The 57,671-nt window shown below is 37.8% G+C and carries 52 protein-coding genes, 2 pseudogenes and 1 other annotated feature (1 of these 55 running past the window's edge); of the genes and pseudogenes, 33 read left to right on the top strand and 21 right to left on the bottom strand.

The features are described from left to right. Positions 1-111 precede the first annotated feature (111 nt). Together BN52_RS10370 and BN52_RS03500 are read right to left on the bottom strand one after the other, a co-directional pair. On the bottom strand, positions 112-315 hold the full coding sequence (locus BN52_RS10370; RefSeq protein ID WP_094777114.1) for a helix-turn-helix domain-containing protein: 204 nt from the start codon (positions 313-315) through the stop codon (positions 112-114). 284 nt (positions 316-599) lie between these two features. After that, on the bottom strand, positions 600-884 hold the full coding sequence (locus BN52_RS03500; protein WP_008472826.1) for a hypothetical protein: 285 nt from the start codon (positions 882-884) through the stop codon (positions 600-602). A gap of 696 nt (positions 885-1,580) precedes the next feature. On the opposite strand from BN52_RS03500, the gene cbpB reads away from it, so the two are divergent. Both cbpB and BN52_RS03510 read left to right on the top strand, forming a co-directional pair. Then, positions 1,581-2,051 (top strand): cyclic-di-AMP-binding protein CbpB, encoded by a 471-nt coding sequence (gene cbpB / locus BN52_RS03505; RefSeq protein WP_008472827.1) that lies wholly within the window; start codon positions 1,581-1,583, stop codon positions 2,049-2,051. Positions 2,052-2,155: 104 nt separating this feature from the next. After that, positions 2,156-3,973, top strand: coding sequence for a heavy metal translocating P-type ATPase (locus BN52_RS03510; protein ID WP_008472829.1), 1,818 nt, complete (start codon positions 2,156-2,158; stop codon positions 3,971-3,973). A gap of 317 nt (positions 3,974-4,290) precedes the next feature. Here BN52_RS03510 and BN52_RS09595 read toward each other — a convergent pair whose 3' ends face one another. Next, positions 4,291-4,650, bottom strand: a complete 360-nt coding sequence (locus BN52_RS09595; RefSeq protein WP_008472830.1) for an ImmA/IrrE family metallo-endopeptidase — start codon at positions 4,648-4,650, stop codon at positions 4,291-4,293. Positions 4,651-4,819: 169 nt separating this feature from the next. Here BN52_RS09595 and BN52_RS03520 point away from each other — a divergent pair. Both BN52_RS03520 and BN52_RS03525 read left to right on the top strand, forming a co-directional pair. Continuing rightward, positions 4,820-5,158 (top strand): annotated as a pseudogene (locus BN52_RS03520) (helix-turn-helix domain-containing protein). A gap of 320 nt (positions 5,159-5,478) precedes the next feature. After that, positions 5,479-5,528 (top strand) — a sequence feature (sodium ion sensor (DUF1646 type); this cis-regulatory element may regulate processes involved in with the transportation of sodium ions). 40 nt (positions 5,529-5,568) lie between these two features. Continuing rightward, complete coding sequence (locus tag BN52_RS03525) at positions 5,569-6,747, top strand: cation:proton antiporter (RefSeq protein WP_008472833.1); 1,179 nt, start codon at positions 5,569-5,571, stop codon at positions 6,745-6,747. 50 nt (positions 6,748-6,797) lie between these two features. Here the strand turns inward: BN52_RS03525 and BN52_RS03530 are convergent, their stop codons facing one another. Both BN52_RS03530 and BN52_RS03535 read right to left on the bottom strand, forming a co-directional pair. Continuing rightward, positions 6,798-8,549 (bottom strand): ABC transporter ATP-binding protein, encoded by a 1,752-nt coding sequence (locus BN52_RS03530; RefSeq protein ID WP_008472834.1) that lies wholly within the window; start codon positions 8,547-8,549, stop codon positions 6,798-6,800. A 202-nt stretch (positions 8,550-8,751) separates the two neighbouring features. Further along, a complete protein-coding gene (locus BN52_RS03535) occupies positions 8,752-9,408 on the bottom strand; it encodes a CPBP family intramembrane glutamic endopeptidase (protein ID WP_008472835.1) in 657 nt (218 codons plus the stop codon). 80 nt (positions 9,409-9,488) lie between these two features. Here BN52_RS03535 and BN52_RS03540 point away from each other — a divergent pair, with 80 nt between their 5' ends. The 8 genes from BN52_RS03540 to BN52_RS09605 all read left to right on the top strand — a co-directional run bounded on the left by BN52_RS03540 (position 9,489) and on the right by BN52_RS09605 (position 17,151). Then, entirely contained in the window at positions 9,489-10,574 is a 1,086-nt protein-coding gene (locus BN52_RS03540) for a YdcF family protein (RefSeq protein ID WP_008472836.1), read from the top strand. Between the two features lie 105 nt (positions 10,575-10,679). Further along, entirely contained in the window at positions 10,680-13,016 is a 2,337-nt protein-coding gene (locus BN52_RS03545) for an ABC transporter ATP-binding protein/permease (protein ID WP_008472837.1), read from the top strand. A 102-nt stretch (positions 13,017-13,118) separates the two neighbouring features. Next, complete coding sequence (nagB, locus tag BN52_RS03550) at positions 13,119-13,826, top strand: glucosamine-6-phosphate deaminase (RefSeq protein WP_008472838.1); 708 nt, start codon at positions 13,119-13,121, stop codon at positions 13,824-13,826. 159 nt (positions 13,827-13,985) lie between these two features. Further along, positions 13,986-14,633, top strand: a complete 648-nt coding sequence (locus BN52_RS03555) for a deoxynucleoside kinase (protein WP_008472839.1) — start codon at positions 13,986-13,988, stop codon at positions 14,631-14,633. Positions 14,634-14,653: 20 nt separating this feature from the next. After that, complete coding sequence (locus BN52_RS03560) at positions 14,654-15,340, top strand: deoxynucleoside kinase (protein ID WP_008472841.1); 687 nt, start codon at positions 14,654-14,656, stop codon at positions 15,338-15,340. 91 nt (positions 15,341-15,431) lie between these two features. Further along, the gene (locus BN52_RS09600; protein ID WP_008472842.1) at positions 15,432-15,878 is read left to right on the top strand and encodes a DUF2207 domain-containing protein; all 447 of its coding nucleotides are present in this window, start codon (positions 15,432-15,434) and stop codon (positions 15,876-15,878) included. Further along, complete coding sequence (locus BN52_RS10575) at positions 15,875-15,994, top strand: Protein of unknown function (protein ID WP_008472843.1); 120 nt, start codon at positions 15,875-15,877, stop codon at positions 15,992-15,994. Before BN52_RS09600 ends, BN52_RS10575 begins: the two co-directional genes overlap by 4 nt. Further along, complete coding sequence (locus BN52_RS09605; protein WP_008472844.1) at positions 15,976-17,151, top strand: DUF2207 domain-containing protein; 1,176 nt, start codon at positions 15,976-15,978, stop codon at positions 17,149-17,151. The genes BN52_RS10575 and BN52_RS09605 overlap by 19 nt, the downstream gene beginning before the upstream one ends. Positions 17,152-17,256: 105 nt before the next feature. Here BN52_RS09605 and BN52_RS03570 read toward each other — a convergent pair whose 3' ends face one another. The 3 genes from BN52_RS03570 to BN52_RS03580 form a co-directional block, all read right to left on the bottom strand. Beyond that, positions 17,257-17,862 carry an Rpn family recombination-promoting nuclease/putative transposase gene (locus tag BN52_RS03570; protein ID WP_008472845.1) on the bottom strand — a complete coding sequence of 202 codons (606 nt, stop codon included), beginning with the start codon at positions 17,860-17,862 and terminating at the stop codon, positions 17,257-17,259. Next, positions 17,859-18,194, bottom strand: a complete 336-nt coding sequence (locus BN52_RS03575; protein ID WP_008472846.1) for an Rpn family recombination-promoting nuclease/putative transposase — start codon at positions 18,192-18,194, stop codon at positions 17,859-17,861. Before BN52_RS03575 ends, BN52_RS03570 begins: the two co-directional genes overlap by 4 nt. 184 nt (positions 18,195-18,378) lie before the next feature. Next, the gene (locus BN52_RS03580) at positions 18,379-19,242 is read right to left on the bottom strand and encodes a GRP family sugar transporter (RefSeq protein WP_008472848.1); all 864 of its coding nucleotides are present in this window, start codon (positions 19,240-19,242) and stop codon (positions 18,379-18,381) included. Between the two features lie 215 nt (positions 19,243-19,457). On the opposite strand from BN52_RS03580, the gene BN52_RS03585 reads away from it, so the two are divergent. The 3 genes from BN52_RS03585 (at position 19,458) to BN52_RS03595 (ending at position 23,736) form a co-directional block, all read left to right on the top strand. Beyond that, positions 19,458-20,765 carry an NCS2 family permease gene (locus BN52_RS03585; protein ID WP_008472849.1) on the top strand — a complete coding sequence of 436 codons (1,308 nt, stop codon included), beginning with the start codon at positions 19,458-19,460 and terminating at the stop codon, positions 20,763-20,765. Between the two features lie 175 nt (positions 20,766-20,940). After that, positions 20,941-22,251 carry an NCS2 family permease gene (locus tag BN52_RS03590; protein ID WP_008472850.1) on the top strand — a complete coding sequence of 437 codons (1,311 nt, stop codon included), beginning with the start codon at positions 20,941-20,943 and terminating at the stop codon, positions 22,249-22,251. Positions 22,252-22,431: 180 nt separating this feature from the next. Then, positions 22,432-23,736, top strand: coding sequence for an NCS2 family permease (locus BN52_RS03595; RefSeq protein ID WP_008472851.1), 1,305 nt, complete (start codon positions 22,432-22,434; stop codon positions 23,734-23,736). A gap of 101 nt (positions 23,737-23,837) precedes the next feature. On the opposite strand, the gene BN52_RS03600 is transcribed toward BN52_RS03595, so the two are convergent. Continuing rightward, on the bottom strand, positions 23,838-25,055 hold the full coding sequence (locus BN52_RS03600) for an MFS transporter (RefSeq protein ID WP_008472852.1): 1,218 nt from the start codon (positions 25,053-25,055) through the stop codon (positions 23,838-23,840). Between the two features lie 182 nt (positions 25,056-25,237). On the opposite strand from BN52_RS03600, the gene BN52_RS03605 reads away from it, so the two are divergent. The 5 genes from BN52_RS03605 (at position 25,238) to BN52_RS03625 (ending at position 29,302) form a co-directional block, all read left to right on the top strand. Then, complete coding sequence (locus BN52_RS03605) at positions 25,238-26,047, top strand: helix-turn-helix domain-containing protein (RefSeq protein WP_008472853.1); 810 nt, start codon at positions 25,238-25,240, stop codon at positions 26,045-26,047. 248 nt (positions 26,048-26,295) lie between these two features. Next, the gene (locus tag BN52_RS03610; protein WP_008472855.1) at positions 26,296-26,733 is read left to right on the top strand and encodes a CopY/TcrY family copper transport repressor; all 438 of its coding nucleotides are present in this window, start codon (positions 26,296-26,298) and stop codon (positions 26,731-26,733) included. A 1-nt stretch (position 26,734) separates the two neighbouring features. Continuing rightward, positions 26,735-27,112, top strand: coding sequence for a cupredoxin domain-containing protein (locus BN52_RS03615; protein ID WP_008472856.1), 378 nt, complete (start codon positions 26,735-26,737; stop codon positions 27,110-27,112). Continuing rightward, the gene (locus BN52_RS03620; protein ID WP_094777115.1) at positions 27,109-27,396 is read left to right on the top strand and encodes a cupredoxin domain-containing protein; all 288 of its coding nucleotides are present in this window, start codon (positions 27,109-27,111) and stop codon (positions 27,394-27,396) included. Before BN52_RS03615 ends, BN52_RS03620 begins: the two co-directional genes overlap by 4 nt. Beyond that, positions 27,383-29,302 carry a copper-translocating P-type ATPase gene (locus tag BN52_RS03625; RefSeq protein ID WP_008472858.1) on the top strand — a complete coding sequence of 640 codons (1,920 nt, stop codon included), beginning with the start codon at positions 27,383-27,385 and terminating at the stop codon, positions 29,300-29,302. Before BN52_RS03620 ends, BN52_RS03625 begins: the two co-directional genes overlap by 14 nt. A 68-nt stretch (positions 29,303-29,370) precedes the next feature. Here BN52_RS03625 and BN52_RS03630 read toward each other — a convergent pair whose 3' ends face one another. After that, positions 29,371-30,606: an MFS transporter gene (locus BN52_RS03630; RefSeq protein ID WP_008472859.1), complete on the bottom strand. Its 1,236-nt coding sequence runs from the start codon at positions 30,604-30,606 to the stop codon at positions 29,371-29,373. A 55-nt stretch (positions 30,607-30,661) separates the two neighbouring features. On the opposite strand from BN52_RS03630, the gene BN52_RS03635 reads away from it, so the two are divergent. Further along, the gene (locus BN52_RS03635; RefSeq protein ID WP_269082150.1) at positions 30,662-31,300 is read left to right on the top strand and encodes a LysR substrate-binding domain-containing protein; all 639 of its coding nucleotides are present in this window, start codon (positions 30,662-30,664) and stop codon (positions 31,298-31,300) included. 57 nt (positions 31,301-31,357) lie between these two features. Here the strand turns inward: BN52_RS03635 and BN52_RS03640 are convergent. The 10 genes and pseudogenes from BN52_RS03640 to rpmH form a co-directional block, all read right to left on the bottom strand. Next, positions 31,358-31,780: pseudogene (locus tag BN52_RS03640) on the bottom strand (AEC family transporter); the annotation flags it as partial. 306 nt (positions 31,781-32,086) lie between these two features. Continuing rightward, positions 32,087-32,476 carry a DUF350 domain-containing protein gene (locus BN52_RS03645; protein ID WP_008472864.1) on the bottom strand — a complete coding sequence of 130 codons (390 nt, stop codon included), beginning with the start codon at positions 32,474-32,476 and terminating at the stop codon, positions 32,087-32,089. Between the two features lie 206 nt (positions 32,477-32,682). Continuing rightward, positions 32,683-34,242, bottom strand: a complete 1,560-nt coding sequence (locus BN52_RS03650) for a ClC family H(+)/Cl(-) exchange transporter (RefSeq protein WP_008472865.1) — start codon at positions 34,240-34,242, stop codon at positions 32,683-32,685. A gap of 96 nt (positions 34,243-34,338) precedes the next feature. Next, positions 34,339-35,724, bottom strand: a complete 1,386-nt coding sequence (gndA, locus tag BN52_RS03655) for an NADP-dependent phosphogluconate dehydrogenase (RefSeq protein ID WP_008472866.1) — start codon at positions 35,722-35,724, stop codon at positions 34,339-34,341. Positions 35,725-35,836: 112 nt separating this feature from the next. Then, positions 35,837-37,651, bottom strand: coding sequence for a pyruvate oxidase (gene spxB / locus BN52_RS03660; RefSeq protein WP_008472867.1), 1,815 nt, complete (start codon positions 37,649-37,651; stop codon positions 35,837-35,839). Between the two features lie 325 nt (positions 37,652-37,976). Beyond that, positions 37,977-39,875, bottom strand: coding sequence for a tRNA uridine-5-carboxymethylaminomethyl(34) synthesis enzyme MnmG (gene mnmG, locus BN52_RS03665; protein WP_198324389.1), 1,899 nt, complete (start codon positions 39,873-39,875; stop codon positions 37,977-37,979). Between the two features lie 17 nt (positions 39,876-39,892). After that, positions 39,893-41,278: a tRNA uridine-5-carboxymethylaminomethyl(34) synthesis GTPase MnmE gene (gene mnmE / locus BN52_RS03670; RefSeq protein ID WP_008472870.1), complete on the bottom strand. Its 1,386-nt coding sequence runs from the start codon at positions 41,276-41,278 to the stop codon at positions 39,893-39,895. A 112-nt stretch (positions 41,279-41,390) separates the two neighbouring features. Continuing rightward, positions 41,391-42,260, bottom strand: a complete 870-nt coding sequence (locus tag BN52_RS03675; protein WP_094777116.1) for a membrane protein insertase YidC — start codon at positions 42,258-42,260, stop codon at positions 41,391-41,393. After that, positions 42,241-42,630, bottom strand: coding sequence for a ribonuclease P protein component (rnpA, locus tag BN52_RS03680; protein ID WP_008472872.1), 390 nt, complete (start codon positions 42,628-42,630; stop codon positions 42,241-42,243). The genes BN52_RS03675 and rnpA overlap by 20 nt, the downstream gene beginning before the upstream one ends. A gap of 52 nt (positions 42,631-42,682) precedes the next feature. After that, positions 42,683-42,823 (bottom strand): 50S ribosomal protein L34, encoded by a 141-nt coding sequence (rpmH, locus tag BN52_RS03685; RefSeq protein WP_008472873.1) that lies wholly within the window; start codon positions 42,821-42,823, stop codon positions 42,683-42,685. A 470-nt stretch (positions 42,824-43,293) separates the two neighbouring features. On the opposite strand from rpmH, the gene dnaA reads away from it, so the two are divergent. The 12 genes from dnaA (at position 43,294) to dnaB (ending at position 57,320) form a co-directional block, all read left to right on the top strand. After that, the gene (gene dnaA / locus BN52_RS03690) at positions 43,294-44,658 is read left to right on the top strand and encodes a chromosomal replication initiator protein DnaA (protein ID WP_008472874.1); all 1,365 of its coding nucleotides are present in this window, start codon (positions 43,294-43,296) and stop codon (positions 44,656-44,658) included. A gap of 161 nt (positions 44,659-44,819) precedes the next feature. Next, positions 44,820-45,950, top strand: coding sequence for a DNA polymerase III subunit beta (dnaN, locus tag BN52_RS03695; RefSeq protein ID WP_008472877.1), 1,131 nt, complete (start codon positions 44,820-44,822; stop codon positions 45,948-45,950). 236 nt (positions 45,951-46,186) lie between these two features. Then, entirely contained in the window at positions 46,187-46,408 is a 222-nt protein-coding gene (yaaA, locus tag BN52_RS03700; RefSeq protein ID WP_040473359.1) for a S4 domain-containing protein YaaA, read from the top strand. Beyond that, on the top strand, positions 46,408-47,535 hold the full coding sequence (recF, locus tag BN52_RS03705; protein ID WP_008472879.1) for a DNA replication/repair protein RecF: 1,128 nt from the start codon (positions 46,408-46,410) through the stop codon (positions 47,533-47,535). The genes yaaA and recF overlap by 1 nt, the downstream gene beginning before the upstream one ends. Then, on the top strand, positions 47,536-49,500 hold the full coding sequence (gene gyrB, locus BN52_RS03710) for a DNA topoisomerase (ATP-hydrolyzing) subunit B (protein ID WP_008472880.1): 1,965 nt from the start codon (positions 47,536-47,538) through the stop codon (positions 49,498-49,500). Between the two features lie 12 nt (positions 49,501-49,512). Continuing rightward, complete coding sequence (gene gyrA / locus BN52_RS03715) at positions 49,513-51,978, top strand: DNA gyrase subunit A (protein WP_040473360.1); 2,466 nt, start codon at positions 49,513-49,515, stop codon at positions 51,976-51,978. A 211-nt stretch (positions 51,979-52,189) separates the two neighbouring features. Further along, entirely contained in the window at positions 52,190-52,486 is a 297-nt protein-coding gene (gene rpsF, locus BN52_RS03720) for a 30S ribosomal protein S6 (protein ID WP_008472882.1), read from the top strand. Between the two features lie 38 nt (positions 52,487-52,524). Next, a complete protein-coding gene (gene ssb, locus BN52_RS03725; RefSeq protein WP_008472884.1) occupies positions 52,525-53,025 on the top strand; it encodes a single-stranded DNA-binding protein in 501 nt (166 codons plus the stop codon). Between the two features lie 30 nt (positions 53,026-53,055). After that, the gene (gene rpsR / locus BN52_RS03730; RefSeq protein WP_008472885.1) at positions 53,056-53,295 is read left to right on the top strand and encodes a 30S ribosomal protein S18; all 240 of its coding nucleotides are present in this window, start codon (positions 53,056-53,058) and stop codon (positions 53,293-53,295) included. Positions 53,296-53,431: 136 nt separating this feature from the next. Further along, positions 53,432-55,453 (top strand): DHH family phosphoesterase, encoded by a 2,022-nt coding sequence (locus tag BN52_RS03735; RefSeq protein ID WP_008472886.1) that lies wholly within the window; start codon positions 53,432-53,434, stop codon positions 55,451-55,453. A 12-nt stretch (positions 55,454-55,465) separates the two neighbouring features. Next, positions 55,466-55,921: a 50S ribosomal protein L9 gene (rplI, locus tag BN52_RS03740; protein WP_008472887.1), complete on the top strand. Its 456-nt coding sequence runs from the start codon at positions 55,466-55,468 to the stop codon at positions 55,919-55,921. A 13-nt stretch (positions 55,922-55,934) separates the two neighbouring features. Next, complete coding sequence (dnaB, locus tag BN52_RS03745) at positions 55,935-57,320, top strand: replicative DNA helicase (protein ID WP_008472888.1); 1,386 nt, start codon at positions 55,935-55,937, stop codon at positions 57,318-57,320. A 93-nt stretch (positions 57,321-57,413) separates the two neighbouring features. Here dnaB and ribD read toward each other — a convergent pair whose 3' ends face one another. Then, positions 57,414-57,671 carry the 3' end of a bifunctional diaminohydroxyphosphoribosylaminopyrimidine deaminase/5-amino-6-(5-phosphoribosylamino)uracil reductase RibD gene (ribD, locus tag BN52_RS03750; RefSeq protein WP_008472889.1) on the bottom strand. 822 nt of this gene lie beyond the right edge of the window, so the window shows 258 of its 1,080 coding nt (coding positions 823-1,080); the start codon falls outside the window, past its right edge; it ends in the stop codon at positions 57,414-57,416.

The following is a 57,671-nucleotide window of genomic DNA, read 5'->3' on the forward strand; positions in this document are numbered from 1 at the left end:
ATTGACCACTGGGCATTCTCAAGCTTCAAGCGTCCTTGAATTTGTTCAGGAGACCATTGCTCGTTTAGGAACTTCTCTTTAACGTAGGCAAATAGCCCAGGATCTGACAGCTTAAGAACAGGATGACAGTTTTTGCGCGCTTGTGGCCTTGCTTGGAGAATAGCCGCTAAGATCGCTATTTCTACGCAATTCGCGAGAAATAGTGGATTTGTTTCTACCCAATATGTTAGCTATTTGAGTAATGGTCATTTTCAAAGTATGATATTTCAGTATATTTTCGCGTTCTTCAATGGTAAGATGAGAATAGAGGTTCATGATGCACTCCTTTGATAAGATTCTTTCAACACCATTATAAAGGACATCATGAGTCTTTTCTTTTTTCAAAGATTAACTGTTGCACTTAGTTTGTAAATTCAAGGCAAAAAAGAATCGAATCCAAATGATTCGATTCCTAAAAAGATCAGTTTTCAAAAGTCAATAGCTTAACTTAATGACATTGTCTAAAGAATAGATGGCTTTTTTCTGTTTAAATCAGGTGTTTAAAAAATATCCTTCACGACACAAGCAAAAAGAAAGAACAATCCCAAAAAGGATTGGCGTTAATAGCTTGCAGCCCACAAATTATTTTCCAGTTTATTGTAAGAAAACAATTTATCCCAAAGTTTCTTTTCCGTTGGAGTAAAAGTAATTTTATCGGATAATTTAATTACTGGAGCTTGATTGAGAAATTGTTGCAATAAACCCGTCAAAGCAACCCCATCACTTTTTGTTAGTTCTTTTGCGGTTGCTTTAACGTACTTGGCTAATTCTGTACCAGGGTGAAAATAGTTAATCTCAACGTTTAACGTATTCATTAAAGCCAATATTTCTTTCTTAGGTACCATGTTATACCCCCCCTTTTTTGTATAAAAGCCCTTACATTGATTATTATACAATATTAACAATGACTATACACTTTATAGATATTCAATGCTAAATTGATCTTTCACATCGCCTGCTTCAGCAGATTTTATCAACCAGATTATTCAAGCACTTTTATTGGGGGGGAATCGTTATACAATTAAGTTGCGATATGGTTCGAAGCTTTTTCAATTATTTAACGATATTCACCCTTCATATCGCGTTAGGAGAATAATATGAAAATTAAAAAATCGGCACAGCCTCTTTAGCTGCTTTATTGGCAGTTGCACCTGTAGCCAGCATCATCAGCTCTAAAAACGCTCAAGCAACTTAAAAGGCAAGTAAAAATAAATAATTTGATCAAAGATTATTCAGAATAGCAATTAATACACTCAAAATTTAAATAGATTTTGAGTGTATTTTTTTACGTTAAAATATTCGCTATCTCAAATCTTTACCTTTTCATAAGAATTTGGGCATCTTTAGTTCACATTTATTAGCTACTATATAAACTGTAGCAAGGCGGTAGAACTTGTTACACATACTCCCACTTTTTTATTTCATTTCATTCTTACTCCTCCAAAAAAATGGAACAAATCAAGGCTTGCAACTTCTGCAAGCCTTTTCCTTTTGGCTAAATTTCTAGTAAGATAGTGTTAGTTATAGGAAAGGAAGGTTTTATGTTTTCACCATCAATTAAACATCTAATTCAACAGAAATCTGGCGCGTTCTTAATCCCCGCTACTCGAATTGCTTTTGTCCAAGCAGACAATCCCCTTTATCATGCATTTTTGATTTTAACCAAAGTTAAATACTCCAAAATTCCCGTTCTCGATCAAGATAGACGAGTCGTTGGCTTGCTTAGTTTAGCTATGATTACTGATAAAATGTTGACAACCAACGAAATTTCAATTGATCCTTTAAATGAGCTCAAAGTTAGCGACGTTATGCAAACCGATTTTGACAAAATAAATTTTGTCGAAACTACATTAGAAACTCAACTACATCTTTTGATCAACAATGCCTTTTTACCAGTAGTTGATGATCGCGGAGTATTTCAAGGATTACTTACTAGACGTGAATGGATCAAAGCCTTCAATTTTGTAGTTCATAATTTTGATGAATATTACGAAGTTAAACGTCTAAAATAATATCTAATTTAGAATCATTATAATTTACATTTTGATAATTAGTGATAAAATACTATATATCAACTGATAGAGGATTTATTATAAGCAAGCAATGGAGGATTTTTATGTTAAAGAATCAATGGAAGTTCTTCCTTGTACTGGCTATCGGGGTAGTTAGTGCAATCTCAGTTTTTGGCTTTAAACAAAGTCTTATCCCTGAAGTGCTGATCTATGTGTTCGGTGCTTATATCGTGGTTACTATGGCCCTAGAAATGTTTGAAGACCTTAAAACTGGTCACTGGGGCATTGATATTCTTGCCATCATCGCAGTTATTTCAACCATGCTTATTCGCGACTACTGGGCAACATGGATGATCTTAGTAATGTCTACTGGTGGTGAATCACTTGAAGACTATGCTACTAGTCAAGCAGACCGTGAATTGCGTTCTCTTTTAGACAATTCACCACGAACCGCTAACAAGCTTGTCAACGGTGAATTGGTTGAAACTAACGTTGACGATTTGCAATTAGACGATCACGTTATTATCAAGCCAGGAGAACAAGTTCCTGTCGATGGTGTAATCGTAAATGGTGAATCAAGCTTTGACCAATCATCCCTTACCGGTGAATCAGTCCCTGTTGACAAGAAACCAGGAGAAGATTTGATGTCCGGTTCAATCAATGGTGACGTTGCCGTTGAAATGAAAGTCACTAGATTGGCGAAGGATTCCGAATATCAATCAATCGTTGCTTTGGTTAAGTCTTCCCAAGCTCAACCAGCTAAGTTTGTTAAGATGGCTGACCGTTATGCCGTTCCATTTACCATAATTTCTTTGATCATCGGTCTAGTGGCTGCCATGATGGGTGGTTGGAACTTTACTAGATTCGCAGAAGTTATGGTGGTAGCTTCACCATGTCCATTATTGATTGCTGCTCCAGTAGCTTTAATTTCTGGTATGAGCTCGATGTCTCGTCACCACATCATTATCAAGTCTGGTCCAACAATTGAAAAATTGTCTCGTGCTAAAACTTTTGCCTTTGATAAGACCGGTACTTTAACCCAGAACAAGTTGGAAGTTGGCGACATTGTTCCTGAAGCTGGTTTTTCTAAAGAAGAATTGCAAAGCTTAGCTGCTAGCGTCGAACAACAATCATCTCACATTATTGCTACATCATTAGTTGGCAATACGCCAAAAGAAGCAATTAAAACCGTTGAAGACTTAAAGGAAACCACTGGTCAAGGGGTTGAAGGTACTGTTGATGGTAAGCTAGTTAAGGTTGGTAAATATAGCTTTGTTGCTGATGGTGAAGTACCAACTGTTAATGCTACTGCAATTTTCGTTTCAATTAATGGGCAATATGCAGGTTATATCACTTTCAAGGATATGATCCGTCCTGAAACTAAGGACACAATTGCTCGCCTTCGCCGTCAAGGTGCTGAAGAAATCATGATGTTGACCGGTGACCACCAAAACGTTGCCGATCAAATCGGTAAGGCAGCTGGCGTTACTCAAGTAAGAGCAGAATTATTGCCAAAAGAAAAGATTCAAGCAATTCGTAACGTTCCTGAACAACAACGTCCAGTAGTTATGACTGGTGATGGGGTTAACGATGCTCCAAGTTTGACTGCCGCTGATGTAGGTATCGCTATGGGTGCCAAGGGAGCTACTGCAGCCAGTGAAAGTGCTGATGCAGTTATTATGGTTAACGACTTAAGTAAGATCAACGATGCAGTTGCTATCGGTAAGCACACAATGAAAGTAGCCAACATCGATGTTATAACTGCTATTGTGATCGTTATTATCTTAGAATTGATTGCTGCTACAGGTGTCATCCCTGCCCTAGTTGGTGCGATCTTGCAAGAAGTTGTTGACTTAATTGCGATCTCACTTGCATTGCTTGCTAAGACTGAACCAAGCGACAAAGAAAAAGGTATTGCTTAATTAATTATTTTATATTTGCGCTCTTCTAATGAAGGGCGTTTTTTTATTGTGGATGCTTTTTCGAACTTGAATTGACAATTCAAAAATCAAAAAAGCGCCCTTCCCCGGAGAAAGAGCGCCATACGCTAGCCTAGTCGAATAGCAAATTCGACAATGCACGCATCAATTCTAATCATCACTTAAGTACTACAAACAAGCTTTTAAATTGCTTAAATAGCTAAAATATAATCCCACTAAAGTGGACGATTAAAACGCAATTATTCACGAAAGTGGAATTTTTTATTGCCAAAAAAGCAATATTAATTAAATCTGTATGATTATTCTACAAATCCAAATTCGTCCTGTGGGAAGTAGACTAGCCTCTTTCCCGTAAACAAATAATTAACATAGGCAAATTTATCCTCTGGAATACCGTATTGGTTCATGAACGGACCAGGTTCAGAGAAGCCATCGCCTTTTCGGTTAGAATATTCATAAAGCAACTGCGTAGCTACCATGTCTGCTATTGCTTCCTCGCTATAGGATGAGCCGCCATACAATACAGTTACGATGCTAGAAATCGCATGGCCAATCTCATGCGCTTTGGTAAAAGGGCGCTCAGCTCTATTATACCAGTTAGAATTGTACGCAATAACACGGCTCCGCTTAAGAGTAAAGCTTGGTGCATGGTCTTCCATAAGCATGATAAACAGAATATATTTGATATTCGCAATAAATTTATCCAAAAATTCATTAAGTTCCTATTCGCCTTGATAATCAATCCTTAACATCGTCTGCTACACCTTTCCCTATATCATAATCCATCAAGCTCTTCACTATTTCTTTGATAAATCGGGGTTCTCTATCATGATCGAGTTTGAAAGAACAAAAGAACTGGCAAAAAAAAGAAAAATGTCCCTGCTGGAAGTCAACGATAAAGCAGGCTTAGGGAAAAGAAGCATCTATAACTGAAAAAATAGAAAACCTGGCATCATGGCTTTAACAGCGGTAGCTAGAGTTCTACACACTTCTGTTGACTATCTAAGTGGTGGGACTGACGATCCTATCCCTCACAACCAGGAATCTATTAGGCTAGAAGACGATCTTCCCCATTCATATAAGGGATATCCGGTTCCCGAGCGGTATCTGAACATCGTTAGAGATTTAATGGAACATGATATTCACGAACGAGAAAATCAAGGGTAGCCTTAAGATAGCTTTATAAAATTTCAATAAAGTGAATAATTGAAATACATAAAGCATTCAATTATTCACAAAGATGAATTAAGAAAATGGTGCAAAGACAAAGGGAGTTTTTCAGAAAAGCAAATAGACAATATCTATGAGGCATACCACACTTCCATCATAAAAACATTTGAGGGTAAAACATGCCAAAACTAAACGAGCTTAAAAAGCTTGTAGCTGAATATCTTGATAAGGATAAATAGTCAATATTGCTAACAGGCATTAGATTTGCGTGATTAGTTAAAAAATACTAAAATATAGTTTATTCACTAATATTATGTGGTTGGAGTTGTAAAGCTTTCAAGAATCGGGTCTCTTTGGGTCAGGAGGCCTTTTTCTTGGAAGCTTTTTTCATAGAAAGGATGAGTAAAGTGCATTTTCTTGGAGAGTTAATTTTAATCTTATTAGCTACTACCCTTATGGGACAGCTATTTTCACGCCTTAACATGCCGGCTGTAATTGGCCAGCTTTTGTCAGGAATTTTGCTTGGCCCAGCAATCTTAAACCTCGTTAAACCCAATGAAATCATTAGTCTATTTTCGGAATTTGGGGTAATTCTATTAATGTTCTTGGCTGGTCTAGAAAGCGATCTTGACCTATTAAAGAAATATTTCAAGCTCAGCTTTACGGTTGCCAGCATTGGCGTTATTTTACCAGTAGTCTTTACAGGCGTTGCTTGCTTAGTCTTCGGAATGAAGCCACTAGAAGCATTGTTTATCGGTATTGTCTTTGCAGCAACTAGCGTTTCAATTTCTGTTGTCGTCTTACAAGAAGCCCGTCAATTACATACTCGTGCGGGAACTGCTATTCTAGGTGCCGCTGTAGTTGATGATATTCTTGCCGTTGTAGTTTTGAGCTTGTTTACTACCTTCAGTCATGAGGGGGGTAACAGTGGCTTAACTAACAATTTCCTACTTAACTTACTAATTGAAGTTGCCTACTTTGGTGTCGTATGGGCTATTTATAAATTCGTAGCACCCTACTTTATGCACGCTGCTGAAAGAATGGATGTTGATTACTCCGTTGTCATTGGCTCCTTAGTGCTAGCTTTAACAATGGCTTGGGCTGCAGACTTTGTAGGTTTATCTGCAGTTGTTGGGGCCTTCTTCGGTGGCTTGGCAATTCGCCAAACGCCTCAATATAAAGAAGTTAATTCATCGGTTACTGCCATCGGTTATTCAATTTTTATTCCAGTATTTTTCGTCAACATCGGTTTATCGATGACTTTTGCCAGCTTCATCAAAGACATTTTATTTATCATTGTAATGACAGTTTTAGCATTATTGTCTAAATTCTGGACTGGTAAATATTCTAGTGAACTATTTGGCTTTACCAAAAATGAAGGCAATATTGTGGGAGCAGGAATGATCTCGCGAGGAGAAGTAGCTTTAATTGTGGCTCAGATTGGCATTTCGCATCATCTCTTCCCTGAAGACATTTATTCCAGTTTAATCCTTGTAATCATCGTTACTACCGTACTTTCACCATTTATTTTGAATCATTATATTAAGAAAAGTACAGTTGCGAACACTGAACTTGAACCTGAATAATAAAAATAAGCATCAGTTTTAATCAAGAACTGATGCTTATTTGATTAGCATTATAGATATGCTTCTTTTTGTAACTGATACATCTTCTGGTACTCAGGATTGGACTTTAATAATTCTTCATGAGTATCAAATCCTGACACTGTTCCGTTGCTTAACAGCAAAACCTTATCCGCATATTTGACTGCAGATAATCGGTGGGTAATGAAGAAGATTGTCTTTGCTTTATTATGTTCAATAAAGTTTTTATAGATTTCCGCTTCGCTAACTGGATCAAGGGCTGCGGTCGGCTCATCTAGAAATTCAATATTTCCCTGGGAATAAATATCCCGTGCCAAGGCTATCTTTTGCCATTGCCCACCAGATAGATCAATCCCATTTTTAAAGTCTTTCGACAATATTGTATCAAGACCTATCTGATCAATGGTTGCTTCAGATAATCCAGCCTTTAACAGGCTTTCTTTCACTCTTGATCTATCAACCGGCTTGCCAGCAGTTACGTTCTCTGCAAGTGTCAATTTAAATTTGGAGAAATCTTGGAAAGTAGCCGAAATATTATCACGATATTCTTGCAAAGCTATCTTCGTCAAATCACTATGATCATATTGAATCTTTCCACTGGTTGGATCATAGTATCTCATCAGCAATTTAACTAACGTTGTTTTTCCTGATCCATTCATCCCCACTACAGCAATTTTTTCACCACGTTTCACTTCAAAGTTAACATCGTGAAGTACCTCTACATCTGAAAATGGATAAGTAAAGGAAACATTTTTTACTTCTAAAACCTGGAAATCTTTTGGGAAGCTATTATTTTCAAGCAAGAAGTGATCTTGGTAGTCCATAAATTTGTAGTATTTTTTAATCCACAATAACGAATCGTATAAAAGACTGCTGTCTTCAACTAATCGTGCCATACTAGTGGAAATATAGCCGATAATTGAAATATAAACGACTAACACACCAATTGGTAGATTTCCTTTAGCCACATTGGTACTAAACCAAACAAAACCCAGACCGGTCACTGCTGCAGCGACAGCAAGAAATAATGAACTGATTGCCAATTGCTTTTGACGCACTTTATTGACCATTTTATGAGTACTGTTGAAGAGTTTCATATATTTGTTGATGATTGAATCAAACATATTGAATAAACGTACTTCTTTAGCATCAACTCGATCAAGTAGTAGTCCACTGTAGTAATGCAAAAATCTGGAATTCTTACTACGCTCTACCATCGTCTCAAAAGCTTCCTGTTGGATTCGGTAATACAGCAAGCTTTGTGGGATCATTACCGCAATTAAGGCCACCGCAATCAACCAATTGAATCTTGCCAAATAGCCTAAGGCAAACACGACTGTCAATAATGATTGTAAAACTGAGATACCAAAAACGATTAAATTGACTGGTCGCCAACTTGCGTCCTCTTGAAGCAAAGTGACCACATCAAAATAGTCTGCATCATCAAAGATGCTCAGCGAATTTAATTTCTTAGACTTTTTCATCAATTCTAAATTTAAAAAGCCGGTCAATTTGTCCGTTAGCATCCCCTGCATCGAAGTTGCCACGCTAGGTAGAATTTGCACCAAAATAGTAGCTACAATCCACAACTCAATATCTAGCCAAAAATTCTGTTTTGCAGCCAAGGAATCGATTACTCGTTGACTTGCCCAAATAGACAACATGGTGAGCAAAGCCTGAATTGGTGCAATTACAAATACGATTATCGATAGCGCAGGAGCAGATTTGAAGAATAATTTGTACGTTTTTAACAATAACTGAAAATACTGTTTTGCTTTCTTCATTATTCGATCCTCCTTATTAAACCACGTTTTATCTATTATTTTAAAAAAACGTTTTCAAAGTCAACTATTTAGACTTTAATTTTAATATTAAATTCCTTTATATAAGCTATATCTACACTATATTATAAAAATATAAGTAAAAGATTATTACAGCTTATTATATCGTTATAGCCAAGGGAGGATCGATTTTCACGTGAAACTTTTAAATAAATCCTAGTGCGTTATAGAGCATATGGGTAATCATTGAATACCTTAAGTCTTTGGTTCTTAAATATACCCAAGCTAAGATCATACCTAACACCCAATAAACTAAGATATACTTACTAAAACCCGGATCATGTGCAACTCCAAAAACAAGACCACTGACAATAATACCTAGCCATTTGTTTATACGATTGTTTTGGGTAAAGAACACATTGAAAAACATACCACGAAAAATGGTCTCCTCGCATACAGGACCCAAGAATACAACCAAAATTGGAAACATTCTTCCACTTGTTTTAGAGATTTCATCTAGAGCAGCTTGGTTGGCTGATAGGCCATTACCTGAACTAACCAAGTTAAGTACCACTGCTCCTGAGATCGTAATCAATACTGTACCGATTAAACTGATTCCCAATCGTTTCCAATCCCAATGAGGCTCCATATTAAAGCCCCAATTATTTTCTTTCTTCAATTCCCAGCGATAGATGGCAAACATAATCGCCAAAACAATAACTGTGAAAATAGCAATCACTACTGGTTTTTGTGCCACGTCTAATCTATTAGGATAAAAATAAACTGCCTCGAGTTCTCCATATAGAATCAAAGCCAAAAACATTAATCCTAATCTACCTGCGTAAGCTAAAATTTTCTTCATCAGATTCACCCGTTTTCTAAGCATTTTAGTTTTAGTTCCATTATAATGGAACTAATCGAGAAAACCTAAAGGATGATTTTATGAGTTTGAGTTATTTCGTTCATTTTTTTGAACAAAATCGTGAGTTTTCATTATTTTCTGTATTGGTAGTGATCTTTCTTGCCTTTTTCTTGGCATCTTGGCTCACTAAACCATGGCAGATGATTAATGCCGTTTTGTTCACCATTTTCTTTTTAATGTTTAGTGCCTGGCTAACCTTCATCGTATATTCGACCAATCTATCTACGCTAAAGTATCTTTACTTCGGTTTATTTATGTTGATATTATTGGTTATTATCCTCGTTACGACTTTTGCCTGGCTATTTTGCCTGTGGAATGCTTACTTTGTTTGGAAACATGAAAGCCATACCTTACCGAACTTGTTAACCTTAATTTTAGGTCTTGGTTTAATTTTACTTTGGATTATTACGCTCCTAGGTCCAGCCAAGTACTTACCTAAATGGCTAAATGCCCTTTTAACCGTTGCTCCAATAATGGGTGGCTATCTTGGCCTCATCATGTACAATTTTTTAGTAAATTTATTGCTCTATCAATTCGTTCCTCGTAGATATCAACAAAATTACCTGATTGTATTAGGAGCTGGCTTAATTGACGGCGAGGTAGTAACCCCGCTTCTAGCTAGTCGGATCAACCGTGCAATTCAATTTGCGCAAAAACAAGTCGCAAAAGGTCGACCTTTTCCCAAATTAATAATGTCAGGTGGCCAAGGACCAAATGAAAAAATTTCTGAAGCTCAAGCCATGACTAATTACGCAATATCAAGAGGAATTGATCCTAAAAATATTCTGCTTGAAGATCGGTCAACCAATACTTACCAAAATATGCTTTATTCAAAAGAAATAGCTGCCAAAGATTTTGGAAATGAGGACTTTAAAGCTAAATTCTTCAGCAATAACTACCATATATATCGAGCAGCTATCTTTGCACATCAAGTCGGCTTGAAAGCTGATGGCGTTGGTAGCTATACTCGCCCCTATTTCTTACCTAATGCGGTAATTCGCGAGTTTGCAGGTGTTTTTATCATGCATAAGCGCGCACATTTCATTATTCTAGGGTTAATCGGCATAATTGGCGTAATTCGAGCAGTCCTAACCTTTTTTAATTAAATTTTTGCTAAGTAAGAGCTTAACTATCCATAGTTAGTATAATCTGTGTTAAAATATCTAACAAAGATATTAACTTATCTAACAAAAATTTTGAAAGGTACAATTATGCTTCAACTCAAACATCTTAAAAAATCCTATCATGTTGGAGACACCGTTACCAAAGCACTCGACGATGTCTCCATTTCTTTTAGAAAGCAAGAATTTGTAGCTATTCTTGGACCCAGTGGATCAGGAAAAACTACCATGCTTAACGTAATTGGAGGCCTCGATCGTTATGATGAAGGCGATTTAGTGATCAATGGCAAATCAACCAAAAGCTTTAAAGACACGGATTGGGATGCCTATCGTAATAATTCAGTTGGTTTTGTTTTTCAGAATTACAACTTAATATCGCATTTATCGATTATCAACAATGTCGAATTGGGAATGAATCTTTCTGGCGTTCCAGCAAAGGAACGGCGACAAAAAGCTATCGATGCCTTAATTAAAGTTGGTCTAAAAGATCACATCCATAAGAATCCAAACCAGCTTTCCGGAGGTCAGATGCAACGGGTAGCAATTGCTAGAGCCATCGCTAACGATCCCGACATTTTGCTCTGCGATGAGCCAACTGGCGCCTTAGATACTGAAACATCCGAGCAAATCATGCAATTGATTAAAGAATTAGCTGAAGATCGTTTGGTTATCATGGTTACCCACAATCCCGAATTAGCTCAGGAATTTGCTACTCGTATCGTCAACTTCCAAGATGGCAAGATTCTAAACGATTCTAATCCTTTTGACGAAAGCGATGAGGTTGATAATTTCCAATTAAAGCGGACCAAGATGTCTTATTGGAATGCCATTAAGCTCAGTTTTACCAATATCATGACCAAAAAAGGACGCACGATTTTAACTTCTTTTGCTTCGAGTATTGGTATTATCTCAATTGCGGTGGTGCTATCGATTTCTAATGGTTTCCAACAACAAATCAACACTACTATGAGTAAGGCTTTAGCCAAATATCCGGTTGCTATCGCACCAACTGCCACCGATCTAACAGCCGCCAGCCAGCGTAAGCAATCAACCAAGAATGTCAAAAATCATGGCTATCTAACAGTTGAAAAAGATCAAAATGAACAAAGTGCTCATGTCAACAAATTATCCCCAAGCTATGTCGACTATATCAAGAAACTGAATCCTGACTATGCTAATAATATTTCTTACCAACGAGGCGTCAACTTGAACTTGCTTGGTAAGGTACAGGGAAAAGTGCAACGAGTACAATTTTCTAATAGCGATCCAGAAACGTCTTCAAGTCCTACAGCTATGCGCAGCCAAGCTCTATCAAATATTGGCATCGGATCTAGCGTATTCCCTACCACATTGAAAAAGAGCAATGGTTCGTTTTTAAAGGAAAACTACCAATTGCTTGCGGGTAAATGGCCAACTAAAGCAACCGATCTAGTTTTAGTAACCGATAATCGCAATACAGTTAACATCAATGCCCTCAAAAACCTTGGTTTTAAAGTAACAAATGGTAAGAAGTTCAAGTTCTCAACCTTAATTGGGCAAGAATTTAGTCTCGTATCTAACAATGACTACTACCAAGCCTTGCCTAATGAAATGTATATTCCTAACAAAGTAAGTCAAAAGATGTATGATCGAGGCGATAAGCTTCACTTGGCTGCCGTCATTAGACCCAAGAATGAAGATTCGATGGCTCTGCTTGCTACCGGAATCGCTTATAGCGACCGCTTAAGCCAAAAAGTTATTACTGAAAACAAAAATTCAGCTATCGTAAAAGCGCAAAAAGCTAGCTCCACTAGTGTCTTTACCGGTCAAAAGCTATCTGCAACGATGAAGAAATCAACTCTTCAGGCATTGGGTGCGACTACAATCCCAACCGGAATTATGATTTATCCAAATGATTTTGACGCTAAAGATAAAGTACTCGACTACTTAGACAAATGGAACAAAGGGAAGAAAAAGAAAGATCAAATTATCTACACCGACCTTTCTAGTGCGGTAACCACTATGACTGGTGGACTTCTTGGCGGTATTACCACCGTTTTGGTAGCCTTTGCAGCCATCTCCTTAATCACTTCTATGATCATGATCGGAATTCTTACCTATACTTCAGTAATTGAACGTACTAAGGAAATTGGTGTGCTTAAGGCGCTAGGTGCTCGTAAAAAAGATATCACACGTGTCTTTGATGCAGAAACCTTTATTCTAGGTGGTTTTGCCGGTATCATCGGTGTGGTTATAGGTTACCTATTGACTTTCCCGATCAACAGCATTATCTACAAACTAACCGATTTAGTTGGCGTAGCGCAATTGAATCCAGTACACGCCCTAATTTTGGTAATAATTTCGACAATTCTTACCTTACTTGGCGGACATTTACCAGCTAGAATGGCAGCTAAAAAAGATGCCGCAATCGCTTTAAGAAGTGAATAAACTTTGGATGACGACCATAGGTCGTCTTTTTTTATGATTTGACAAATTGGCATATACCGATTTATAATGGACTAGACCAAAAGGATAAGGGAGGCAAAAATTATGGAAATTATCGTTAAAGAAAATGAACTTCAAGCTGGTAAAGCTGCATTTGCAATTTTTGAAAAAGCTATTAAAGATGGTGCAAAAGTACTAGGTTTGGCAACTGGTTCTACCCCGCTAACGCTTTACCAAAACTGGGTAGAAAGCGATCTTGACTGTTCTGATTTAACTAGTATCAATCTTGACGAATACGTTGGCTTAAAGCCTGAAGATCCCCAAAGCTATCATTATTTCATGCAGAAGCACTTATTTGATCAAAAGCCATTCAAGAAGACTTATGTTCCAGATGGGCTTGCGAGTGATATTCCTGCTTTTTGCCAAGAATATGATCAACTTATCAAAGATAACCCAATTGACGTGCAGCTATTAGGTATTGGGCGTAATGGCCATATTGCTTTTAATGAACCAGGTACTCCATTTGATATTGGAACGCACGAAGTTAAATTAACTGAAAATACGATCAATGCAAATTCACGTTTCTTTGATAATATCGAAGACGTTCCTAAGAGTGCCATCTGCATGGGAACGGCTAACATTATGGCATCCAAGAAGATCGTTTTAATGGCCTTTGGTGAGCAAAAAGCTCACGCAATCAAAATGATGGTTGAAGGTCCAATTACTGAAGAAGTTCCAGCTTCCATTCTACAAAAGCATCCTGATGTAACAGTTATCGTTGATGAAGCTGCTGCTAGCGAACTTACAAAATAATAATCGAATTGTTTTAACTCAAGTCCAAACTTGGGTTATTTTTTTGCTTATAACTTGACAATCAATCAAAAATAATAATAAAAGTTTTGCTTGTTTACCCGCTATATCTCGTATTAAACTAGATAAGTAAATAACTACATATGGTATTTAAGAAAGAATGTGATTCAAGTTATTGTATTAAGTGGGCCCATTGGAGCCGGTAAATCCAGTTTAACCAGCATTTTAGCAGAACACTTAGGTACCCAAGCATTTTATGAAGGCGTTGATAGCAATCCTGTCTTGCCACTTTACTATAAAGACATGAAGCGCTACACCTTTTTGCTTAATACCTATCTGCTTAACCATCGTTTGGCACAGATTAATCAAGCAATTCGTGAAAAAAATACGGTTTCTGATCGTTCGATCTACGAAGATGCCCTTTTCTTCCAAATGAACGCCGACAGCAAGATTGCCGATCCAGCAGAGTTTAAAATCTATAATGATTTACTCAATAACATGATGGAAGATACTCCTGGCAATCCTAGCAAAAAGCCTGATTTATTGATCTATATTCACGTTTCGCTAGAAACCATGTTGGCTCGTATTAAAAAACGTGGTCGTTCATACGAACAGCTTTCAACTGACCCTAGTTTGAAAGACTATTATGCACGCTTATTAAGCTACTATGAACCTTGGTATGAACAATACGATGCTTCTCCTAAAATTAAGATCGATGGTGATCGTTTTGATTTTGTAACGGATGAAGCAGCCAAACGTGCCGTTTTACAGAAAATAGATCACAAATTACACGAACTTGGCAATCTATAAGCTAATAAAGAAGGAACGTGATGACAGTTATTGTATTAAGTGGGCCCATTGGAGCCGGTAAATCCAGTTTAACCAGTATTTTGTCAGATTATTTAGGTACTAAGCCTTTCTATGAAAGCGTTGATGACAACCCCGTTTTGCCACTATTTTATGCAGATCCTAAAAAATACGCCTTCTTACTTCAAGTATATTTTTTAAATACTCGTTTTCACAGTATTAAGGCTGCCCTTACACAAAACAATAATGTTCTTGACCGATCAATTTATGAAGATGCCCTCTTCTTCCAAATGAATGCCGACATTGGTCGTGCTACCCCTGAAGAAGTTGATACTTACTATGAATTGCTTCATAACATGATGGATGAACTTGAACGCATGCCTAAAAAAGAACCTGATTTACTTGTTCATATTAATGTTTATTACGAAACTATGATTAAGCGAATTCAAAAACGTGGTCGTCCATATGAACAATTAAGCTATGACGCAACGCTTGAAGACTACTACAAGCGTTTGTTAGAATACTACAAGCCTTGGTATGAAAAATATGATTATTCGCCAAAAATGGAAATCGATGGCGATAAATATGACTTTATAGCTTCAGAAAAAGATCGCAAAATTGTCCTCGATCAGATCGTTGCCAAGCTAAAAGAAGTCGGCAAGTTGCCAGCCGATTGGGATAAATCAACTGCTATCAAACTTGATGCATAGTAAAAACCAACCTAGTTTTATCTTAGGTTGGTTTTTTCGTATAATTATCTTAGTAAATTTTTATCGATTAATTCCATGAAAGGCAATGCTTATGAAAAAAATTGGCGCCTTGATATCAACTATCTTCGCATTTATATTAGTCTTATTTTTCTGCGCTAATCCGACTAAAGCCGACGTCGACTATAACATTTCTAATTTAAAAATTACAGCGCAGGTTAATACCGATGGTTCCTTAACAATGAAACGCCAAGTCAGCTATGATTTTGATAGTAGTGCACATGGCGTCTACTATCGACAGAATTTGGCCAAAAATCAAGACTTAGTTGAACCATCAGTCTCAATAAAAACTAATAACGGACCCCAAGTTAAAATTAAGCAAGATTCTGGTAGCAATAATAGTTATCAGCTAAGCCATGATAATAATGGCTATCGATTTAAGGTTTACCATAAGATATCTGCTGATGATCGTCTAATCGTTACACTTATCAGTATCGAATTACGAATGCAATTATTAATTGGTAAGATACCGCTGAATTGAATTTCAAAATTATCGGAAATAATTGGGATAGCGATTTAGAGCATGTTGAAGCCATAGTCAACTTTGCAAATGGTACACCGATTCCTGACTTAAAGGCATGGGCACATGGCCACTAACCGGAAATATAAAAGTTAATCACAAACTTGGGCAAGTAATTTTAACCCAAAATGACTTAGCTGGAGATGTCGGAATAGAACTTCACGCAATTTTTCCTAATAGTTTAACCGTCCAAAATAAAAATACTCGGTCAGAAAAGCGTCGTAAACAGATTATTTCCCAGGAAATAAAATTAGCAAACGAAGCTAATCGCAAACGTCGTGCTCGTAAAATAACGGGAATCGCATATACAGCTGTAAGCAAGCTAATTGCTGCTATAACGGCTATATTTTCAATCATTAAGTACTGGAAAAGTAAGAAAAACCAAGTCACACTAATCAGTCGAAAAGCGAGTGTTCATAATTTTGAGATTCCACCAGTTGATGCTGTTACAGCCAAAATCTTGGATAACGGGCAAAAGCCCAACGCTCAATCTTTTAGCGCCTATTTAATTCAATTGGCTGGCAAAGGGAACATAAAAATCGATAAGACTAATAAACGGAATAATTTTGAAATCCAACTATTAAAGCCTGAAATTTTAGAAACAGATCCTATCTTGAATCGGCTCTTTAATAAAGTAGGCGATGGCACAAAATTCACTACGAAGCAATTGCGTAAGGCTAAATTAGCTGATGAATTTATTGTTTGGCAAGAACGTAAGTATAAGAAAGTTTCAACAGAAGGATTATTTGATAAGGCTAAACTTGAACGTTATACCTCTACTTCTATGGGATTACTTACCACTAATTTTATTATTTTATTTTTGTTAATAATTAGCTTCATCTTTTCTTTTCAAGCATCATTCGTATTAGTAATTATTGGCTTAATAAACCTTTATTTCAGCTCAAAATATAAAAAAATCACTAATTACTATACTGAACATGGTATCGAAACAACAAATCAGGTACGTGGCTTTATTAAAATGCTTGATGATATAGGTAAATTTCAAACTAAAGATATTGGTGAATTAATCTTTTGGGAAGATGTCATGCCTTATGCAGTAGCTTTTGGATTAGCTAAAAAGGTAATCGCACAATTAAAAATAGATTTTGACAATGAAACCTTAGCACCAATGTTCCTATATTATCCAATACTTCAGTATATACTGATTTTACTGCCTTTGATAATAGTATCAATACAGCGCTTTATAACAGTATTGGAGCGAACAGTTCTTTGAGCGGTGGTTCTGGTGGTGGTGCCTTCTAACATCATCATAATAAAATAGCAGCTACGATCTATAGAAAAATCATAGTTGCTTATTTTATTGCGTATTAATCTACTATTATGCGCCTAGCTTCGTTTCCACAATGAAGCGCTTGATCTCTTCATCACTAAAGTACTTGCCATAGCGGGCCTTTGCTTTCTCAAAGACTTGACTTTCCTCAAAGCCACTTTCGCTTAATACTATGATCAAGTTCGCTAGCCCTTCTTTTCTTCCATTTGTTTCTCCTTCTGCTCTGCCTTTTTCGATTCCTTTAGTTTCTCCTTCTGCTCTACCTTCAGCCTTGGCTCTATCTATAAAGTTCATCATCTTGTCCTTCACCTCGTCGCTTCCGTTTGCTTCTATCCATTCCTGGAATTCGTCTACGCCTTCATGATCTAATTCGCTGATCAGATCCATGAAGTCATCAAAATGCTGGAATGTCGGTTCTTCCGGTTCATAAGCTTCATTCCTTGAACGCTTGATTAGATACTGTGCCACATGCTTGAAGTCGCTCTTCAGCTTTTCAGAGTCTGCTTCATCCATATGCGCTACGTCTACTACTTTGATTTTAAGCTTGGGCATGTATTCCCTCAGCTCTGGATAGTTCTTGAGATCAAACAGATCCTCCAGCTGCCGACTCGCATTCCACTTCTTTTGACCAAAGTATAACACGATTGTCATCATCGGATAAAGCTTCTTGGCTCCTGAGCTGGCCTGCTTGGCATAGCAATATTGTAGTTCAAGACTCTAACCGGCATCATCTTGTCGATCTTGGATTGATTCTCAATGCCAAACAAAGCCAGCGTCTGCTTGCCCTCCTTATATTCCATGAGCAGATCGCGATACTGCGTGTGGTGCTTGCCCTGATGGTCGCTAAACTGGCTTTCCGTTTCGCTGGCGGTCAATTTACTGGGATCGATCGCCTCTCTTCCTCCAAAAACATTGCCATTGAAGACATCGGCAAAAACGTCCGGGTGCTGGAAAAACACTTTTTCGATTCTGTCTTTTTCTGCCATAAATTCTACCTTTCCGTAACAAATTAGTAGAGGCAAAATATCCCCCTACATATATTAGATACGCAGAAAATGGCCAAATCTATTTTTCAAAACGCCTTCTTTACCTTTTCTTAAGAAATAAAGCGATTGATACAAAAAAAGACTTTGAAATATTGCGTTTCAAAGTCTGCTTAAATTCGTTTGCTTAGTGCATCACTGTAGTCAAAATTGCGCCAACTAGGATTAATGCTAAACCTACTAAAGTAAAGATGTAGCCCTTCTTACTCTTAGTTTCATGCAAGAACAACATTCCACCTAAAGTAGAAATAACAACTGACAATTGTGAAACTACAAAGGCAGTATTAACACCATTATCTTTAACTGAAAGAATATACCCAATGGCAGCAATGGCGAAGATAAAACCCGACAATAAACTTTGCCAACTACTCTTATTAGTCAATTCTTTAGCATTTCCCGAAGCTAGCATATAAACTAATACCGCAATTACCATCCCTAATGATTCTGGGAAGAAAATTGCTAAGCCTGATGCAGTCATTGCTTTAGGAATGAAATTATAGATGATATATCCGAAAGTAGTTAAAACCAACATAATCAAGGTTCCAACTTGATTCTTTTCACTACCTTCACTGGTATTTTTATCAGAGAAAGACGTAAAAATTGCCCCTACAATTAATAAAGCAATCCCAATAAAGCCCCATAACTTAGCATTAGCAGTTGGCCATTCACCAAACATGGTTACCCCAACTAAAGAGGTGCCGATCAATTGTAAACCAGTAGAAATTGGCATCGTCTCAGAAACACCAACTCTTGCATAGCTAGTATACTGACCTAACTGTCCGATTACCCAAAATGCTCCTGCCAAAGCTGCTAACATAAATGTTTTGGCATCAATTGCAGTTTTAATCATCGGCAATGCCAATACTGCAACTATTAACGTTCCAACCGTGGTACCAAAAATTTGGTTGACTGGCTTGCCCTTGATTTTGGAAACAGCCAACGGCAAAATACCCCAAGCTAAAGCTGGGATAAACATATAAATATATTTCATTTTTTATCTCCTAGAATTATGTTTTTTTAAAAACGATCTTTTTATTTTATCCTTTAAAAGCCCAATCCGTCAAGCTTTAATACCCTTTCAGTACTTATTAAGGGACTTGTATCCGCTGGTATAATTCGTGTTTACAAGCACTATTATCTGTGATAGAGTGTAATAGTTGTTTTAAAATATTAAAAAACGAACATTTTTACTTTGGAGATGTGAAGATGAAGTTTATTAACTCATATTTCAAACTTGCCGAAAATAATACTACTGTCAAAACAGAATTTTTAGCAGGTCTTACTACATTTATTAGTATGTCGTATATTCTTTTCGTTAACCCTAGCGTCTTAGGTGCTAGTGGTATGGACACAGGCGCCGTGTTTGCGGCAACGGCCTTAGCATCCGCTTTAGGTACAGCAATCATGGGTATTGTTGCTAACTACCCTATCGGTGAAGCTCCTGCCCTAGGAATCAACGCCTTCTTTGCTTACACTGTCTGCGTCGGTATGCACGTAAAATGGCAAACTGCCTTAGCTGCTGTTTTCGTTGCTTCCTTTATCTTTATTTTGATTACCATGTTCAAATTACGGGAAAAAATTATCGATGCTATCCCTGCTGACCTAAAATTTGCCATTTCTTCAGGTATCGGTCTGTTTATTGCCTTCCTTGGTTTACAAAACGGTAAGTTAATTGTTGCTAACAAGTCCACCTTAGTAGGTCTTGGTTCACTACATGATCCACTTGTTTGGATTACGATTTTCGGACTTTTGGTAACTATCATTCTTATGATCTTGAATATCCCTGGAGCTATTTTTATTGGGATGGTGCTAGCAGCTATCTTTGGCGTAGTCACTGGTCAAATTGCTTTACCTAATAAAATTATCTCAACTGTCCCTAGCCTTGCTCCTACTTTTGGTCAAGCAGTGTTCCACTTAAAAGATATCAATACCTTGCAGATGTGGGTGGTTGTGCTTACCTTCTTATTGGTAACTTTCTTTGATACCGCCGGTACTTTAATTGGCTTGGCACAACAAGCCGGATTCATGAAAGATAACAAGATGCCTCGTGTTGGTCGCGCTCTTGCTTCCGACTCTAGCGCTATGATGGTAGGCTCTATCTTAGGTACTTCACCTGTTGGCGCTTTTGTCGAATCCAGCGCCGGAATCGCGGTTGGCGGTAGAACTGGTTTAACCGCAGTATTTGTAGCAATCTTTTTCCTAATTAGTATGATTTTCAGTCCATTACTTGGACTATTTACCAGTCAAGTTACTGCTCCTGCTTTAATCATCGTTGGAGTTTTAATGGCGCAAAATACTGCTCATATTCACTGGGAAAAATTAGAGATTGCTGTTCCTTCATTCCTGATTTTGCTTGGAATGCCTTTGACTTATTCTATCTCTGATGGATTGTCACTAGGTTTGATTACTTATCCAATTTGTATGATCGCAGCCAAGCGTCGCAAAGAAATCAGCCCAATGATGTGGATTCTCTTCTTTGTTTTCCTTATCTTTTTATGGGTACTAAATTATTAATCGTTCAATTAAGACCTAGTTTTAACTAGGTCTTTTCTTTTTTCGCAATTTCAGTTGATTTTTTGAACATTTTTAACTATTATAAAAATAAATATTCGGTTAATAAGTAATATTTATGCCGGCATTTGCTATTTGTTGATTATATTTTTTATTTTTACGAACTATAGGAGTATTTATGGATTCACTAAGTCGTTTTTTTCATTTAGAGGAAAACCATTCTTCTTTCAAAACAGAATTATTGGCTGGGTTAACGACCTTTGTCAGCATGTCCTATATTTTATTTGTCAATCCCAACGTTTTAGGCGCTAGTGGCATGGATAAAAGTGCCGTCTTCACAGTAACTGCTGTTTCCGCAGCTTTCACTTGTATCGTTATGGGATTAGTAGCCAACTATCCAATTGCTTCTGCCCCAACCTTAGGTTTAAATGCCTTTTTCACCTACACGGTGTGCTTAGGTATGCACGTAAAGTGGCAAACTGCTTTAGCAGGAGTTTTGGTAGCTTCAATTTTGTTTATTTTACTAACGCTATTCAAGATCAGAGAATTGATTATCGATGCTATTCCTGCCGATATTAAATACGCTATCTCAGCCGGAATCGGTCTATTTATTGCTTTTATTGGTTTACAAGGTGGTAAATTAATTCAAAACAGCGATTCAACCTTGGTTACCGTTGGTTCGTTGAACAATCCCACAGTATGGGTTACAATTTTCGGATTATTGGTAACGATTTTCCTTATGATTGCCCGCGTACCTGGAGCAATTTTTATTGGAATGATTCTAGCTGCGGTCTTTAGCTTAATTACTGGTCAAGCGCAATTACCAAAAGCAGTTGTCTCAGCTATTCCAAGTATGGCTCCTACTTTTGGTCAAGCACTGTTCCACATCGGTGAAATTAATACCATGCAAATGTGGGTAGTAGTCTTTACTTTCTTATTGGTTACCTTCTTTGATACTACGGGTACGTTGATCGGTTTAGTACAACAAGCAGGATTAATGAAAGACAATAAGATGCCTCGTGCTGGTCAAGCTTTAATCGCTGACTCTGCAGGTATGCTTGTTGGTTCAGTGATGGGAACTTCTCCTGTCGGTGCCTTTGTCGAATCTAGCGCTGGAATCGCTGTTGGTGGAAAAACCGGTTTAACTGCTGTTTGGGTTGGAATTTTCTTCTTGATCAGTACCTTCTTCAGTCCCATTCTTAGCCTTTTCACAACTGCTGTTACTGCCCCAGCTTTGATCATCGTCGGGGTCTTAATGGCTGAAAACTTAGCTCACGTTCATTGGACTAAATTGGAAATTGCCGTTCCTGCTTTCTTAATTACAGTGGGAATGCCTCTAACATATTCAATTTCTGATGGGTTGGCATGGGGAATCATTGTTTATCCGCTTTCCATGTTGGCAGCTAAACGTATAAAAGAAGTTACGCCAATGATGTGGTTGTTGTTCGTAATTTTCATCATTTATTTTGCCGTATTAAATGTTAAATAATCCATTTCATTAGGATTGTATCAAGGTTACCCAAAAGGTGGCTTTTTTATTTATGTTTGACTCTCTATTAAAATAAAAACGTTATCATGTTTATCAGAATTGTTTCTCTTTTAGCAAAAATATTTGTGATAAAATTGGATAAAGCTATTTTGTATTTGTTGTTAGATTTGGAGGAATCTTGTGCTCGATAAAGTCTTTAAATTGAAGGAAGCAAACACCACAGTTAGTCGCGAATTAGTCGCAGCCCTAACTACGTTCGTCAGCTTATCCTATATTTTATTTGTTAATCCAAATATTTTACATGCAGCCGGTATTCCTGCTGGGGCTGCCTTCACTGTTACTGCAATTGCAACAGCAGTTGGCTGTTTCATTATGGGCTTAGTCGCCAATTATCCAATTGCCCTAGCACCAACTTTAGGTAGTGGTGCATTCTTTGCCTACAATGTCTGTGTGGGAATGCACATTAAATGGCAAACCGCTCTTGCATCGGTTTTAGTAGCATCAATCTTGTTCGTATTGATCACAGCTTTACATCTACGTGAACTAGTCGTCGATGCTATCCCACAAGACTTGAAATACGCTATTTCTGCAGGGATTGGTTTATTTATCGCCTTCATTGGCTTACAAAATGGCAAGCTAATCGTTAACAGCGATTCAAGTTTGGTAACGCTAGGTAAGTTCTCATCGCCAGCCGTTTGGATCAGTTTGTTCGGCTTATTGATTACTGTCATTTTAATGGCAATGAATGTTCCAGGATCGATTTTCATCGGGATGATTATAACCGCAATTTTTGGTATCGCAATTGGTCAAATTCCATTACCACATGGTTTTATCTCAACTCCACCTTCAATTGCGCCTACCTTTGGTCAAGCGGTTCTCCACTTGAAAGATATTAATACGCCACAACTATTCATGGTAGTTTTGACTTTTCTTTTGGTAACTTTCTTCGACACTGCAGGAACTTTAATTGGGATGACCGAACAGGCTGGTTTAGTTGATGCCAATGGTAAAATTCCACGAATTGGTCGTGCTTTTGCAGCCGACTCAACAGCCATGATTGAAGGAGCTGTATTAGGTACTGCACCTCTTGGAACTTCTGTTGAATCAAGTGCTGGCATTGCCATGGGTGGTAAAACTGGATTGACTGCTATGTTTATTGGGATCTTTTTCTTGATCAGTATGATTTTTAGCCCACTACTGGCAGTTATTCCAACAACGGTTACCGCTCCCGCCTTAATTATTGTAGGTGTTTTGATGGCTTCGAATTTGAAGAAAATCGACTGGGATAAATTTGAAGTTGCTTTTCCTGCATTTTTGATTGTTGTGGGAATGCCATTAACTTATAGTATTTCTGATGGTTTGGCTTTGGGAATGATTGCCTACCCTATCACTATGTTAGCTACCAAACGCTATAAAGAAGTTTCCGTGATGATGTATATTCTGTTCTTCATCTTTATTGGTTTCTTCTTAATTACGAATTTATAAAAGTACAAAAAAGAGGATCGATGACAATTGGATCATCGATCCTCTTTTTGTGTTTCATGTGAAACATGGATTTACTTTCTATCTTTTGAGCTCTAAATAAACTATTTAAGTATGTTTGACGCAGAATCTGTTCTTATTTTTATAAAAATCATTAATATCAATAATATTAATACAAATGAAATAATGAAATTAGCTATTACTACAAATAAAACGTTAATTTTAGTCAACATCAAGCTTGATAAGATCATTGAACAAATTGAAGCGATTCGCCCAATGCTCGATCTAAGTGAGGTTATAGATGAAATTCTCTCGATTGATACAAAAGTAGAAAATAACACACTGCAATAGTACTCAACAACTGTAAATAAAAAGATCAATAACATATAAAAAGCAATAAACAGATAAGACTTGGTAAAGATAAGTAAACAAATTGCTGAAATCATGGCAATCAATGTCAATGGGATATAATATCGTATCTTCGATTTGTTCTTATCAAAATTAATATTGTAAGCAGCTAAACTTATTAACTGAAAAACAATATATACAATGTAGAAATTTTTCTTATCTAGCCCCTTGTTTAAAAACAAACCCTGCCATAATTGATAGTGTGCCTGAAAGAAAAATTGGCTAGAAAAAGTTAAAGCAATCATTATCTTTAACCCTTTAGATTTCTTTATTTCATTAAATCCACTTACTATTTCTGAAACAATACTAGGCTTTTCACTTGTAACACTATTAGTTATACCTTCTTTATAACCAGGTACTATGGTTATAATTGCTAAAATCACTAAGATAATTCCCACAAAATAAAAATTTACGCCAATTTTGTAGTATATCCATGAACCAATTGTGCTTCCAACTAACAATGAAACAAAATCTAACTGATTACTTACACTAATAAATTTACTTAATCGATTTGTTTGATCAGTTTGCTTTAGTGAGTTTATGATGTCAGCATCTAATGTACCACTATCTAACGCATTTCCTATTCCATATAAAAACCAGGCAAAACACATCCAAAATAGTCCGGAAGTAAATACAACAACTAGCATCATAGCTAGCAGCAATACTCTTGAAATGACATATAGCTTCTTTTTCGAATATAAATCTGCTAATAATCCGCTAGGATATTCAAACAGCAATACTGCAGCACTATAAGTAGTTTGAACCAACATTATTTCTGAAAGTGACAGACCTTTTTGAAATAAAACAATTGTTAGGACGGCATGAGGCAATGACATGGCAATTGTTGTTAATGCGTACGAAATTAAATACGCTCTGAGATTTAGTTTCATGATATTAGACAAATATTTCTCCATAGTATAAGATCACATCCCTATTCTTTCACTAATACCAAGTTGTCCCCTACTTGATACATCCATACTCAATTTATAAAGTAATTATTATAATTATAAGACATGATACAATCTGTTTTAGTATTTATTTTTAATATTGCATATTGTATAATAAGCTGCAAATATGCAATTATGAGGAGAACATTATGGAAATAGGCGAACTTTTAAAAAAATACCGCTTGAGCCTTGGTATAACTCAAAAACAAATGGCTGAAAATATAGTTTCAACTTCATTTTATTCTCGAGTAGAACAAGGAATATCAAGAATTAATGCCATCGACCTCTTGAAAATATTAAAATTACACAGCATAAACAAAACCGACTTTTTTAATCAAATTTCAGTTGACGTTTCTGATCACTCCAATAATAATGCTCAACTAATAAATATGCTATTCGTAGCTTTTTTTGACAATGACTTATCTCAGATCACAACTATAAAAAGTAAAATTGAGCAGGATTCTTCAAGTTCACAAAACGTCAAGCTATATGCTTCTTTAATAGAAGCTTCATTACGACATGACCCTTCTTTAATAGATGATGAACTACGGTTTTTTATAAAGAAGAACCTATTTAATGGCTTGAATTGGACAATCTCCAACTTAAAATTATTCGTCAATTCGATGTTTATCTACGAGATAGACGAATTAGCATTTTTAGTACATTCCATTTTAAAGAAATACAGGGCAACCGATAATGAAGAACTTCAAAAAATAACCGCTAGTATTTGTATAAATTTTTTAGATTTAAGCTATAGGAATGCTGATTCAACCTTTTGGAATGAAATTTTGAGTTTTATAAAGGACCTTCCTAATACTCCAGATTTATTGATGTACAAATTATTAGCTAAATATTATCAGGCTCTTCTTGCTAAAGATCCTACTACTTTAAAACAAATAAGGGATATCTTGCTTCTTGGTGGATATCATAAATATTTGGATTTATTACCTAAATACTAAATATGCAATCGATAATATAATGTGCAACTAACAAATCATACTTCGTCAATTTATTCTATAATTTGGCTAAAACGTGTAGAAGACCATGATAATTGTAATTAAACCAAAATAAAACATTCTAAGCTTAAAAGCGAATTGATTTTGTTGATCAATTCGTTTTTTATATTTCTACCTAACCTCATGCTTTATCGTTGACAAATGTAAACAAAGACTGTATATTTACACTTGTAAACGAAAGAAGGTAGAAAATGACAAAATTATCCATGATTCCCGAAGCTGAATGGGAAGTTATGCGAATTATTTGGACTACTGGAACGATCAGCTCTAGTGATGTGATTACCAACCTCCAAGAAAAAACTTCTTGGACTGAATCAACTATCAAAACGCTTCTGCGCCGATTAGTTGCTCAAGGCTGGTTAAAAACGGAAAAACAGGGGCGCAAATTTCTATATACCCCTACTATCGATCAAACAGAAATGATGTATCGCGCAAGCATGGACATGTTAGATCGGATGTGCGATATGCACAAAGGAACTCTGCTCATTCAATTACTGCAAGCAGTACCTATGAGTAAAACCGACTTAAAGAAACTCGCATACCTTGCTAACGAAAAAGCTGTCACTGCTCCCGAAACTGTCCCTTGCAATTGTTTGCCTAATAACCTAACTAAAGGAAAGGACTGTTAAAATGTCACTCGTACAAATTTTGGTATTATTACTCGCCTTAGTTTTAATTGCTTTTATCGGATGGTGGTTCTTTGCTCCCCATCAAGAAGAAGCAGCAGCTGGACAAGTAATTGACAATCAACAATCAGCCACAATTGTAGTAAATGGTGGCTACTCTCATGCTACGGTAATTTTGCGCAAAGGCATCCCTGCTACAGTTAAATTTGACTTGCAGGATTCCACTGCCTGCTTGTCCCGCATCACTTTTGAGCAGCTTGGCGTTAACGAAGCGCTCGATAAGAATCAACCAACAGTAATTAATATTCCCACTGATCAAGCCACAACCTATAATTTTGCTTGTGGGATGGATATGTTTCATGGAAAGGTAGTTGTTAAATAATGTTTTTCAAGAAAGAGCAAGTTAAAAAAGTTGTCGTTGATGGTGGCTACAAGCCTGATGTTATTCACCTTAAACAAGGTATTCCGGCTAAGATAAAATTTAAGACTGGTCAAAATATTGGTTGTTTAAATGAACTAGTCTTCAAAGAGTTAGATCAAAAATACGAGCTAGAAAAGTCTGCAGTTAAAGTCATTGATATTCCAACTGATCAAGCTGGCGAACTTAATTTCGCTTGTGGCATGGACATGTTTCATGGAAAGGTAGTTATTGATGAAGCTAAGTAACATTCAGCGCTTCTGGATTTCCCTTATCCTTTCGCTTCCAATGATTATTCAAATGCTGGCAATGCCCTTTCATTGGATGCTTCCTGGCTACAATTGGTGGGCCTTGGTGACTACTACTGTCATTATGGCAATATCTGCTGCTCCTTATTGGAAAAGCGCCTGGTCTGCTTTCAAAAAACACAATGCCAATATGAACACTTTAGTTGCCATCGGTACAGCTGTCGCTTATTTTTATAGTATTTTTGCAATGTTTACCGGACGTGCAGTCTACTTTGAAAGTGCTGCTTTTGTAACGATTTTCGTCCTTCTAGGCGATGCTATGGAAGAAAAAATGCATCATAGTGCTTCTGATGCATTGAGCAAACTTCTAAGCATGCAAGCCAAAGAAGCTGAAGTTAAACGAGGTGAAGCCTTCATTAAGCTACCGCTCGATCAAGTTCAAGTTGGCGACTTGATTCGCGTTAAACCAGGTGAAAAGATTCCTGTCGATGGTCAAGTAGTATCTGGTTCAACCAATGTCGACGAATCCATGGTTACTGGCGAAAGTTTACCTGTTACCAAAAAAGTCGGCGATAACGTCGTCGGAACAACCATTAACACCAATGGAACAATTCTCTTACGTGCGACTAAAGTAGGAAAAGATACCATGCTGGCACAAATTGTCGAAATGGTGCGTAAGGCTCAAACCAGTCATGCTCCTATTCAAAATCTAACCGATCAGATTTCACATATTTTCGTTCCTGCAGTTTTGATCATTGCAATTTTAACCTTTGTAATTTGGTATGTCTTTTTAGGTTCCACACCAGTAGAAGCTATGCTCTTTGCGGTTAGCGTCGTAGTAATTGCCTGTCCATGTGCCCTTGGCCTAGCTACGCCAACTGCTTTGATGGTAGGGACTAGCCGTAGTGCTAAAATGGGAGTCTTGATTAAAAACGGCGAAGTATTGCAAGAAGTTAGTCGTCTCGACACAATTGTTTTTGACAAAACCGGAACGATCACTGTTGGTAAACCTGAAGTGACCGACGTAATCGGAGATCAGAGAACCATCTTGACTCTAGCTGCTAGTCTAGAACAAAATTCTGAACATCCTTTGGCAAGTGCTATTCTTCAAAAAGCTAAAGAAGTAGGAAGCAAACTTGAAGATATTAGCAATTTTTCTGCAATCGAAGGTAAAGGAATCACTGGAAGCCTTGCAGGACAAGCAGTTAGAGTAGGTAGTCAAAAATTATTTGAATCTGGCGAAATATCGCCCTATTTACTGCAAAAAGCTCATAAATTACAGGCTGAAGCTAAGACTGTAATCTTTGTAGGCCTTGCAGGACAAGCACTTGGACTGATTGCTATCCAAGATCAACCTAAAGCTACCGCCAAACAGGCTATCTTCAGTCTTAAAAACCGAGGCTTTAGAACTGTAATGTTAACTGGTGATAATCAACAGGTAGCTCAAGCAATTGCCGATGAAGTCGGGATTGATCAGGTTATCGCTGAATTGTTGCCAAATCAAAAGGCAGAACAATTACAGCAGCTACAGCATGATGGTCATAAGCTAGCTTTTGTTGGCGATGGAATTAATGATGCACCTGCTCTTTCAACTGCTGACGTTGGAATCGCCATGGGTTCTGGTACTGATGTTGCTATTGAAGCCGGTGGAATTGTTTTAATTCAAAATGATTTATTAGGTGTAGTTAAGGCAATCGACCTGGCCAAAAAGACTTTCAATCGAATCAAGCTTAATCTCTTCTGGGCCTTAATTTACAACACAATCGGAATTCCCATTGCTGCCGGATTATTTATCAAATTCGGTTTACAACTAAGTCCTGAATTTGCTGGGTTAGCTATGGCCTTTAGTTCGGTATCAGTAGTAACTAGCTCATTGCTATTAAACAAGACAAAAATCGTTTCTTAATAAAAAAATAGTGCTAAAGAAGCTGAATGTTTCTCTAGCACTATTTTATTTTAGAAATGGTTTAAGTATCATTTTCGATACACAGTATCGTACTTTTTAAATATTCTTTGATAAATTGGAGTAAAAGTCATGACGGAAATCAAAACCATGATCAGACCCAAAACTGAAATTAAAACTGGTAATTGGCCTGCACTTCCTAGTGGTGCACTCATGGCAGTAGCAATTGGGTTAACAATCGAAAAGATGGTCATAACTGCACCAATCATCATTCCAGTATTATCCTTAGATGATGACATTTGTACAACTGAGAAGTACACAATAGAAAAAATACTATTGAAAAAGCCATAGAATAACCAACATCCAATACAAACAATTGCGGATACTAGTGACTGCCCTACTAGCGAACTAACTCCAACAATTGCTAAACTAAGGGCCTGTAAAGCAAGGCATGTTGGACATACAATTGCCGAATTTACTCGATCCTTAATTTTAGAAAAAGTAAATGCTCCAATAATTCCACCAACCGTAAAAGCAATGTCAATACCGTTATAAACAAAGCGATAATTTTCAAATACTGTAAGTGCAAATTTGGGCATCAACAACCAGATTACATAGAAACAGAAATTGGCAACAATCGCAATTGGTACCATTAACATAATCAGCTTATTATGCAAAACCAACTTCAAGCCATCAGCAAAATCTTCGAAAATATATTTAACTTTCATTTCACTTGCATAAGACGGTGCTTTATCTGGTTTGATAAATCCCAAAAAGATAAAAGAAATAACTACCGATGTTAGCAGAATAATCAATGAGATCACGGGTTTATTAACAGCTACAAAAATTGTAGCCACACCTGAAGAAACAATCGTAGCGATATTATTAGCTAATGAAACCCATGAATTGGCTTCAATTAATTCATCATCATTATCAATCAGAGCTGGTGCAATTGCTTCAGTTAATGGATTATAAACGATGTTTATGACTGAGCTACTAATCACCACAAAACAGACGACAACAACATCCATACTTGGATTAAGCAATAAAAAAGCTGCTCCTATTGCAATGAATATAAATCTCAGCATAATTAAAAACCGCATTAATTTTATCTTGCTATATTTGTCGGAAATATAACCACCAAAGACTGCCAGTAACAACGCAATCATTGATACTGTCCCTAACAGTGATACGATCCCTTGATCATGCGTTTTCTGATACGCATACCAGTAGGCATAGGTTATAAACGCACCCAGTGGTAAGTCATTCAAGAAATCACTTAATACCGTTGTTTTCAGCCTTCTCATAAAACCACTTCTTCCTTTTAGCAAAAATCAGCATTAAGCCTAAATGCTGTTTAATATGGGCTTAATTTTTATATTAGACACAGTGTACTCTTGCAGTCTGAAAAACTCAATATTTTTTCATTTTTATATAAATTTTAATTGCAACAGAGTAAAAAAGCCCCGACATTCCCCTAGGAATATCGAGACTGGTTCAAATGAATTTATCGAGGTTTTGATCCATGGTGAAATTAATTTTTCTTTATTGGGTCTAACCGATCCTAATATGGCTTTTGATATCGATACTCAAGTCATTGCCCACTACCCTTTACGAATTATCGTTGCTAAAACTCATCCCTGGGCTAATAGATCTGGCGTATATTTTCGTGAACTAGCAAATCAAAACTTTATTGGCTTGAGTAGCAATTACCTGCATAATCAAATCTTGCAACAACTAATTAAACAAAATCAAATTGGCCTTAACACCATTTACCGTAGCCCGGCCGTTGCTGTTGTTAAAGCCTTGGTCGCCAAAAATCTTGGCGTATCATACTTAACTAGCTTAGCGATCAACGACGATGATCAGGTAGTGGCACTGCCACTGTTAGATGCGAATCAACCTGATTTCATCCTAGCAGCTGCCACCCGACAAAATCATTTAATGACTGCAAAAGAAGAGCTATTGTGGGAAATTTTAACTAAAAATAAACGAAATTAGCGACTAAAAAAGGCCTCTGAATGTTAGGTTCAGAAGCCTTTTTCAAGATAAGAATTTTTATCCAGCAATCATCATTAGCACTGGCACTACGACAACGAACAGCAACGTACTTAGAACCACTACATTTGTCGCATAATCAACATCTCCATGAGATTCGTTAACTAGTACAGGTAGCACTTCTAGGGCTGGCGTTCCTGCTTGTACAATAAAGGTCTTACCCATCAAACTAGGAACATTCCACCCAATTCCAGGAGCCAATTTAATCAACAAAATCATTACCGCCGGCGCCAAGATAAATCTGCCAAACAACGCTAATAAACTATCGCGATCTATCCGAACGCGACTGATCCCGGAATCAGCCAATACAATTCCGATGTAGATCAAGGCTAATGGTGTTACTAGATTACCAATGTAAGTCAAAAACTGACTAGCAAACATTGGCAATTTCCATCCCGTTAATAGCCAGATAATGGCCACAATATTTAGTTATACTAACTAATAATTATATGTTAGCTATAATTGCATAGTATTTATATCATCATTTATCATAAATGCAAGTGTGGAGCGCTATTTATTAATTGGTTATCGCTATAATAAAAAATCATCAAACTTACTGTCGGACAAGTAGTTTGATGATATCAACCAATATTTTTCCCTGATATTGAGTTTAAATCTTTACCAAATTATAAAATCTCTATCCTAGTTTTATTGATGCAATCAGAATTAACAATAAAAAACTGCCTTGATGATACGTCTTCGTATCAAACAAGGCAGTTTTGGTTTTGATTACTTAAATAAATTTACAAATCCCGTAAAGAACAATACCGCTGCAATCACATAAACCTGCACCACCGCTAAATTGCTTTCATCCTTCTTCAGCTTTTTAGACATCTGTCTGCCTCTTCTAAAGATCAGGATGGATACCAACATAATGCAAATCCCAACGATAATATAAAATAGGTGGCCTAGTTTAATATCGACAGCCCCTGTAAAAAACAGGGTTGACAATGACACAAGAGCTACACCAAAGTAGCCTCCATAATAGATCACTGCTGGAGCCATAGGATTTTCTTTAGAACTTTGATCCCATTTATAGAATTTATAAGTCCGATATAACTCAAATATACCTAAACTAAGCATTATTAAATAGATTACCAGTGAAATTACATTTTCCATGATAATGCACACTTTCTACATACATATAAAGAATATACTGATTATTATCCTCTGATTTAAAATAAACTTCAAGGCCTTTATATCGTTATCACAGCAACTATGAATCTGCTTTCACAATTATAATATCTGATAGTTACTTAATATCATAATCTACAAAAAAATAACCCCCTTCTTTGTGTGTTTTCACAAAAAAGAGGGTTATCATTTTATCCATCTAATTCAACTTCTTGCAGTTTTTTTAGTTGATCGTAAACATATCCGCGTTGATTCGAATCAACCGCTAGTACCAACATATCTCCAGCAGCAATAATTGTTTGACCATTAGGGATGATTTCTTCGCTTCCACGGCGAATCATTTTAACCAAGGTATCCTTAGGCCACTTAATGTCTGCCACCTTTTTATCGACTAATTGGCTACTTTCATAAACTGGAACTGTTAGTTGATCCTCACGGCCACATACTTCACTCTTACCGCCATGTTCACTAGCATACACGCCTTCAGCTAATACATCGTATATTGGACGTCCACCAAGCAATTCATCAACTAACAAAGCAATAAAGGCAACTACCGCTAATGGCATTAAGTGCAATAACGAGCCAACCATTTCCGTAATCAAAATAATCGCCGTAAATGGAGCACGAATGATCGCTGCAAACAACCCTGCCATTGAAAAGATCACTAGGTTTACTACCAAGTTTTTTGGTAATAATCCTAATTGCACCATAAAGGTTCCGTAAGTCGCACCAACCAACGAACCCATAGTTAGAATTGGTAAGAAAATACCGCTTGGCAATCCTGAGTCATAAGAAATAATTGAAAAGACAATTCTCAACAAAAAGAAAAATGCCAATATTCCTACTGTAACCCAACCTTGAGTCGTGATTGTTTTTGCCAAGGACAAAATCAATGGATTACCTGGTCCAGTAACAATCGGCCAGAAGTAAGCAATCGGAACTAAAAATACCATTGGAATTAATCCATGCAACCAACGAGGCAATGCCTTAAAACACAGATATACTTTCTTAACGCTAAACAAACCCATCTTATATAGATGCCCTAAAAGCCCCAAAATCAATCCTAATAAAATCAGATGCCAATAAATTTTTATTGGGAAAGTGTGTTCATATGGTATTGCCAACACGGCTTTTTGACCAAAAATATTTGAAACTACGAAATTAGCGGCAATAGCTCCTGCCAAGGCATTAAGCCAAACACGTGGTGAAAAGTTATGAAAAACTTCTTCTAACACGAATAATGCTCCACTGAGCGGTGCGCCAAAAGCTGCCGCTAAACCACTTGCTGCCCCTGTAGCTAACAAGACACGAGAATCGGTTTTGCTTTCTTTAAAACTTTCACCAACTCCTTGCCCAATCGAAGAACCTAATTGCAATGAAGGTCCCTCAGGTCCTAAAAATAATCCTGTTCCTATTACGAGAATTCCGCCGATTAACTTCCGCCACAAGATTGGCAACCAGTTAACGGACAACTTGCCTTGCAATTGCAATTTAACTTCTGGAATACCTGAACCACCAACATGTGGTTGTTGTTTTACAAAATAGCCAGCAATTACTGCTACAGCAATCAATCCAACAATAATCACCAATAGCCAAGCAATATTTTGATGTGCCATTTGGTACAAATTTAGCCACCATTTTGACGTCGTTTCGATGCCGAACCTGAATATACCCACAACAGCTCCTGTGAGCGCTCCTACTAGAAGTGCTTGTCCTAATAGTTTCAGACTCGTGCCACCTTCAGTTTTCACCTTTAACCCCACCTATCCTTAAATCAATAAATCCATCATACACCAAAAAAAGAACTCCGATCAATGAGTTCTTTTTTTGTGTTACACGTGTAACAACTATTTTTCTTCATACCATTCCATATGGTAAACGCCAGGGCGATCATTACGTTCATAAGTATGAGCACCAAAGTAGTCGCGTTGACCTTGGATCAAGTTAGCTGGTAAATCAGCGTTGAAGATTGATTCAAGATAGTTAAGCGAAGCGCTTAGAGTTGGTGTTGGAATTCCTGATGCAGCAGCTACTGCCACTACTTGACGTAAAGCAGGCAAGTTGTTGGTCATTAATTTCTTGAAGTAAGCATCTTGGAACAATACACTGATATCTTTGTCGTTCTCGTAAGCATTTTCGATATCTTTAAGCATTGCTGAACGAATGATGCATCCCGCCTCCCAATTTTGGGCGATTGCTGGGTAACGTAGGTTCCAACTATAAGCCTTAGCTGCCATGGTTAATTGTTGGAAGCCTTGAGCATAAGCTACAGCTTGTGCTAATTGGAGTGATTTTTCTAATGCGGTGATCAATTCCGGTTTGTCTTGTTTTTCTGTCACACGGTGATGTTCTTCTCTAGTAGTTGCCTTAGACATAAATCTTGCAATTACCGCCTCAGCAATCACACTGATTGGAGCTCCTAGACTGACGCCGTCTTCTAACATCCAATTACCAGTTCCCTTGTATGAAGCCTCATTAAGAATATGATCGATAATATGATCTGGTGTCAAATCATCTTGTTGTTTTAACACCGCAGCCGTAATTTCTGTTAAATATGAAGGTACTAGATCTTCGTTCCAGTCATTGAAAATTGCTGACATTTCATCATTAGTCTTGCCTACTACTTGACGCAAAATATCATAAATTTCAGAAAATTCTTGCATAATTGCATATTCAATGCCGTTATGAACCATTTTTACATAGTGACCGCTTGAACTCTGGCCAATGTAGCTGACACAAGGACGACCTTCAGGAGTTTTTGCAGCCATCGCTTCTAATATTGGTGCTACTTCATTGTAAGCTTCTTCATCACCGCCAGGCATTAGAGCTGGTCCATTCAAGGCTCCCTCTTCACCACCAGATACTCCCATTCCGATAAAGTGGATACCTGATTGTGCTAATTCTTCGCATCTTCTTGTTGTATCATGGAAATTAGAATTTCCTCCATCAATTAAAATGTCACCTTTATCAAGCAAGGGCAACAATCTCTTGATAGTTTCATCGACTGGGCGTCCTGCCATAATTTGAATCAAGATCTTGCGTGGCTTTTCAAGTGCATCAACAAATTCTTCCCAAGTGTAGCATGCCTTCAATTTATCATCTTCATATTTTGCAAAAGCATCTACCTCAGGTTTATCAATACTAAATCCAGCAACTGAGAAGCCATGGTTTCTAACGTTCAAGGCTAAGTTCTTACCCATCACGGCTAAGCCGATAACACCAAATTGTGACATAAAAAATCCTCCATTAAAAAATCGCTAGTATAATTATAACTTTTAGTCACAAAATAAAAAAGCCTGCTTTCCTTACGAAAACAGACTTTTTATCTTTTAACTAATTAAGAAATTAGTGTTCTGAAGCACCTGAAGTTGCTTCTGGTTCTGGATCTGGTTCTGGTTCTTCTTCGTGTTGAGATGCACCTGAAGCAGCATCAGTTTCCACACCATACTTTTCAGCAAAGTAGCTGAATGGCTTCAAGTCTTCAGCATGGTAGAACTTAACGAATTCTGGGTCACCAAGAGTGTTAAGTTCAGTTGAGTAAGCCATGTGCTTAGTGTACTTAACGTCAATAAGCATAGGACCATCCATGTTCTTCCATTCCTTAACAGCAGCTTCAAATTCGTCCTTAGTACGTACAGTTACAGCTGGTACGTTCATACCTTCAGCAACCTTAGCCCAGTCGTTGTCTGGCATGATAACACCTGACAATGGTTGGTTTGATTCATCTCTTTGTTCAGCTTCGATGTAACCAAGAGTTTCGTTAGTAAATACAACGTTCAATACGTGCATGTTGTAACGAGCCATAGTCAACAATTCTTGGTTCATCATTGCGAAACCACCGTCACCAGCTAATTGCCATACTTCACGGTCTGGCATAGCAGTTGCAGCAGCAAGAGCAGCAGGAGCACCGTAACCCATAGTTGCGTGTAAACCTGAAGTGGTCCATCTTTGGTCACCGTGAAGGTCTAACATACGGCAAGTGTCCATGTTTACGTTACCAACATCAAGAGCAAAGATAGCGTCATCTGCAGCGTACTTGTTAATTACGTCAAAGATTGGTTCTTGACGAACACGGCCTTCATCCTTAAGGTGGTCATCCTTGAATGAATCCATCCATGCATCCCAGTTTTCACGGTCTGCAAGAGCTGCCTTGTAAAGTGGTGATTCTTCACGTTCTTCACCAGCATCGATCAATGCACGAAGTGACTTCTTAGCATCAGCAAGCATTGAAACGTCTACTGAGTGACGCTTACCAAACTTAGCTGAGTCAACATCGATTTGGATAACCTTAGCGTTCTTGTTGAACCATAATACTGAGAATGGTGAGTTGTTACCAACCCAAACAACTAAGTCAGCGTGGCTTTGGATTTCGTTAGCTGGCTTAGCACCGATACGTCCAATAGTACCCATGTATGCTGGGAAGGCAGCTTCAACGATACCCATACCAAGGTATGATGAAAGAAGTGGAGTCTTGTACTTGTTTGAGAATTCCTTTAATTCTTCACCAGCACCCTTAGCACCTAAACCGTAGTAAACAACTGGGTTCTTAGCTTCCTTGATCAACTTAGCAGCTTCTTCAACAGAAGTCTTAGTTGGAGCTGGGTAGTTGTCTTCTACCTTAGCTTCGTAGTTTACACGGAAGTTGTCTTCGATTGGTTGCCAACCTAGGTCCTTAGAAATAATAACAACTGCAGGACCCTTTCTTGCGTAAGCTTGACGAATAGCTTCGTCAACAACTACTGGAATAAGTTCAGCAGTCTTAGGTTGACGGCACCATACGCTAGCATTTTGGAACCACTTGTCTTCATCGAAAGCTTGGAAGAAGTCGATGTCTTGACGGCTAGTTGGAACGTTAGCAACGATAGCTACCATAGGGGTCTTGTCGAACTTAGCGTCGTACAAACCGTTGAACAAGTGAGCAGCACCAGGGCCAGCTGAACCGAAGCAGACACCAAGCTTACCAGTAAGCTTGTATTCTGCTGAAGCAGCTAAAGCACCTGCTTCTTCGTGACGAACTTCGATAAACTTCATCTTGTCCTTGAAGTTGTAAATAGCGTTCATACTTGAGTCGAATGAACCGCCAGGAAAACCATAAATGTGGTCGATATGCCAGTCATATAAAACTTTTAACATAGCATCTGAGCCATTAATTTTTGCCATATAAGTGCATCTCCTTAAAAACAATACTTTTCATAGATTATTAAAACATAAACTTTCACATTTGCAAATATTATTTATCGGCGTCAGATTAACATTGTAAACGCTTTTTAAAAGAATGTGATTTCACAAACTTGGAACCATAATCTTATTTTATTCCTTATTGTTAGCGTTTTTAAATGTGAATTACTTACCAAATGATAGCACTTTCTAGTCAATAAACTATCTTTTTAATCAAATTTATAGTATAAAAAACAAAAAATTTTTTTCAAAATATAAAATCCCATCGAATTTTTTTGATTTTTCAATGGGACGAATACATTATCTGTTATTTTTTCGCATAGCGACCATTTTGAATATAAACACTCAAAATCGCCAAATCAGCTGGGTTTACACCCGAAATTCTTTCTGCCTGTGCTAGAGTTTCAGGACGAATCTTTTCAAATTTTTGTCGAGCTTCAGTGGCAAGACCTTCAATTGCGTTGTAATCAATATTAGCTGGGATCTTCTTGGCTTCTTGACGACGCAAACGATCGATTCTAACTTGTTCCTTCTTTATATAACCTTCATACTTGATGTTAATTTCAACTTGTTCCTTAACATAGCGATCACCAGCAATTTTTTCACCAGTTAGGCGTTCAATATCAGCAATCGTAACTCTTGGACGGCGTAAGAAAATATTAGCTTTAAGGCCTGCACTTAGGGCGTCTTCACCTAAAGCCGCTAAATAATTTTGAACGGCTTCAGTTGGATGAATCGTAATTTGAGCCAGTTGATCCTTGGCTTCTTGAATAGCTGCTTTTTTAGCTTCAAAAGCCTCATATCTTTGATCTGAAATCAAACCTAATTCATGACCATAGGAAGTTAGACGCAAGTCAGCATTATCATGACGTAAAATCAATCTATATTCGGCTCTAGAGGTCAATAAACGATATGGCTCATCAGTACCTTTAGTTACCAAATCATCAATTAAAACGCCAATATAAGCCTCATCACGGCCCAAAGTAAAGCTAGGCTTATCTTGTGCACGCAAAGCTGCATTAATTCCTGCGATCAAGCCTTGACCTGCAGCTTCTTCATAGCCTGAAGTACCATTCATTTGGCCAGCAGTAAATAAATTCTTGATGTGCTTAGTTTCCAAAGTATGCTTCAACTGCCATGGATCGATTACATCATATTCAATTGCATAGCCTGGACGCATCATTTCTGCATGTTCCAAACCGGCAACCGTATGAAGCATCTCTAATTGAACTTCTTCAGGCATCGAAGTTGAAAAGTCACCAACATATACTTCCTTAGTCTTCTTGCCTTCTGGTTCAAGGAATAATTGGTGACGATCCTTATCCGCAAAACGTACTACCTTAGTTTCAATTGAAGGACAATATCTTGGTCCTACGCCAACAATGTCACCACTAAACATCGGTGAGCGATCAAGATTGGCATTGATGATCTTATGGGTTTCGTCATTAGTATAAGTCATCCAACACGAAATCTGATTTTTGAGATAGTCTTCATCCCTAGTCTCGTATGAAAAATGCCGTGGAATTTCATCCCCTGGCTCTTCCTCTGTTTTAGAGTAATCAATCGTATTGCCATTTACTCTTGGAGGGGTACCAGTCTTAAACCGGCGTAATTTGAAGCCTAATTTTTCAAGATTCTCAGATAATTTGATTGCTGGTAAAGTGTTGTTAGGACCAGATGAATAGTTCAACTCACCAATGAAAATTCGCCCGCGAGCTGCTGTCCCCGTAGTCAAAACGACAGCTTTAGCATGATACTTAGCACCGGTATTGGTAATCACTCCACGACAAATACCGTCTTCAACTACCAATTCATCAACTACAGCTTGACGCAAAGTTAAGTTAGGCGTATTTTCAATCGTATCCTTCATATGCTCATGGTATTCCCACTTATCGGCTTGCGCCCGCAAAGCTCGAACTGCAGGTCCCTTACCTGTATTAAGCATTCTCATTTGAATGTAAGTGGCATCGATATTTTTACCCATTTCGCCACCTAGAGCATCGATTTCTCTTACTACAGTTCCTTTTGCAGGACCACCAACTGATGGATTACATGGCATAAAGGCCACCATATCCAAGCCAATTGTTAATAACAGCGTTTTTTGACCCATTCGTGCACTTGCAAGCGCTGCTTCACTTCCTGCATGACCCGCACCTACGACAATCACATCATATTCATTTGAATCATATGTCTTCATCAATTTCATCCCTTTAAATATTTTTTCTACTTACCTAAACAGAATTGGCTAAACAAAGCATTAATCAATTCATCAGGCGCACTATCCCCTGTTATCTCGCCTAGAGTTTCCCAAGCACCCGTTAAATCGATTTGAGCAATATCAACTGGAACTTCATCATCAACTGCTTGAATTACGTCTTTTAATTGTTGCTTGGCCTTGTTTAACAAACCAACTTGGCGCTGATTCGTAACCAAGATTTGATCTTGAGAATTCTCAATTCCCGAGAAGAATAATTGCTTGATCAAGTCCTCTAAACTGGACAAATTATCTTCCTTCAAAATCGAAGTAGCAACTACTTCGCTTCCACTAATAGCTTTCATTTCTTCAGGAGTTACTTTTTGGCCTAAATCACTCTTGTTTAGAACAATGATACGTTTTTTATTAGCAGTCAATTCCAATAATGCGCGATCCTCATCGTTTAACTCTTGGCTTGCATCGATTAAAAGCAAAACTAAGTCTGCCTGTTCCAATGCTTTTTGTGAGCGGGCAACGCCAATTTTTTCAACCTTATCATCTGTATCATGGATTCCAGCGGTGTCGATCAATTTCAAAGGCACGCCTCTAACAGAAACATACTCTTCTAAAGTATCACGCGTAGTCCCAGCTACATCAGTAACAATTGCCTTATCGCTTTGAGTCAAATAATTCAATAGGGAAGACTTGCCAACATTTGGTTGTCCCACAATTGCAGTAGCTAAACCATTACGCAAAATTGTACCTTCTTGCGCACTCTGAAGTAATTTATCGATTTTGGCAATAATCGTCTCTGAAGCAGCTCTCATTTGTTTAGCCGTTACTTGATCAGCATCATATTCAGGATAATCAATATTTACCTCAACATTTGCCAAAGTATCTAATAGGTTTTGCCGCAACTCGTTAATTTTACTGTGAAGACCTCCAACTAACTGTCCGACAGCCACTTGACGTGCTTTATCTGTTTTTGCACGGACAATATCCATTACACTTTCAGCCTGCGTCAAATCGATTCGACCGTTAACAAAAGCACGCTTGGTAAATTCGCCTGGATCTGCCATTCTCGCACCATTAGCCAATAGCAGCTGCAAGATGTGGTTGGTTACCACTATACCTCCGTGACAGTTAATCTCGACGATATCTTCGCGGGTAAAAGTCTTAGGTGCGCGTAGAACGGTAACCATTGCTTCATCAATCATCGAGTCATTAGCAGGATCTACAATGTAGCCATAGTGAATGGTATGCGATGGCACCTTCTCCAAATCTTTGCCTTTAAAAACTCGATTGGCAATTTGAACTGCCTCTTCTCCTGACATTCTTACAATCGATATTCCGCCTTCACCAATCGGCGTCGAAATAGCTGCAATTGTATCAAATTCCGTTAAAGTTTGAGCCATGATTTTCTTCACCTTTTTCAATAAAAAAAGTGCAATATACCACCACAAATAAGATTCATGATGGATAAAGCACTTTGACTACTTTATCTAAAAATGATTTTAGATGATTTATTTAATTTTTGCGTCCTAAACGCTTATAAGCTTTCCGCAACTTGCGTTTACGCTCACGTTCAGCCTCAGCCTTAGCTTCTTGTTCCCGACGATATTTAATCGGATTTTGTAAGAAGAAGGTTTGGATGGCTTGGAATAAGTTAGAAATTACCCAGTAGAGTGAAATTGCTGATTGGAAGAATATTGCATATACCCCAACAAGCAAAGACATACTATACATCATTACCTTGGACATTACATTTTGACTAGACTTAGGAATCGACATTTGACTAATGTAAGTTGAAACAAAAGTAAACGCAACTGCTAAGATTGGCATTACGTAATATGGATCAGGCTTTCCTAAATCCATCCATAGGAAATGACCATTTTGCAATTCTGGTGTTCTTCTAATTACATCATACAAAGCATACATTACGGGTAACTGGATCAATAAAGGCAAGCATCCGGCATACGGATTAACCCCTGCTTCTTTATATAACTTATTAGTTTCTTCTTGAAGCAATTGACGTGATTCAGCATCCCTACCTGGATACTTTTTACGTAAAGTATCCATTTCAGGTTGAATCTGTTGCATCTTGGTTGAACTCTTAATTGAAATAGCGTTCAACGGAACCAGAATGATTCTGACCAAAATCGTAAAGACGATAATCGTCCAACCATAATTATTATGAAGCAACCTAGCAAGCCAAAGCAAGAATTCAGAAACATAGTAAAGGATCCAACGATCCCACCAATTACCACTAGTATGAGAAATTGGCGGTGCCGATTGTTGACCGTTAGAAGCACATCCAGTAAGGACTACTGCAAGCACAGCGACTGCTAATACAGCCAATAGGCGCTTGACGTTTCTCTTATTCAGAATGTCTTTCACTCTCTTTTTCCTCAATTTCATCTGGCATTTCTTCAATGACGTGAGCTAAGGACAGAGCGTGCAATAAATTTATGCGTACCTTAGTCATGTCAAATTCTCGAGCATATGGGCGGGTTATTACCAAAAAGTCAATTTGCGGATCAATTCGCTCCTTGATCTCTGTTAGCGTCGCCCTGATGTAACGCTTGAGTCGATTTCGAGCAACAGCTGTATGACCAACTTTTTTCCCTACAGAAATCCCTACTCTAAAATGTTTATTTTCAGGCTTTCCTACCTTATAGATTACAAAAGCTCGATTGGCAAAAGAATCACCAGTTTCAAATACCTGCTGAAAATCCTTTTCGGATTTTACACGATAAGATTTTCTCAAAACGTTTCATTCCACTCTAGTAGACTAAAAAAACCACTGGGATCTCAGTGGTTTAAGCAGATAAGACTTTTCTACCCTTTGCGCGGCGTCTTGCTAAAACCTTGCGGCCATTTGCTGTACTCATACGCTTCATAAAACCATGAACACGTGAACGATGACGCTTCTTTGGTTGGTAAGTTCTCTTAGTTGTCATAAATTTGCACCTCCATTTAATTTTGTGCTGTCTGCACAATTTACTATTTAGAATAGCATGATTACTAGAAAAAACCAAGTAAAAAATCCAAAAAATCTTCTTTTCTTCTTGACTTTTTTGCAAAAATCAAGAAAGTATCTGTGGAAAAATTAGGCACGATTTTTATCCACAGTAAAAAATACACAACTATTCCTTATGATTTATCCACAACTCACACGCTGTTAAAAAGATAATCAACAGCATGTGGATAATCTTTAGATTTTCGCGTTATTTCCTTGATATTATGCTATAATTTATGCACAAGCTGCATGTTTATATCTCTAACTGTGCAAATATTAATATCAGTTATGAGTATTTGATTAAAATAAGAATCCACACCTTGTTAATTGGTGATTACTTTTGTTCACTTGTGGAAAACTTAATGATTAAATGTTACAATTATTCTGCTTTTATGTTTGGAGGAATACAATTTGTTTGATCTTGATAAATTTTGGCAACATTTTAACAATGAAATGCGCGAGCAATTCAATGAAGTTGCCTACAATGCCTGGTTCAAAAACACTAGGCCTTTATCTTTTGATAAAAATTCGCATGAATTGGTTATTGCCGTCCAAAACCCTGTTACCAAAGGATATTGGGAAAAAAATCTAGCTTCTCAACTAATCCAATCAGCATATGGCTACGCAGGAATGGAAATTTTGCCTACTTTTCAAATCGAAGGCGAAGCAGGACCAGAGCGATTTTTTAATTCAACACCGCATCAAGAAGAAAAACCAACTCCTGCACCTAGTCCTCGTGATGAATTTACCAAAGACTTACGTTTAAACGATAAGTACACCTTTGATAATTTCGTTCAAGGTGAGGGCAATAAATTAGCTGCAGGTGCTGCTTTAGCGGTAGCTGATAGTCCAGGTAGTTTTTACAATCCTTTGTTTATTTTTGGTGGTGTTGGTTTAGGTAAAACTCACTTGATGCAGGCAATTGGCCATCAAATGCTGGCTGAACGGCCCCATGCAAAAGTGGTTTATATCCAGAGTGAAACCTTCGTCAATGATTTTATTAACTCAATCAAAAATAAAACCCAGGATCAATTTAGAGAAAAATATCGAACCTGTGATCTATTGTTAGTCGATGATATTCAATTTTTTGCAAAAAAAGAGGGTATCCAAGAAGAATTTTTCCATACCTTTGAAACTCTTTACAATGATCAAAAACAAATCGTCATGACAAGCGATCGGTTGCCAACTGAAATTCCTGATTTATCAGAACGGTTGGTTTCCCGATTCACTTGGGGCTTACAAGTCGAAATCACGCCACCTGATCTTGAAACGAGAATTGCAATTTTGCAAAAGAAGGCTGAAGGAGAAGGTCTTTCAATCGATGACAATACGCTTGACTATATTGCTTCTCAAGTCGACACCAACATTCGAGAACTTGAAGGAGCACTAGTTAAAGTTCAAGCTCACGCCACGATCGAACGTCAAGATATTAATGTTACGTTAGCTCGTGAAGCTCTTGTTGACTTAAAGCTTGTCCAAAAAACGCGGGGGTTACAAATCTCTAAAATACAGGAAGTCGTCGCAAACTATTTCCAGACTTCTACTGCAGAATTAAAAGGAAAAAAGCGAGTTCGCCAAATCGTAGTTCCAAGGCAAATCGCAATGTACTTGGCACGCGAATTAACTGACTCGAGTTTGCCTAAAATCGGACAGGAATTTGGTGGTAAGGATCATACTACTGTAATGCATGCCTGCGATAAGATTCAACAACAGATCAAAACCGACGCAGAAATTAAAACCGCCGTGTTCGATTTAAAACAGATGCTTGATCGCTAGGATGTGGAAAAGGTTGCAAGTTATCCACACTTAATAAACCGCAACTTTTCCGTAAGATTCAGCATTATCCAAGTTTTCAACAGAACTCACAGGTCCTACTACTACTAATTTAAATAACTATATAAATAATAAATAAAGAATACTCATTCAAGGAGAACAACATGCAATTTACAATCAATCGAAATCTGTTTATTGAGAACTTAAACAACGTTATGCGTGCCATTTCATCTCGTGCAGCAATTCCAATTCTTGCGGGTATCAAGATTGACTTGTTTGAAGATGAATTAATCTTAACTGGTAGTGATACAGATATCTCAATTGAAATTAAACTACCAGCAAGTGAAGATCTAACGATAAATTCAACGGGCTCAATTATTTTAACTGCTCGATTCTTTAGTGAAATTATTAAGAAGTTGCCAGGTAAAGATTTTTCTTTTGAAGTAACCACTGGGAATCAAGTTCGCATTAAATCCGAAAATAGTGAATTTACCATCAATGGCTATGATGCAGAAACTTACCCACGTTTACCTGAAATTACAGATGAGTCCGCTTTTTTAATCGGTGGAAAAGTATTACGCGAAATTATTAATGAAACTCAGTTCGCTGTTGCTACTCAAGAAAGTCGTTTAATTTTAAGTGGGGTTCACTTTACTTTTGATCCCGATGCAATTAAAGCTGTGGCAACTGATTCTCACCGTTTAGCAGAACGCAAGATTAACCTTGAAAATGGTCCAAAGGTTACAACGGATTTGATTATTCCTGGTCGTAATTTACAGGAATTGTCTCGTATAATTGGGGAAGCCGATCCAGATGTACAAGTTTGTCCTGGTGAAAATCAAGTACTATTTAAGATTGGTAATATTTCGTTCTATTCAAGACTACTAGAAGGCAATTATCCAGATACAGATCGGTTATTGCCAATTGAAAGTACAACTACAGTAGAATTTGATTTAGCTGAATTATCCAGCGCTTTGGATCGTGCTAGTTTGTTGACTCATGCAGGAAGAAACAATGTGGTTGACTTAGAACTTGATACTGAAAATCAAAAAGTTAAGTTGACTGGTACTTCTGCTGAAATTGGTAATGTTGAAGAAGAAGTTAGCTTTAGAGCCCTTGAAGGAAGCCAATTGAAGATTTCCTTTAATCCGGACTACTTACGCGATGCTTTAAGAGCTTCAGTTACCGACGCAGTAGTAATGAAATTTACTCAACCTTTGCGGCCATTCACAGTGACTCCAAATAAAGCTGATATTCAATTTATTCAATTAATAACACCGGTTAGAACTTTTTAAAGTTTGACTTATTGAAAATAATTTTTGATGTCCTCATACTTGAGGACATTTTTTTATCCATTTTCTGTTAAAAACGTCAGAAATTGCCGTCAGCTATTTTTTGCCTATTTGCCTGTAATTAGTCTAAATTAGAAAAAAACGCTTATATCGGCTAAATTTGGCTTTTTAAGTTTGTTTTTTACCCATTTTACTAATATAATTATATAGGTAAATAAGTTATTGCTATTGCATAGAAGGTGAGTATCATCAAAGAATTCGTAATTAAAGGCGACTATATAACATTGAGTCAGTTCTTAAAGGAAGAGAGCATCATTGCTTCTGGTGGCCAAGCCAAGTGGTATTTGCAAGAACACCCGGTAGTTTTAAATGGTGAAGCTGAAAATCGCCGTGGTAAGAAACTACACGTTGGCGATGAATTGGAAGTTAATGGTGAACATTATCAGTTTCGGAAGGATTAATGTATATTGATCATTTTATTGCCCAGAATTATCGAAACTTAAGTTTGATCGATACTCATTTTGATCCCAATATTAATATTTTTATTGGTAAAAATGCTCAAGGTAAGACCAATCTCTTAGAAGCTGTTTATTTTTTGGCCTTAACTAGATCCCATCGGACGAGCAACGATCGTGAACTGATTGCTTTTGATCAGGACTATACAAATCTAATGGGACAAATTCATAAAGAACAGCGAGAATTGGATCTACGAGTATTGATTACTAAAAAGGGTAAGAAAGTTTGGATCAATCGAGTCGAACAAAGCAAGCTGTCTAGCTATGTTGGTCAATTAAATGCCATTTTGTTTTCGCCTGAAGATCTGGAGTTGATTAAAGGCGCTCCCGGCCTTAGAAGAAAATTTATGGATCAAGAATTTGGTCAAGTAAGTTCTGAATATTTGTATTTTGCTGCTAAATATCGTCAAGTTTTACAGCAAAAAAACAATTATTTAAAGCAGCTTATGAAAGGACAAGCCAAAGACCAGCTATTCTTAGATGTTTTATCTGATCAATTGGCAGGAATTGCTGCGGAGGTAATTTCTCGGCGCTATCGCTTTCTTGGATATCTTAGTAAGAGTGCGACCGAAGCATATCATAATATTAGTTTGGCAAGCGAAGAGTTAACTTTGGAATATGTGTCTTCAGTTAGCGAGATCACTGCCACTGATAGTACAGAACAAATCTATCAAAAGTTGTTGACAGCTTTTCAGAAGAATCGTGCAGTTGAATTGAAACGAGGTACAACCTTAGTTGGGCCGCATCGAGATGACTTGGAATTTAGACTCAATGACCAAGATGCACATTTGTATGCTTCACAGGGGCAACAACGGACGATCGCTTTGAGCTTGAAATTAGCAGAAATTCAACTAGTCCATCAGATAACAGGGGAATATCCCTTGCTGCTACTTGATGATGTGATGAGTGAATTAGATCACGGTCGCCAAAGTGCGCTTTTAAGCTATATCCATGGCAAGACGCAAACTTTTATTACCACGACCGATTTGGAAGGTATTTCCTGGGAAATAATTAAGCAACCAAAAATATATCAGATTAAATCTGGAAAAATTAGTTTGGAAAAGGAGAATTAAATGGCTGAAAATCGTGAAAAACTGCTTGAAGATGCTAAAAAATATGAGCAGGAAGCAGATAAATATAATGCCAGTCAAATTCAAGTTTTGGGAGGACTTGAAGCAGTTAGAAAAAGACCAGGGATGTACATTGGTTCTACTAGCTCACAAGGACTGCACCACTTGGTTTGGGAAATCATCGACAATAGTATTGATGAACGATTGGCTGGTTTTGCTACGAAGATTGAAATTACCGTTAATGAAGATGGTAGTGTAACCGTTCAAGATGATGGTCGTGGGATTCCGATAGATATTCAAAAGAAAACTGGCCGTCCTGCTTTGGAGACTGTGTTTACTGTGCTTCACGCCGGTGGTAAATTTGGCGGTGGCGGATACAAGGTTTCCGGTGGTTTGCACGGAGTAGGTGCTTCTGTTGTTAATGCCTTATCAACTCATCTTAATGTCACAGTTATGAGAGATGGTAAAAAATATGCAATTTCCTTTGACCATGGTCGGGTAAAAGATGAAATGCATCAAGTAGGAACTACTGATCCAACAGAACACGGTACGATTGTCCGTTTTTATCCTGATCCAGATATTTTTACTGAAACCATCGTTTTTGATGATAAGGTGTTAAAGAATCGAATTAGAGAATTAGCTTTCTTGAATAAAGGCTTGAAGTTAACCTTTACTGACAAGCGTAAAGATACCGCTGAAACAGATGTTTACCATTTCGAAGGTGGTATTAAGGAATATGTTGCCTTCTTAAATAAGAGCGAAAAGGTGCTCTTTGATGATCCGATTTATGTTGAAGGCGATTATGATGGTATTAATGTGGAAGTCGCTTTGCAATATACCGAAGGCTACAAGACGACCTTAATGACTTTTGCCAACAACATTCATACTTATGAAGGTGGGATGCATGAGTCAGGATTTAAGAGTGCATTGACTCGTGTAGTAAATGATTATGCTCATAAGGCAAAAATCTTAAAAGACAAAGATGATAATTTGTTGGGTGAAGATATTCGTGAAGGAATGACAGCGGTTGTTTCTGTTAAGCACCCAAACCCACAATTTGAGGGACAGACTAAGACTAAGCTGGGTAATTCTAATGCTAGAACCGCTGTTGATCGTGCCTTTTCAGAAGCTTTTAACCGGTTCTTGTTAGAAAATCCAGCAACTGGTAGAAAGATTGTCGAAAAAGCCCAATTGGCTGAACGTGCTAGAACTGCAGCTAAAAGAGCGCGTGAGGTTACTCGTAAGAAGTCTGGACTTGAAATTGCTAACTTGCCAGGTAAGTTGGCCGATAATACTAGCAACGATCCTTCGATTTCTGAATTATTTATCGTCGAAGGTAATTCTGCCGGTGGTTCAGCTAAGCAAGGTCGTTCACGTTTGACGCAAGCAATCTTGCCAATTAGAGGTAAGATCTTGAACGTTGAAAAAGCTTCAATGGATCGAATTTTAGCCAATCAAGAAATTAGATCATTGTTTACTGCTTTAGGTACCGGTTTTGGTGCTGATTTTGATGTTTCGAAGGCACGCTACCACAAATTAATCATTATGACGGATGCCGATGTCGATGGTGCCCATATTAGAACTTTATTGCTTACGCTTTTCTACAATTACATGCGTCCGATGATCGAAAAAGGCTACGTTTATATCGCTCGTCCACCTCTTTATCAAGTACGTCAGGGTAAAGTAGTGAAGTATTTGGATACTGATGAAGAATTGCACGATTATCTCGGCAGTTTACAACCAAGTCCAAAGCCAGTTGTTCAACGTTACAAAGGTTTGGGAGAAATGGATCCGGAACAGCTTTGGGAAACGACTATGAATCCTGAAAATCGCCGTTTGGATCGTGTAAGTCCAGAATACGCTAAAGATGCTGATGAAGTCTTTGAATTGTTGATGGGTAATGAAGTTGGCCCACGTAGAGACTTTATTCAAAATAACGCCAAATACGTTGAAAACTTAGACGCATAGGAGAAAATGCTGATGGATAATGATAATCAAACTCAAGACCGTCGAATTCGCAACGTCGATTTAACAGAAACGATGCGTAGTTCATTTTTAGACTATGCGATGTCTGTTATCGTTGCCAGAGCTTTACCTGATGTGCGCGATGGTTTAAAGCCGGTTCAACGGAGAATTTTATATGGAATGGGCGAATTAGGCTTATCACCAGATAAGCCGTTTAAGAAGTCTGCCAGAATAGTTGGGGAAGTTATGGGTAAGTTCCACCCACACGGTGACTCTTCAATTTATTTGGCTATGGCTCACATGGCTCAAGACTTTTCATATCGTTATATGCTAGTTGATGGTCACGGAAACTTTGGTTCTGTCGATGGCGATGAGCCAGCCGCAATGCGTTATACTGAAGCAAGAATGAGTAAAATTGCGGTTGAAATGTTGCGCGATATCAACAAAAACACCGTTGATTGGCAAAGAAACTATGATGATACTGAAAATGAACCAGTAGTATTGCCAGCACGAATTCCTAATTTATTGGTCAATGGTGCTAACGGAATTGCAGTTGGAATGACCACCAATATCCCGCCACATAACTTGAACGAGGTTATAAGTGGGTTGCACATGCTAATGAAAGATCCAGATGTTACTACCAGGGACCTCATGAAAGCTATCCCTGGACCAGATTTTCCAACTGGTGGAATTGTTATGGGCCGTGGAGGCATCTACCGTGCTTATGAAACAGGTAAAGGCAACATCGTGGTTCGTGCCAAGACCAGTATCGAGACTGAAAAATCAGGTCGTGAACGAATTATCGTTAGTGAGTTGCCATACATGGTCAACAAGGCTGAATTAGTCAAGAAGATTGCAGATTTAGCTAGAAGCAAGACAATTGATGGCATTACTGGCATCAGAGATGAAACCGACCAGACGGGGATGCGGATAACGATTGATGTTCGTAGAGATGCAAGTGCTAGCGTAGTTTTGAATAACTTATTCAAAGAAACCCAGATGCAAACCAACTTTGGGATGAACATGGTTGCCATCGTTGATGGTGCGCCACACTTCTTGACTTTGAAGGAAATGTTAGTACATTACTTGAATCACCAAGAAGATGTAGTTACTCGTAGAACTAAATTTGAATTGGCTAAAGCTGAAGCAAGAGCTCATATTTTAGCTGGTTTAAGAATTGCGCTTGATCATATCGATGAAATCGTAAAAATTATTCGTTCTAGTGAATCCAGTGATATTGCTAAGGCAGCTTTAATTAGTCGTTTTGGTTTGGACGATAAACAATCACAAGCAATTTTGGATATGCGATTAGTTCGCTTGACTGGATTGGAACGCGATAAGGTTGAAGCTGAATATCAAGAATTGCAAGTTCGCATCGCTGATTACAAGGATATTCTTGCTAAGCCTAAGAGAATTGACCAAATCATTTACGATGAATTATTGGAAATTCAAAAGCGTTATGGCGATACTCGCCGGACTGAAATTGGAGCAAGCGAAGTCATTTCAATTGAAGATGAAGATTTAATTGAAAAACAAGATATTCTTTTGACTTTGACTCATAATGGCTATATCAAACGGATGCCAATTACTGAATTCAAGACCCAAAATCGTGGTGGTAAAGGCGTTAAGGGAATGGGTGTTCAAGATGGTGACTTTACCGAACACTTAATTTACTCAAGCACTCACGATATGTTATTGCTGTTTACTAACAAGGGTAAAGTTTACTCTAAGAAAGCCTATGAAGTACCTGAATATGGTAGAGCTGCTAAGGGATTGCCAATCGTTAACTTGCTTCAACTTGATAAGGGCGAGAAGATCCAAACAGTAATCAATGTTCCAGAAGGAGCTGACGATAATTACCTCTTCTTCATTACCAAGATGGGGGTAGTAAAACGTACCCATGTCAGTGAATTTGAGAATATTAGAAATAGTGGTCTGATTGCTTTGTCATTACGAGACAACGATGAATTGAGCAATGTATTAACGACTGATGGTAAGCAAAATATCTTAATTGGAACGCACCTTGGTTATGCTACGACTTTCAGTGAAGCCGATGTTCGCTCAATGGGTAGAACTGCTACAGGTGTAAGGGGTATTAACTTACGACCAGATGATTACGTAATTGGTTCTGATGTGATTAAGGCTGATGATGAAGTCTTGGTAATTTCTGAAAAGGGTTATGGTAAACGTACTCCTGCATCAGAATATCCAATTAAAGGCCGTGGTGGTAAAGGTATTAAAACAGCCAACATTACCAGTAAGAACGGCCCATTAGCCGGAATTACGATTGTTGATGGCACTCAAGATTTGATGTTGATCACAACCGATGGGATTATGATTCGTTTTAAGACTGAGGATGTTTCTCAAACTGGTAGAAATACCTTAGGAGTTCGCCTGATTAAAGTTTCTGGCGACAGTATTGTTTCAAGTCTGGCAACAGTACCAACAGAAGCTGAAGAAGATGCTAAAAACGAAGAATAGCTTTTTGTAATCAAAATGAAAAATAATTACCAGCAATTTTTGCGTATCTAATATTATAGGGGGATAAATTTCTCTCGGATCACGTGTATTTTTGTTGGTAATTTTTTATTTATATGCTAGAATTAAAACTTGTGAGTAATGAATTTTAAATTACTCCTTGTTCTTGATTTTTAGCAAGAACCATTTAGTCCATAGGGAGGTGCAATAGTTTATGGCAATTACTAAGTACGAAGTAACTTACATTATTAAGCCTGATCTTGATGAAGAATCAAAGAAGGCTCTCGTTGACAGCTACGACAAGCTTATCGCTGACAACGGTGGTACTATGGTTGAATCCAAAGACTGGGGCAAGCGTCGTTTCGCATACGAAATCGAAAAGTATCGTGAAGGTGTTTACCACATCATGACTTTCACTGCTGAAGATGCTGAAGCAGTTAACGAATTCGCTCGTTTGTCAAGAATCGATTCAGCTGTTTTACGTTCAATGACTGTTAAGTTGGACAAATAATTTATCGTATCGTGATTTAGGAAAAGGAGGACCTGGGTATGATCAATAGAGTTGTACTTGTTGGCCGATTAACACGTGATCCTGAATTGCGTACTACTGGGAGTGGAATCTCGGTTGCTACGTTTACTCTTGCTGTTGACCGTCAATTTGCGAATGCTCAAGGTGAGAGAGGCGCAGATTTTATTAGTTGTGTGATTTGGAGAAAGGCAGCAGAGAATTTTGCTAACTTTACTTCTAAGGGCTCACTAGTAGGAATTGATGGCCGAATTCAAACCAGAAGCTACGATAATAAAGATGGGCAAAGAGTATATGTAACTGAAGTTGTCGTAGATAATTTCGCATTGCTCGAATCACGTCGTGATCGTGAAGCCCGTTCACAAAATGGTGGCTTTACACCAAATGTTGGAAACGCTGGTTTCCAAGGAAATAATGGACCAAGTCAACCAATTAACAATAACAATGCAACTCCTCAACCACAAGATCCATTTGCTGGTTCTGGGGATGCAATTGATATTTCTGATGATGACTTGCCATTCTAATATAGATTATAAAAGAAAGGACCTAGGGATATGGCTCAACAAAGAAGAGGCGGAGTTCGTCGCCGTCGTAAGGTTGACTACATTGCAGCTAACCACATCGAATACGTTGACTACAAGGATGTTGATCTGTTGAAACGTTTTATCTCAGAAAGAGGTAAGATTTTACCACGTCGTGTCACTGGCACTAGCGCTAAGAATCAACGTAAAGTTGCAAATGCTATTAAGAGAGCTCGTATTATGGGCTTGTTACCATTTGTTGCTGAAGACTAATTGTAGTCTTGAAAAAGAACCTGATTTCAGGTTCTTTTTTTGTTCTCTGAAATAATAAAACTAATTTTTTGCTATTTTTGGTCATAGGGTATAATAGTAGATAATGTATTATTAGCTATTTTAGGAAGGACCTTTCATGCAAAAATTTTTACGTAAGCTTGAATTGCCCGCTTTTATCAAAGACTCACGTTTAACAGCTTCCTTAATAGCGGTTTTGATCCTATCATTTCTAGGGAGTATCATTGGGATCTTAATGTCACCGTTATTTGGTTTAGCCCTGTTTTTGATATTTGTTCTCACAGTGGCATTTGCAGTTTATGGGATCTATATCTTGGCAGGCAATGCTAATAATTTTGCAGTGAGTTTGTCCTATCGGATTAAACGTAGCGAACAAGAAGCTATGATTAAAATGCCGTTGGGAATTTTACTTTATGATGAAGATTTTCAAATTCAATGGGTAAATCCTTACCTGCAACTGTACTTGAAAGACAATGACTTGATTGGTCATACAATCGAGTCGGTCGATCCAGATTTAAGTCGGTTGTTGAACGAAGCAATTGAAGCTAAGACCGCTGAAAATCATATGGTAAATTGGGATGACCATCAATTTGAAATGGTTGTTCAGAATGATCTGGGAGTTATCTATCTGCTAGATATTACGCGTTATGCTAAGATCGAGGCTAAATATCAAGCTGAACGCCTTGCTATTGGGCAAATATTTATTGATAACTATGATGAGTTGAGCGAAACCATGCATGACCAAGAATTAACCAGTATGAGCATGTATGTGCAGAATACGCTCAGCAAGTACGCTGAAAAATTTAATGCTTATCTTAAACGAATTGATGAAGATCACTTTTTGCTTTTGGCTCATATGCAAGACTTGGTTCAAATGGAAAAAGACAAGTTCTCAGTTCTTGATAAGATTAGGCAAGAAACTAACCGTAACAATACGCCGTTGACATTGTCAGTTGGAATTGCTTATGGAACTAGTTCGTTAACAGAGGTTGCAGATTTAGCGCAATCTAATCTTGATTTAGCCCTTGGACGTGGTGGAGATCAGGTAGTATTGCGAGAATTAGGCAAGGATGCTAAGTTCTATGGCGGTAAATCCAATCCGATGGAACGTCGTACGCGAGTAAGAGCACGAATGGTATCGCAGGCTTTGAGCGAATTGTTTAAAGATGCTGACCGCGTAATGGTAGTAGGACATAAGCGACCTGACATGGATTCTGTTGGTAGTGGAATTGGAGTTGTCAAAATTGCTCGGCTACATGGGGTTAAGGCTAACTTTGTCCTTGATACCAATAAAACTAACTATGACGTTGGTCGATTAGTTGCAAGAATGCAAAAAGACAAAGTAGACACGGATATTTTTATTGATCCAGAAAGAGCCCTTGAGCAAGTAACAGATCGTTCACTCTTAGTAATGGTTGATCACTCAAAATATTCAATTACTTATTCGCAAAAACTATATGATCGGTTGAAAAATCGGATTATCGTCATCGATCACCACCGTCGTGGAGAAGAATTCCCGGAAAATCCAATGCTAACGTATGTTGAACCATATGCTTCGTCAGCTTGTGAGCTAGTTACAGAAATGATTGAGTATCAGCAGCCGGCTGGCGATAAGCGGGTTTTGACGGATCTGGAAGCTACAGGGATGCTAGCCGGAATTGTGGTAGATTCAAAAGAATTCTCATTGCGTACGGGTACAAGGACGTTTGATGCTGCCAGTTATTTACGCTCAATTGGAGCTGAATCAACGGTCGTTAGTGCCTTGTTAAAAGAAGATAAAGAAAGCTTCTTGGAACGAACCCATCTTGTTGCTACGCTTGAAATGGTTAAACCACAGATGGCGGTAATGTGTGGGGATGATAATAAGATTGTTGATCCAATTATTACTGCCCAAGCAGCAGATACGGCATTGGATCTTGAAAATATCGGTGCTAGTTTTGCAATAACTCGTCGCAGTCAAGACACGGTTGGAATTTCCGCACGTTCAATGGGTAAAATCAACGTGCAATTGATTATGGAAAAGTTGGGTGGCGGTGGTCACTTATCCAATGCTGCTACGCAGCTAAAAGATGTGACTGTTGCTCAAGCAAAAGTAAAATTATTAGCCGCTATCGATGAATATGAAGAAGAAAATAGATAAAGGAGAAAAAAGATGAAGGTTATTTTTACAGCAGACGTTAGAGGTCGTGGTAAGCGTGGAGATGTTAAGGAAGTTCCAGATGGCTACGCTCAAAATTACCTTTTCAAGCGCAATCTAGCAAAGCCAGCTAACAAAGCTAACATGCACACTTTGGAAAGAGTAGCTGCTAATGAAAAGGCTGCTTACGAAGCTGAAAAAGCAGAAGCAGAAAAGATCAAAGCTATTCTTGACAAGGATGAAACAGTAGTTAACTTCAAGTCTAAGGCTGGTACAGATGCTCGCTTATTTGGCTCAATTTCAAGCAAGCGCATTGTTGAAGGCTTAGAAGAACAATATGGTCTTAAGATTGATAAGCGCAAGCTATCTTTACCTGAACCAATTAAATCTCTTGGTTACACTAATGTACCAGTTAAGTTGTTCAAGGGCGTAGAAGGTACGATTCGCGTTCATATTACCGAGCAAAATTAATAAGGCGTGATTGATGGATAATCTGGTATCTCAACAAATTCCGCGTGATGCTGAAGCTGAAAAGGCGGTTTTAGGGGCAATTTTTATTGATCCTGAAGCAATTGCGGATGCTAGTGCCGTATTACAGGCGGCTGACTTTTATGAGCGGGCTAATCAAATCGTTTTTCAAGCAATGCTCGATCTATCGGATCGACAAGATGCGATTGATCCGTTGACTCTGCAAGATGAATTGACCAAGCGCAACCAATTGGATGATATTGGTGGTATTGCTTATATCTCACAATTGGCTTTAGCAACGCCAACAGCAGAGCACGTTACTTATTATGCTAAAATCGTTCATCGCAAGGCGATCTTGCGTAACTTAATCGCAGCCAGTCAAAAAATCATCGCCAATGCTATGGAAGATGCTAGCGATGTAACTGATATTCTTGATGATGCCGAAAGCGAGATTATGAATGTCTCATCCGAAAACAATACCGGTGGTTTTCGGCAGATTAAACAGGTTATTAGTTCTACACTAGAAGAAATCAATAATATTCCTGAAGACGGCAATATGGTTACTGGATTGCCAACGGGCTTTTCAGAGCTAGATAAAATGACGACTGGTTTTCATGACGATGAATTAATTATTATTGCGGCTCGTCCTGGTGTTGGTAAAACTTCATTTGCAATGAATGTGGCTCAATTTGTGGGGTTGCATACGCCTAAAACCGTTGCTGTGTTTTCACTAGAAATGAGTGGCGAGCAGCTAGTTCAAAGAATGATTGCTTCAGAAGGATTAATCAATTCACAGCACCTTAGGACTGGGCAACTCGATAAAGAAGAGTGGAGTAAGTTGATTATGGCTTCTGGCTCATTAGCAAATACGAGTATTTTCATTGATGATACTCCAGGAATCAAAATGAGCGAAATACGAGCTAAATCAAGAAGATTAGCTAAAGAACAAGGTAATCTTGGGTTAATAGTAATTGATTATCTTCAGTTGATTGAAGGTCCACGAAGCGAATCGCGTCAACAGGAAGTTTCCGCAATTTCACGACAATTGAAGAAATTGGCCAAAGAGTTGCATGTGCCGGTAATTGCTTTGTCGCAGTTATCACGGTCAGTGGAGCAGCGTCAAGACAAGCGACCGGTGCTGTCAGATATTCGTGAATCTGGATCAATTGAACAGGATGCGGATATCGTTTCTTTCTTGTATCGGGATGATTATTATCGTGATGAACAAGATGATGATGAAGAACAAGCAAGTAAGAATAATGATAATTCAGAAGATGATAGTGGCGAAGTTGAAGTCATTATTGAGAAAAACCGTTCCGGTAGTCGTGGCACAGTAAAATTGATGTTTACAAAGCCGTATAACCGTTTTTCAAATTTGGACTATACTCATACGGAATCATAAAAATAACCGCTAAAATCGCAATTATTTGAGAATTTAGCGCAAAAAAATAAAACAAAGACCTCGAAGTTACGAAAATTTCGAGGTCTTTGTTTTTTACCATTCAGTATAAGTATCGGTGGTTTTCGCTGGCTTTTTGACATCGCCGGCAATACGGATATTATCATCTAGGGTTTCAACACTAATGTTTTCAAGATCTAAGCTACGTGAAGGAACTGGACCACCAATACCAATTTCACCAAAGTAAATTGGTTTTACATAGTCGACAATTGCATCAACTAAACCTTCGTCCATGAATGATTTTTCTACGCTAGGTCCACCTTCAACATAAAGGGATTGAATTTCTTCAGCTCG

Source organism: Lactobacillus gigeriorum DSM 23908 = CRBIP 24.85, assembly GCF_000296855.1.
Taxonomy (GTDB): domain Bacteria; phylum Bacillota; class Bacilli; order Lactobacillales; family Lactobacillaceae; genus Lactobacillus; species Lactobacillus gigeriorum.

What these genes read in the sequence shown, in the direction of transcription:
- BN52_RS10370 (WP_094777114.1), bottom strand. Translation starts at nt 315, where the DNA reads ATGAACCTCTATTCTCATCTTACCATTGAAGAACGCGAAAATATACTG.
- BN52_RS03500 (WP_008472826.1), bottom strand. Translation starts at nt 884, where the DNA reads ATGGTACCTAAGAAAGAAATATTGGCTTTAATGAATACGTTAAACGTT.
- cbpB (WP_008472827.1), top strand. Translation starts at nt 1,581, where the DNA reads ATGTTTTCACCATCAATTAAACATCTAATTCAACAGAAATCTGGCGCG.
- BN52_RS03510 (WP_008472829.1), top strand. Translation starts at nt 2,156, where the DNA reads ATGTTAAAGAATCAATGGAAGTTCTTCCTTGTACTGGCTATCGGGGTA.
- BN52_RS09595 (WP_008472830.1), bottom strand. Translation starts at nt 4,650, where the DNA reads ATGGAAGACCATGCACCAAGCTTTACTCTTAAGCGGAGCCGTGTTATT.
- BN52_RS03530 (WP_008472834.1), bottom strand. Translation starts at nt 8,549, where the DNA reads ATGAAGAAAGCAAAACAGTATTTTCAGTTATTGTTAAAAACGTACAAA.
- BN52_RS03535 (WP_008472835.1), bottom strand. Translation starts at nt 9,408, where the DNA reads ATGAAGAAAATTTTAGCTTACGCAGGTAGATTAGGATTAATGTTTTTG.
- BN52_RS03540 (WP_008472836.1), top strand. Translation starts at nt 9,489, where the DNA reads ATGAGTTTGAGTTATTTCGTTCATTTTTTTGAACAAAATCGTGAGTTT.
- BN52_RS03545 (WP_008472837.1), top strand. Translation starts at nt 10,680, where the DNA reads ATGCTTCAACTCAAACATCTTAAAAAATCCTATCATGTTGGAGACACC.
- nagB (WP_008472838.1), top strand. Translation starts at nt 13,119, where the DNA reads ATGGAAATTATCGTTAAAGAAAATGAACTTCAAGCTGGTAAAGCTGCA.
- BN52_RS03560 (WP_008472841.1), top strand. Translation starts at nt 14,654, where the DNA reads ATGACAGTTATTGTATTAAGTGGGCCCATTGGAGCCGGTAAATCCAGT.
- BN52_RS09600 (WP_008472842.1), top strand. Translation starts at nt 15,432, where the DNA reads ATGAAAAAAATTGGCGCCTTGATATCAACTATCTTCGCATTTATATTA.
- BN52_RS09605 (WP_008472844.1), top strand. Translation starts at nt 15,976, where the DNA reads ATGGGCACATGGCCACTAACCGGAAATATAAAAGTTAATCACAAACTT.
- BN52_RS03570 (WP_008472845.1), bottom strand. Translation starts at nt 17,862, where the DNA reads ATGATGACAATCGTGTTATACTTTGGTCAAAAGAAGTGGAATGCGAGT.
- BN52_RS03575 (WP_008472846.1), bottom strand. Translation starts at nt 18,194, where the DNA reads ATGGCAGAAAAAGACAGAATCGAAAAAGTGTTTTTCCAGCACCCGGAC.
- BN52_RS03580 (WP_008472848.1), bottom strand. Translation starts at nt 19,242, where the DNA reads ATGAAATATATTTATATGTTTATCCCAGCTTTAGCTTGGGGTATTTTG.
- BN52_RS03585 (WP_008472849.1), top strand. Translation starts at nt 19,458, where the DNA reads ATGAAGTTTATTAACTCATATTTCAAACTTGCCGAAAATAATACTACT.
- BN52_RS03590 (WP_008472850.1), top strand. Translation starts at nt 20,941, where the DNA reads ATGGATTCACTAAGTCGTTTTTTTCATTTAGAGGAAAACCATTCTTCT.
- BN52_RS03600 (WP_008472852.1), bottom strand. Translation starts at nt 25,055, where the DNA reads ATGGAGAAATATTTGTCTAATATCATGAAACTAAATCTCAGAGCGTAT.
- BN52_RS03605 (WP_008472853.1), top strand. Translation starts at nt 25,238, where the DNA reads ATGGAAATAGGCGAACTTTTAAAAAAATACCGCTTGAGCCTTGGTATA.
- BN52_RS03610 (WP_008472855.1), top strand. Translation starts at nt 26,296, where the DNA reads ATGACAAAATTATCCATGATTCCCGAAGCTGAATGGGAAGTTATGCGA.
- BN52_RS03615 (WP_008472856.1), top strand. Translation starts at nt 26,735, where the DNA reads ATGTCACTCGTACAAATTTTGGTATTATTACTCGCCTTAGTTTTAATT.
- BN52_RS03625 (WP_008472858.1), top strand. Translation starts at nt 27,383, where the DNA reads ATGAAGCTAAGTAACATTCAGCGCTTCTGGATTTCCCTTATCCTTTCG.
- BN52_RS03630 (WP_008472859.1), bottom strand. Translation starts at nt 30,606, where the DNA reads ATGAGAAGGCTGAAAACAACGGTATTAAGTGATTTCTTGAATGACTTA.
- BN52_RS03635 (WP_269082150.1), top strand. Translation starts at nt 30,662, where the DNA reads ATGGGCTTAATTTTTATATTAGACACAGTGTACTCTTGCAGTCTGAAA.
- BN52_RS03645 (WP_008472864.1), bottom strand. Translation starts at nt 32,476, where the DNA reads ATGGAAAATGTAATTTCACTGGTAATCTATTTAATAATGCTTAGTTTA.
- gndA (WP_008472866.1), bottom strand. Translation starts at nt 35,724, where the DNA reads ATGTCACAATTTGGTGTTATCGGCTTAGCCGTGATGGGTAAGAACTTA.
- spxB (WP_008472867.1), bottom strand. Translation starts at nt 37,651, where the DNA reads ATGGCAAAAATTAATGGCTCAGATGCTATGTTAAAAGTTTTATATGAC.
- mnmG (WP_198324389.1), bottom strand. Translation starts at nt 39,875, where the DNA reads ATGAAATTGATGAAGACATATGATTCAAATGAATATGATGTGATTGTC.
- mnmE (WP_008472870.1), bottom strand. Translation starts at nt 41,278, where the DNA reads ATGGCTCAAACTTTAACGGAATTTGATACAATTGCAGCTATTTCGACG.
- rpmH (WP_008472873.1), bottom strand. Translation starts at nt 42,823, where the DNA reads ATGACAACTAAGAGAACTTACCAACCAAAGAAGCGTCATCGTTCACGT.
- dnaN (WP_008472877.1), top strand. Translation starts at nt 44,820, where the DNA reads ATGCAATTTACAATCAATCGAAATCTGTTTATTGAGAACTTAAACAAC.
- recF (WP_008472879.1), top strand. Translation starts at nt 46,408, where the DNA reads ATGTATATTGATCATTTTATTGCCCAGAATTATCGAAACTTAAGTTTG.
- gyrB (WP_008472880.1), top strand. Translation starts at nt 47,536, where the DNA reads ATGGCTGAAAATCGTGAAAAACTGCTTGAAGATGCTAAAAAATATGAG.
- gyrA (WP_040473360.1), top strand. Translation starts at nt 49,513, where the DNA reads ATGGATAATGATAATCAAACTCAAGACCGTCGAATTCGCAACGTCGAT.
- rpsF (WP_008472882.1), top strand. Translation starts at nt 52,190, where the DNA reads ATGGCAATTACTAAGTACGAAGTAACTTACATTATTAAGCCTGATCTT.
- ssb (WP_008472884.1), top strand. Translation starts at nt 52,525, where the DNA reads ATGATCAATAGAGTTGTACTTGTTGGCCGATTAACACGTGATCCTGAA.
- rpsR (WP_008472885.1), top strand. Translation starts at nt 53,056, where the DNA reads ATGGCTCAACAAAGAAGAGGCGGAGTTCGTCGCCGTCGTAAGGTTGAC.
- BN52_RS03735 (WP_008472886.1), top strand. Translation starts at nt 53,432, where the DNA reads ATGCAAAAATTTTTACGTAAGCTTGAATTGCCCGCTTTTATCAAAGAC.
- rplI (WP_008472887.1), top strand. Translation starts at nt 55,466, where the DNA reads ATGAAGGTTATTTTTACAGCAGACGTTAGAGGTCGTGGTAAGCGTGGA.
- dnaB (WP_008472888.1), top strand. Translation starts at nt 55,935, where the DNA reads ATGGATAATCTGGTATCTCAACAAATTCCGCGTGATGCTGAAGCTGAA.